Origin of the sequence: Fervidicola ferrireducens (assembly GCF_001562425.1) — a bacterium.
GTDB classification, from domain to species: Bacteria; Bacillota; Thermosediminibacteria; order Thermosediminibacterales; family Thermosediminibacteraceae; genus Fervidicola; species Fervidicola ferrireducens.
On sequence record NZ_LOED01000012.1, the window covers coordinates 1 to 57,671 of the forward strand.

General features: G+C 46.4%; 50 protein-coding genes, 1 tRNA gene, 2 pseudogenes and 1 riboswitch (1 of these 54 running past the window's edge). Of the genes and pseudogenes, 50 read left to right on the plus strand and 3 right to left on the minus strand.

What is annotated here, in order from left to right; genetic code table 11:
• The 3 genes and pseudogenes from AN618_RS05840 to AN618_RS05850 form a co-directional block, all read left to right on the plus strand.
• Positions 1-244: pseudogene (locus AN618_RS05840) on the plus strand (zinc ribbon domain-containing protein); the annotation flags it as partial.
• A gap of 77 nt (positions 245-321) precedes the next feature.
• A complete protein-coding gene (locus AN618_RS05845) occupies positions 322-1,347 on the plus strand; it encodes a hypothetical protein (RefSeq protein ID WP_066353115.1) in 1,026 nt (341 codons plus the stop codon).
• An 11-nt stretch (positions 1,348-1,358) separates the two neighbouring features.
• Entirely contained in the window at positions 1,359-4,910 is a 3,552-nt protein-coding gene (locus AN618_RS05850; RefSeq protein ID WP_066353117.1) for a glycoside hydrolase family 130 protein, read from the plus strand.
• A gap of 63 nt (positions 4,911-4,973) precedes the next feature.
• Here the strand turns inward: AN618_RS05850 and AN618_RS05855 are convergent, their stop codons facing one another.
• Positions 4,974-5,864 (minus strand): radical SAM protein, encoded by an 891-nt coding sequence (locus AN618_RS05855; protein WP_066353118.1) that lies wholly within the window; start codon positions 5,862-5,864, stop codon positions 4,974-4,976.
• A gap of 153 nt (positions 5,865-6,017) precedes the next feature.
• A riboswitch (FMN riboswitch) is annotated at positions 6,018-6,164 on the plus strand.
• A gap of 63 nt (positions 6,165-6,227) precedes the next feature.
• Here AN618_RS05855 and ribD point away from each other — a divergent pair.
• The 39 genes and pseudogenes from ribD to AN618_RS06055 all read left to right on the plus strand — a co-directional run bounded on the left by ribD (position 6,228) and on the right by AN618_RS06055 (position 50,409).
• A complete protein-coding gene (gene ribD, locus AN618_RS05860; protein WP_066353119.1) occupies positions 6,228-7,349 on the plus strand; it encodes a bifunctional diaminohydroxyphosphoribosylaminopyrimidine deaminase/5-amino-6-(5-phosphoribosylamino)uracil reductase RibD in 1,122 nt (373 codons plus the stop codon).
• A complete protein-coding gene (locus tag AN618_RS05865) occupies positions 7,334-7,981 on the plus strand; it encodes a riboflavin synthase (protein WP_066353120.1) in 648 nt (215 codons plus the stop codon). The genes ribD and AN618_RS05865 overlap by 16 nt, the downstream gene beginning before the upstream one ends.
• A gap of 54 nt (positions 7,982-8,035) precedes the next feature.
• Positions 8,036-9,238, plus strand: coding sequence for a bifunctional 3,4-dihydroxy-2-butanone-4-phosphate synthase/GTP cyclohydrolase II (locus tag AN618_RS05870; RefSeq protein WP_066353121.1), 1,203 nt, complete (start codon positions 8,036-8,038; stop codon positions 9,236-9,238).
• 21 nt (positions 9,239-9,259) lie between these two features.
• Positions 9,260-9,742 (plus strand): 6,7-dimethyl-8-ribityllumazine synthase, encoded by a 483-nt coding sequence (ribH, locus tag AN618_RS05875; RefSeq protein ID WP_066353125.1) that lies wholly within the window; start codon positions 9,260-9,262, stop codon positions 9,740-9,742.
• 124 nt (positions 9,743-9,866) lie between these two features.
• Entirely contained in the window at positions 9,867-10,553 is a 687-nt protein-coding gene (gene ftsE, locus AN618_RS05880) for a cell division ATP-binding protein FtsE (protein ID WP_066353217.1), read from the plus strand.
• A complete protein-coding gene (gene ftsX / locus AN618_RS05885; protein WP_066353128.1) occupies positions 10,543-11,415 on the plus strand; it encodes a permease-like cell division protein FtsX in 873 nt (290 codons plus the stop codon). The genes ftsE and ftsX overlap by 11 nt, the downstream gene beginning before the upstream one ends.
• A gap of 22 nt (positions 11,416-11,437) precedes the next feature.
• A complete protein-coding gene (locus tag AN618_RS05890; protein ID WP_066353129.1) occupies positions 11,438-12,583 on the plus strand; it encodes a murein hydrolase activator EnvC family protein in 1,146 nt (381 codons plus the stop codon).
• Positions 12,584-12,642: 59 nt separating this feature from the next.
• The gene (locus AN618_RS05895; RefSeq protein ID WP_066353132.1) at positions 12,643-13,866 is read left to right on the plus strand and encodes a S41 family peptidase; all 1,224 of its coding nucleotides are present in this window, start codon (positions 12,643-12,645) and stop codon (positions 13,864-13,866) included.
• Positions 13,867-13,878: 12 nt separating this feature from the next.
• On the plus strand, positions 13,879-15,117 hold the full coding sequence (locus tag AN618_RS05900) for a PDZ domain-containing protein (protein ID WP_066353133.1): 1,239 nt from the start codon (positions 13,879-13,881) through the stop codon (positions 15,115-15,117).
• A 267-nt stretch (positions 15,118-15,384) separates the two neighbouring features.
• Positions 15,385-15,582: a hypothetical protein gene (locus AN618_RS05905; protein WP_066353135.1), complete on the plus strand. Its 198-nt coding sequence runs from the start codon at positions 15,385-15,387 to the stop codon at positions 15,580-15,582.
• Between the two features lie 110 nt (positions 15,583-15,692).
• The gene (locus tag AN618_RS05910) at positions 15,693-17,093 is read left to right on the plus strand and encodes a sigma-54 interaction domain-containing protein (protein ID WP_066353137.1); all 1,401 of its coding nucleotides are present in this window, start codon (positions 15,693-15,695) and stop codon (positions 17,091-17,093) included.
• 260 nt (positions 17,094-17,353) lie between these two features.
• Entirely contained in the window at positions 17,354-18,643 is a 1,290-nt protein-coding gene (prdC, locus tag AN618_RS05915) for a proline reductase-associated electron transfer protein PrdC (RefSeq protein ID WP_066353138.1), read from the plus strand.
• 19 nt (positions 18,644-18,662) lie between these two features.
• Complete coding sequence (gene prdA / locus AN618_RS05920) at positions 18,663-20,417, plus strand: D-proline reductase (dithiol) proprotein PrdA (protein WP_066353139.1); 1,755 nt, start codon at positions 18,663-18,665, stop codon at positions 20,415-20,417.
• A 15-nt stretch (positions 20,418-20,432) separates the two neighbouring features.
• The gene (locus AN618_RS05925) at positions 20,433-20,633 is read left to right on the plus strand and encodes a CBO2463/CBO2479 domain-containing protein (protein WP_066353141.1); all 201 of its coding nucleotides are present in this window, start codon (positions 20,433-20,435) and stop codon (positions 20,631-20,633) included.
• A gap of 4 nt (positions 20,634-20,637) precedes the next feature.
• Positions 20,638-21,363 (plus strand): D-proline reductase (dithiol) protein PrdB, encoded by a 726-nt coding sequence (prdB, locus tag AN618_RS13865; protein WP_083515081.1) that lies wholly within the window; start codon positions 20,638-20,640, stop codon positions 21,361-21,363.
• 204 nt (positions 21,364-21,567) lie between these two features.
• A pseudogene (locus tag AN618_RS14235) lies at positions 21,568-22,788 on the plus strand (glycine/sarcosine/betaine reductase component B subunit).
• 4 nt (positions 22,789-22,792) lie between these two features.
• A complete protein-coding gene (locus tag AN618_RS05950; protein ID WP_066353156.1) occupies positions 22,793-23,833 on the plus strand; it encodes a proline racemase in 1,041 nt (346 codons plus the stop codon).
• Positions 23,834-23,862: 29 nt separating this feature from the next.
• Entirely contained in the window at positions 23,863-24,729 is an 867-nt protein-coding gene (locus AN618_RS05955) for a sulfite exporter TauE/SafE family protein (protein WP_083515083.1), read from the plus strand.
• An 80-nt stretch (positions 24,730-24,809) separates the two neighbouring features.
• A complete protein-coding gene (locus AN618_RS05960; RefSeq protein WP_066353158.1) occupies positions 24,810-26,264 on the plus strand; it encodes a sodium-dependent transporter in 1,455 nt (484 codons plus the stop codon).
• A 3-nt stretch (positions 26,265-26,267) separates the two neighbouring features.
• Positions 26,268-26,369: a MetS family NSS transporter small subunit gene (locus tag AN618_RS13970; protein WP_157081642.1), complete on the plus strand. Its 102-nt coding sequence runs from the start codon at positions 26,268-26,270 to the stop codon at positions 26,367-26,369.
• A gap of 103 nt (positions 26,370-26,472) precedes the next feature.
• Positions 26,473-28,197, plus strand: coding sequence for an ABC transporter ATP-binding protein (locus AN618_RS05965; RefSeq protein WP_066353159.1), 1,725 nt, complete (start codon positions 26,473-26,475; stop codon positions 28,195-28,197).
• Entirely contained in the window at positions 28,194-30,059 is a 1,866-nt protein-coding gene (locus AN618_RS05970) for an ABC transporter ATP-binding protein (protein ID WP_157081643.1), read from the plus strand. Before AN618_RS05965 ends, AN618_RS05970 begins: the two co-directional genes overlap by 4 nt.
• An 89-nt stretch (positions 30,060-30,148) precedes the next feature.
• Positions 30,149-32,167, plus strand: a complete 2,019-nt coding sequence (gene uvrB / locus AN618_RS05975; protein WP_066353160.1) for an excinuclease ABC subunit UvrB — start codon at positions 30,149-30,151, stop codon at positions 32,165-32,167.
• On the plus strand, positions 32,154-34,970 hold the full coding sequence (gene uvrA / locus AN618_RS05980; protein WP_066353162.1) for an excinuclease ABC subunit UvrA: 2,817 nt from the start codon (positions 32,154-32,156) through the stop codon (positions 34,968-34,970). The genes uvrB and uvrA overlap by 14 nt, the downstream gene beginning before the upstream one ends.
• 175 nt (positions 34,971-35,145) lie before the next feature.
• Positions 35,146-35,880: an STAS domain-containing protein gene (locus AN618_RS05985; RefSeq protein WP_066353163.1), complete on the plus strand. Its 735-nt coding sequence runs from the start codon at positions 35,146-35,148 to the stop codon at positions 35,878-35,880.
• The gene (locus tag AN618_RS05990) at positions 35,870-36,229 is read left to right on the plus strand and encodes an STAS domain-containing protein (RefSeq protein WP_066353164.1); all 360 of its coding nucleotides are present in this window, start codon (positions 35,870-35,872) and stop codon (positions 36,227-36,229) included. Before AN618_RS05985 ends, AN618_RS05990 begins: the two co-directional genes overlap by 11 nt.
• Before the next feature lie 43 nt (positions 36,230-36,272).
• On the plus strand, positions 36,273-36,707 hold the full coding sequence (locus AN618_RS05995; RefSeq protein WP_066353166.1) for an anti-sigma regulatory factor: 435 nt from the start codon (positions 36,273-36,275) through the stop codon (positions 36,705-36,707).
• Positions 36,704-37,666 carry an ATP-binding protein gene (locus AN618_RS06000; RefSeq protein WP_066353167.1) on the plus strand — a complete coding sequence of 321 codons (963 nt, stop codon included), beginning with the start codon at positions 36,704-36,706 and terminating at the stop codon, positions 37,664-37,666. The genes AN618_RS05995 and AN618_RS06000 overlap by 4 nt, the downstream gene beginning before the upstream one ends.
• A gap of 5 nt (positions 37,667-37,671) precedes the next feature.
• Positions 37,672-38,475 (plus strand): GGDEF domain-containing protein, encoded by an 804-nt coding sequence (locus tag AN618_RS06005; RefSeq protein ID WP_066353168.1) that lies wholly within the window; start codon positions 37,672-37,674, stop codon positions 38,473-38,475.
• Positions 38,476-38,488: 13 nt separating this feature from the next.
• Entirely contained in the window at positions 38,489-39,835 is a 1,347-nt protein-coding gene (locus tag AN618_RS06010; RefSeq protein ID WP_066353170.1) for a CBS domain-containing protein, read from the plus strand.
• A gap of 262 nt (positions 39,836-40,097) precedes the next feature.
• A complete protein-coding gene (locus AN618_RS06015; RefSeq protein ID WP_066353171.1) occupies positions 40,098-40,664 on the plus strand; it encodes an HD-GYP domain-containing protein in 567 nt (188 codons plus the stop codon).
• A gap of 57 nt (positions 40,665-40,721) precedes the next feature.
• Positions 40,722-42,680 carry a methyl-accepting chemotaxis protein gene (locus AN618_RS06020; RefSeq protein WP_066353172.1) on the plus strand — a complete coding sequence of 653 codons (1,959 nt, stop codon included), beginning with the start codon at positions 40,722-40,724 and terminating at the stop codon, positions 42,678-42,680.
• A gap of 18 nt (positions 42,681-42,698) precedes the next feature.
• Positions 42,699-44,234 (plus strand): chemotaxis protein CheW, encoded by a 1,536-nt coding sequence (locus tag AN618_RS06025; protein WP_066353173.1) that lies wholly within the window; start codon positions 42,699-42,701, stop codon positions 44,232-44,234.
• Between the two features lie 9 nt (positions 44,235-44,243).
• Positions 44,244-45,350, plus strand: coding sequence for a protein-glutamate methylesterase/protein-glutamine glutaminase (locus tag AN618_RS06030; RefSeq protein ID WP_066353220.1), 1,107 nt, complete (start codon positions 44,244-44,246; stop codon positions 45,348-45,350).
• Positions 45,328-45,909, plus strand: a complete 582-nt coding sequence (locus tag AN618_RS06035) for a HEAT repeat domain-containing protein (protein ID WP_066353175.1) — start codon at positions 45,328-45,330, stop codon at positions 45,907-45,909. Before AN618_RS06030 ends, AN618_RS06035 begins: the two co-directional genes overlap by 23 nt.
• Positions 45,910-45,929: 20 nt before the next feature.
• Positions 45,930-46,733 carry a CheR family methyltransferase gene (locus tag AN618_RS06040; protein ID WP_066353177.1) on the plus strand — a complete coding sequence of 268 codons (804 nt, stop codon included), beginning with the start codon at positions 45,930-45,932 and terminating at the stop codon, positions 46,731-46,733.
• 16 nt (positions 46,734-46,749) lie between these two features.
• A complete protein-coding gene (locus AN618_RS06045) occupies positions 46,750-47,121 on the plus strand; it encodes a response regulator (protein WP_066353179.1) in 372 nt (123 codons plus the stop codon).
• Between the two features lie 12 nt (positions 47,122-47,133).
• Positions 47,134-49,494 carry a chemotaxis protein CheA gene (locus AN618_RS06050; RefSeq protein WP_066353181.1) on the plus strand — a complete coding sequence of 787 codons (2,361 nt, stop codon included), beginning with the start codon at positions 47,134-47,136 and terminating at the stop codon, positions 49,492-49,494.
• Complete coding sequence (locus AN618_RS06055; RefSeq protein ID WP_066353184.1) at positions 49,495-50,409, plus strand: Hpt domain-containing protein; 915 nt, start codon at positions 49,495-49,497, stop codon at positions 50,407-50,409.
• 34 nt (positions 50,410-50,443) lie between these two features.
• Here the strand turns inward: AN618_RS06055 and AN618_RS06060 are convergent, their stop codons facing one another.
• The gene (locus tag AN618_RS06060) at positions 50,444-51,334 is read right to left on the minus strand and encodes a selenium metabolism-associated LysR family transcriptional regulator (protein WP_066353186.1); all 891 of its coding nucleotides are present in this window, start codon (positions 51,332-51,334) and stop codon (positions 50,444-50,446) included.
• Positions 51,335-51,435: 101 nt separating this feature from the next.
• Here AN618_RS06060 and AN618_RS06065 point away from each other — a divergent pair, with 101 nt between their 5' ends.
• The 7 genes from AN618_RS06065 to AN618_RS06095 all read left to right on the plus strand — a co-directional run bounded on the left by AN618_RS06065 (position 51,436) and on the right by AN618_RS06095 (position 56,467).
• A complete protein-coding gene (locus AN618_RS06065; protein ID WP_066353188.1) occupies positions 51,436-53,256 on the plus strand; it encodes an FAD-dependent oxidoreductase in 1,821 nt (606 codons plus the stop codon).
• Between the two features lie 18 nt (positions 53,257-53,274).
• A complete protein-coding gene (locus tag AN618_RS06070) occupies positions 53,275-53,865 on the plus strand; it encodes an alpha/beta fold hydrolase (protein ID WP_066353190.1) in 591 nt (196 codons plus the stop codon).
• 238 nt (positions 53,866-54,103) lie between these two features.
• Positions 54,104-54,412, plus strand: a complete 309-nt coding sequence (locus tag AN618_RS06075; protein ID WP_066353191.1) for a PadR family transcriptional regulator — start codon at positions 54,104-54,106, stop codon at positions 54,410-54,412.
• Positions 54,413-54,442: 30 nt separating this feature from the next.
• On the plus strand, positions 54,443-55,069 hold the full coding sequence (locus AN618_RS06080; protein ID WP_066353192.1) for an ABC transporter ATP-binding protein: 627 nt from the start codon (positions 54,443-54,445) through the stop codon (positions 55,067-55,069).
• A 14-nt stretch (positions 55,070-55,083) separates the two neighbouring features.
• Positions 55,084-55,863, plus strand: coding sequence for an ABC transporter permease (locus AN618_RS06085; RefSeq protein WP_066353193.1), 780 nt, complete (start codon positions 55,084-55,086; stop codon positions 55,861-55,863).
• A gap of 122 nt (positions 55,864-55,985) precedes the next feature.
• Positions 55,986-56,073 (plus strand) — tRNA-Leu (locus AN618_RS06090).
• A 169-nt stretch (positions 56,074-56,242) separates the two neighbouring features.
• On the plus strand, positions 56,243-56,467 hold the full coding sequence (locus AN618_RS06095) for a hypothetical protein (protein ID WP_066353194.1): 225 nt from the start codon (positions 56,243-56,245) through the stop codon (positions 56,465-56,467).
• A 23-nt stretch (positions 56,468-56,490) separates the two neighbouring features.
• On the opposite strand, the gene AN618_RS06100 is transcribed toward AN618_RS06095, so the two are convergent.
• Positions 56,491-57,171: a L,D-transpeptidase family protein gene (locus AN618_RS06100; protein WP_066353195.1), complete on the minus strand. Its 681-nt coding sequence runs from the start codon at positions 57,169-57,171 to the stop codon at positions 56,491-56,493.
• 68 nt (positions 57,172-57,239) lie between these two features.
• Between AN618_RS06100 and AN618_RS06105 the strand changes: the two genes are divergently transcribed.
• Positions 57,240-57,671: the 5' portion of a glycosyltransferase family 2 protein gene (locus AN618_RS06105; RefSeq protein WP_066353196.1), read on the plus strand. It continues 237 nt past the right edge of the window; only the first 432 of its 669 coding nucleotides appear in the window; it begins with the start codon at positions 57,240-57,242; the stop codon falls past the right edge of the window.

The window sequence follows — 57,671 nt, forward strand, 5'->3', positions numbered from 1 at the left end:
TGGCTCTCCCATCAGGCGTTTGGTCCGGCACAAGGCGGTGTGCGAAAGATGCGGCTGCGTCTGGCACGCCGACGCCAACGCGGCCTTAAACATACTGTTTTTGGGCTCCTCGAAGGGGCACGGGGCGGAGGCCACGCCCCTGAAGCCGCTTGCCCTCCGGTGGAACTACCACCGGTGGGTAAGCCGCTTCGAATCTACCGCCGGTACGCTGCATGCGGCGAGCGGTAGTCGGATGGCGACTTAAGTCGCCTGAAGGAATCCCGCCTCCTTTAGGGGGCGGGAGGAAGTCAAAGCCCAACTTCACTAGGAGGGCGGTGAAAGATGTATAAGCACCTCGTGAGGATGACCGACTCCACGGGAATAATCCAGTTTGCCGAAAAATCTACACCGCAGAAATCCAGCGGTTATACGGTGGACGACAACGCCAGAGCTTTACTTGTGACTTTGGATATGAAAGATGATGATCGAGATAAACTCGCCCAGATATATATAAGCTTTCTGGAACAAGCACAGGAAGAAAACGGCTTGTGGAACAACCTGAAATTGGAAGATCGGTTTGTGCCTGTGCTTAATTCGGAAGACTGCATCGGCCGTGCATTTATGGCCGTAAGCTTTTCTGCATCGAGCGATATGAGCCACGTAAAACAGGCAAGCTTGAAAATGGTGAAAAAAAGTTTGGAAAAAGCTTTGAGTCTTGAGGCTCCCAGGGCCGTAGCATACGTGCTCCTGGGCATAGTCAACCTCATAGACAATTTTGATGCATATAAAGATCTATATCCTGCTGCAAAAAAGATGGCCTACAAGCTTGTAAAATTATATGAAGAAAATGCGGCTGGAAAATGGTGCTGGTTCGAAGATAAACTGACGTATTGTAACGCCCTGCTGCCGCATTCATTATTTTCTTACTATACCATGAGTGGCGATAGGAAGGTATTGGAAGTGGCCAAGAATACCCTTGGATTTTTAACTGATGCCCTTTTTAAAAAAGGCTATCTGAATATAGTGGGCAATAGAGGATGGTGGGAAAAGGAAAACACAATGCCGCTTTATGACCAGCAGCCGGTAGATGCTGCTTCCGTAATATTGGCGTGCCTCCAGGCATTCATTGCAACGGGAGAAAGGGAATATTTTTTGAAGGCCAAGACGGCTTATAACTGGTACTGGGGGAAAAATATTAATGAAATTCCCCTCATAAACAAAGAGACCGAGGGCTGCCATGATGGTCTGACGCCCGATGGAGTCAATCAAAATCAGGGAGCAGAAGCGATAGTTACCTTCCTCTTGGCTCATCAAATCCTTGAACAAATTGAGATGAACAGGAAAAGGTCCCTTGTGCCGGCGGCATAGGAGGTAAAGATGTGGAATTAAAAATTCTGAACGATACTGTAAAAAGCGTAAAACAATTGGTCGAAAACATTAAAAATGAAGGAATTGATGTGGTAATTGGTATACCCTTTATCAACGAGAAAGAAACATTGGAGAAGCTGTTAGAAACGGCAAAAAATAGCCTGGTTTCCGAAGGATATAAAAAGCTTATCGTTTGTGCGGGAGACCCTGCTGGAAGGGAAATCGCCGAAAATCTTAAAGCGTGTGAAAAAGAAGGAATTCTTTGTTTTTCGATGTATGGTGGAGCAAAAGGCAAGGGTTTTAGTACCAGGGCCATATTTGAGGTGGCCCGCTTGCTGGAAGCGGACGCCGTGCTCCTTGAAGCCGATTTGGAAAGCGGCCAGGACAAGGGGATTACCCCCCGGTGTATTGAGAGATTGTATAAACCAATAGCGATGGGGTATGACATGTCCATTGCAAGCTTTCGGAGAAGCCCTTTTGAAGAAACCACCGGCAAACTTTTGGTTTCTCCCTTTCTCACAGCCTTTTACGGGGTGAGCATTTCGGACCCTTTGAGCGGAGTGTACGCCTTGTCCCATGACTTGGTAGAGGACCTTTGCAAAGAATTCGACCAGTGTTCGGAGCACGTAGGAGGCTACGGAATAACTCCATGGCTTATTATGACAGCCATCAGGTGGAGAAAAAAGATATGCGAAGTAAAATTAGGCCCCAAGATATCTTCGCCGTCGCTTTACCAAAAGCGAAATATAGTTTTTAAAGCGGTATCCAGGACCGTCTTTGAATGTATATTGCGCGACGAAGAACTCTGGCAGGATGAGTTTGTGGTAAAAAAGCCGGATGTCTTTGAGGCGGATTATGGAGTAAAACAACAGGGACCTTATGAGGAATTAAACCCCGAAACTTACCTTGAATCTTTTAAGAAAAACTTTAAGCGCAACGAAAGCCTATTTGAAGTTCTGCTGGAGAAGGACACAAGTGAAGCGTTAAAGGAAATCTCATCTTCGAGAAAGAACGATTTTAGGTTTCCGGCTGAAATTTGGGCGAAAGTCGCCTTCGAACTGCTGATTGCTTTTTCAACGAAAGGGGAAGTGCTAAAAGAGGACATCATAGATGCACTTGCCGGCGTTTACGACGGCAGGGTCGCGGGGTATGCGAAAGAAATTCTCGAACTGGATTCGGTTTTGAAAAAAATAGGGGTTGATGAAAGGGAAATAATTAATTCAAAAGTAAATAGCCTTGTAGAAGCCCAGGAAAAAGCTTTTTTAAATGAAAAAAGGAACTTTAAGGTCCTCTTTGAAAAAAGACGCGTCGGGGCAAAGCCCCTGATTACACCTCTTGACTATCTGGAATTCGTGCCCGGAGTCCCCATTGTACTTCCCAAGAAATTGAAAGGTTATCAGGGCAGAGAAATTTATCCCAACGAGATATTCAAAAAGCTGCAGCGAAAATACGGCAGAGCTTTTGAAGACTACATAAGAAATACGCTTGAAATAAACGAGGAAAACTCTAAACTAATAGTCGAACGTGTTGAGAATTTCATAGGGGAACTGGAAAGGGTAGTTGACCGAATTTTTCCAGGGGACCTTTCTACTGAAGAAGGTATCTCTGAAGTATGTCAAAAAATTTTCGAGGTTTTCCCTCATGGGAAGGTACTCGGCGTAAAGTGGGAAGTGCTACGAAAACTGCTTTATGAGTTTCCGCCGCGAAATTTGCTGGTTAGGCTTAATTTCCGCAACATGCGCGAGCTGATGGACAACTTGGACGTGAGGGATATCTTGACTTTAGCTCAGTTTACCGAGAGCCCCGAATATTTTACGCACATTTATGAATGGCTGCAGGATAATCTAAGACCCGACAGCTTCGAAGAAGTAGAATTACTCCCGCTGGTGCTCAGGAGGGAAAAGATTCCGGTTTTGAACGATTGGGCAGATATATCGCGCTACAGCAGGTTGACGGCAAGGATAGCTGTCGTCGCTCTTGGCAAGGGGATGGGGGGCAAATACCCGAAACTCCGGTATTTTACGAGAATAGCCAAAAGCATAATCGAAGCCGAACATTATTCCAAGATATGGGAAATTTACGCCAAAGAGCGTCGGGAAGTGGGGCAAAAATTCGTAAATTCTATAACAAAACATTATGGCAGGGAAATTTTTTCAGCCCACCGCGTCTTTGAAAACTGGCACCAACGGGAATTTGTGGCGAGGCTCAAGGAATTTGCAAGAAACCTTGAAGGAGAAGGAAGGAAAAGGGAAGCTGAGTACCTTTTTAAGATGGCCGAAGGTTATGGGTTGGGGCTCACCCTTGAAGACGGGACTTTCCTGCCGTGTTCGGCATGGACGTGGGCTAGCTTCAGCTTCAAAGGCGGAGAAGGGGTTCCGACGCCGCTTTCACTGCACGTCGAAAGAGATTGGTTCAACCATGACCTGTTGGAAGAAATATATAAAGAGTTAGGCTATGACCCCGAAGAGATAATGAATCAGGTTTTCCAGCTGATAAGTCTGGGAAGGGAATACCAGGATCTCTTAGATATACTTTTAGGGATTAAGCCACCTAAAGAAGAGGTGGTAGTGCAGGAACTGGAAGAGTGGCCGCCGGCTGGGAAGCTTGAGCGGTATGAAAAAAATCCGATTTTAAGTCCTATAAAAGAGCACTGGTGGGAAAGCAAGTACGTGCTAAATGCCGCAGCCCTCAGAATAAAGGATAAAGTTTATCTTCTTTACAGAGCTTTTGGTCAGGACGAAGTGTCGAGGATAGGCCTCGCTATAACCGACGGGTATAACGTCCTGGAAAGGTTAAAGCACCCGATTTTCGTTCCGGAAACTAAAGAGGAAGTAAAAGGTTGCGAAGACCCTCGGGTGGTTGTGATAGACGACGAGATAATAATGCTTTACACGGCTTACGACGGGGTTGTAGCGCAAATAGCCGCCGCGTCGATTTCGGTGGAGGATTTCCTGAACCGCAATTTCGACCGGTGGAAGCGAAAAGGATTGGCATTCCCGGGTGTGTGGGATAAAGATGCCATACTGTTCCCCGAAAAGATAAAAGGAAATTACGTTATATACCACAGAATAGAACCTAGCATCTGGGTCGCCTATTCCGAAAAATTGACGTTTCCCTGGCCCCACGAAGGCCATAAGATAATAATGGGGCCGCGCTCCGGTATGATGTGGGATTCCCTAAAAATAGGAGCGGGGGCGCAGCCTTTGAAAACGGAGTTCGGATGGCTTTTAATATACCACGGCGTCGACCAAGAAATGGTCTACAGGCTCGGGGTAATGCTGACGGACCTGGATGATCCGGGACGGGTGCTGTATCGTTCGCCCAACCCGATTCTGTCGCCGGAAAGCGAATACGAAGTCGGGAAAAAAGGCGAATCCTGGGTGCCCAATGTGGTGTTCACGTGCGGGGCGGTGCCTGCCGAAGATAAGGAAGTCTTAAGCGAAGACGACGAAATCCTCGTATACTACGGGGCTGCTGATACCAGCATTTGCTTGGCAAAGGGTAAAGTAGGCGACCTCATACCGGAAAAAGTAAGACAGCGCCTGAAAAGGAAAGCCGTATGAGAACAAAAGCAAAAAAGCCGCGAGTACCGCCTGAAAATATTCTCGGCGATACTCGCGGCTTTTTTAGTATATGCGCTTTAATCCTGCGGCCCTGGCGATTTTCAACGCCTGACTGTACTCTCGAGAAGTTATGCGTCTTGAAAGAACGGGGTCATTATGAGCCTTATGGGCGGGGCAATACTGGTCCATGATATTGACAAAAGTATTGGGAGAAATTTCTTCAGCGAGAAATTTCATAACTTCTTCTGTCCGGGCAAGGTCTTCGGGTAGCACGAGGTGCCTTACTATCAAACCTCTAACGGCCAGCCCACTTTCATCGACTACGAGGTCCCCTACCTGCCTGTGCATTTCCTTTACCGCCAGCTTTGCTACGGTAAAATAACCCGGAGCGGAAGCATAAATCCTTCCCGTTTCGTCGTCACCGAATTTTATGTCAGGCATGTATATGTCTATGATGCCGTCAAGGAGCCTTAATGTTTGAACAGAATCATACCCTCCTGTGTTGTAGACGAGGGGAATTTTAAGGCCTTTTTGCACCGCAATTTCTAAAGCCTCTAGAATCTGCGGCACTAAGTGGCTCGGGGATACCAAATTTATATTATGACATCCAATCTGTTGTAGCTCCATCATTATATCAGCAAGCTCATGGGGTGTGTATTCTTTCCCTTCTCCGTAATAACTGATTTCGCAGTTTTGGCAGAAACGGCAGGCCATGTTGCAGTAGGCGAAAAAAATGGTGCCGGAGCCGTTGGTGCCGACTAGCACTTCCTCTTCGCCAAAATGAGGTCCCCAGCTGCTCACTACCGCATAGCGGCCGGTGCGGCAAAATCCCCTCTCGCCTTTCAGGCGGTTCACGTGGCATTCTTGGGCGCAGACCGCGCAATCGGATAAAAGTTCAACGGCTTTTTTAACCCGGCGGGATAATTCTTCAAAAGAAAGGTCGCGATAGCCCATGCCAAAACACCTGCCTGCTTTGAAAACCTTCTTTAAATAATATTCTACCTTATCCGCCTATGGAATATTAAGTCCTCTCAAAGCAATGTGAAAGGCAGTATTGTAATCCCGTGCTTTGTATGGTATTATTAAATAAACTGAATCAAATTTTAAGAAAGTCTTCGGGGCAAGGTGAGAAGGCATTTTGCCTTCAATTCCTGACCGGCGGTGATAGGCGAAAAGCCTTAAGCCCGCGAGCCGAAAGGCTGATCCGGTGAGATTCCGGAGCCGACAGTAAAGTCTGGATGGGAGAAGACTTGTTTAATTATTTTATCCGAGAATACCCTGAAGACAGCAGGGTATTTTTTTATGCGGAGGTATTTTATGGAAAGAGACATTTTCTTCATGAAACGAGCGCTGGACCTGGCAAAGAAGGGGAGAGGCACCACCAGTCCAAATCCTATGGTGGGGGCGGTAATAGTAAAGGACGGCGAGATAGTTGGCGAAGGCTACCACAGGAAAGCTGGAGAGCCACATGCCGAGGTGATGGCCTTGGCCCAGGCGGGCGAAAGGGCCAGGGGGGCGGAGCTATTCGTAAACCTTGAACCCTGCTGCCACTTCGGTAGAACACCCCCTTGTGCCGATGCGATAATAAGGGCCGGGGTAAAAAGGGTTGTAGTGGCTATGACCGACCCGAATCCCCTGGTAGCCGGTAAGGGCATAAAGCGCTTGAGAGAAGCTGGTGTGGAGGTAGAAGTCGGACTACTGGAAGAAGAAGCGAGAAAATTGAACGAGGTGTTTATAAAGTATATCACCACTGGCAGGCCCTTCATAGTCGCAAAAATAGCCCAGTCCCTTGATGGCAAGATTGCTATGGCCTCGGGCGAATCTAGGTGGATTACCGGAGAACCTGCCAGGATAAAAGCCCACGAGTTTAGGAGCTGGTACGATGCGGTAATGGTAGGTATAGGCACGGTACTGGCTGATGACCCGCTTCTCACCTGTCGGTTGCCGGGAGAAAGAAAAAGCCCACTCAGGATAGTGGTGGATTCGTGGGCCAGAATACCCCTTGACGCGCGGATGCTGGAATGCAAAGACGGGCGGGTGATACTTGCCACCACGGAAAGGGCCGATGGCGAAAAGGTCAATGCTCTGAAGGGAAAGGGCGTTGAAGTGATAAAAGTTCCCGCTGTCGATGGCAGGGTAGACCTTAAGCGGCTGATGGAAATCCTGGGCAGTATGGAGATAACTAGCGTGTTGGTCGAAGGAGGGGCCACCCTTATAGCTTCTTTCATAAAAGAGAATCTGGTGGATAAACTGCTGGTGTTCCAGGCTCCTTTGATAATAGGCGGCGATGGAATTGATTCTATTGGAATTCTTCCCATCGACCAGCTGAAGCAAGCTCCACGGTTCAAATTTCATTCAGCCGAGGCGATAGGCGGGGATCTACTCCTGGAAGTCTATCCTGACCCTGGAAAAGGAGGATCCTCATGTTTACCGGGATAATCGAAGAGGTAGGAATTGTTACTAAATTGGTCGGGTCTTCTTCGGGAGCCCTGATTACCATTTCATGTAAAAAAATACTGGAAGACCTTGAGATAGGAGATAGTGTTGCGGTCAATGGAGTATGCCTGACAGCAAGAGAGGTCAAAAGCGATTCCTTCGTGGCCGACATTATGCCGGAAACTTTAAGGAGCACAACCTTGAGCGAGCTTTCGGCGGGAAAGCGAGTAAATCTTGAAAGAGCTCTAAAAGCGGAAGGTAGGTTTGGCGGGCACATGGTCTTGGGCCATGTGGACGGGGTTGGTAGAATACTTAGAACTTATCCCGAAGGAAACGCGGTGGTGTTTGAGATAGGCGTGCCGCCGGAGCTAATGAAATATATTGTACCCAAAGGTTCCATAGCCGTAGACGGCATCAGCCTGACCGTCCAGGCGGTGAATATCCATGGATTTTCAGTTTCTATAATACCCCACACCCTCAATACTACGGTCCTCCAGTACAAAAACCAGGGAGACACGGTAAACATCGAAACTGATATTATAGGAAAGTACGTGAGAGAGTATCTGTTAAACCTCCAGGAGAACACTTCAGGTAAAGGCCTGACTGCTGAAATGCTAAAGATTTACGGCTTTTAGCCGGTTCAGGGCTGCTTTTTCAACCTTAGAGTCTAAAAAGGAAGGAGAAAGTCGATGTCGGGGGAATTTAAATTCAATACCATTGAAGAAGCCATAGAGGACATTAAGCAGGGAAAAATGATAATCGTTGTCGACGACGAGGACAGGGAAAACGAGGGAGACCTTGTCATGGCTGCGGAGAAGGTAACGCCGGAAGCCATAAGTTTTATGGCAATTCACGGCCGCGGCCTAATATGCGTCCCCATTACGAAAAAAAGGGCTGAAGAGCTTGACCTGCCCTTGATGGTTGGCAATAACACTGACAATATGGGTACCGCATTTACGGTATCGGTGGATTACGTCGGAAATTCCACTGGCATATCAGCTTATGACAGGGCCGATACAGTAAAGGCGTTGATCGATCCGGCCACAAAACCACAGGACCTGCGCCGCCCAGGCCACATCTTTCCCCTGATAGCCAGGGACGGTGGAGTGCTGCGGAGGGCCGGGCACACCGAAGCGGCCGTAGATCTTGCGCGATTGGCCGGGCTTTATCCGGCCGGCGTTATCTGTGAAATAATGAAGGACGACGGCACCATGGCAAGGCTCCCAGACCTTATGAGTTTTGCCAAAGAATGGGGATTAAAAATAATTACAATAGAAGACCTCATAAGGTACCGCAAAGCCAGAGAAAAGCTGGTGAGGCGGGTGGCAGAAACGCTCTTGCCCACCGACTACGGCGAATTCAAACTGATATGCTATGAAGATGTCATTACTTCCGAGACCCATCTGGTGCTCATGAAGGGGGAAATAAAGAAGGGAGATGTACCTCTTGTGCGCGTGCACTCGGAATGCCTTACCGGAGATGTTTTCTCTTCACAGCGCTGCGACTGCGGTCCTCAATTGAGAGCGGCCATGAAGTTAATTCAGGAGGAAGGAAAAGGTCTGATTCTGTATATGCGCCAGGAGGGCAGAGGTATCGGGCTTGCTAACAAAATAAGGGCGTACGCTTTGCAAGATGCAGGATTCGATACTGTGGAAGCCAATCTGAAGTTAGGGTTTCCTCCCGACCTTCGGGATTACGGCATAGGTGCGCAGATACTCAAGGACCTGGGGGTTGAGAAGATGCGCCTTCTTACCAACAATCCTAGGAAAGTAGTGGGCCTTGCAGGTTACGGCCTTGAGATAGTGGAGCGTATACCGCTCAAAATCCCGCCTACTAAAAACAACGCAAGGTACCTGGAGACCAAAAAAGAAAAGCTGGGTCACTGGCTATAAAAAAAGGAGGAGGATGGTAAAATGCCCAAAATTATCCAGGCCAAACTGACAGCAGAAAACCTGAGATTCGGCATTGTTGTCAGCCGTTTCAATGAATTCATCACCAAAAAACTTCTTGAAGGTGCGCTCGACTGCCTGGTTCGCCACGGTGCCCAAGACGAGGCTATCGAGGTTTACTGGGTGCCGGGAAGTTTCGAGATCCCTCTTACGGCGAAAATAATGGCAGAGAGCGGGCGTTTCGATGCAGTAATCTGCCTAGGTGCCGTCATAAGGGGTGCGACGCCTCATTTCGATTACGTTGCGGCCGAAGTTTCTAAAGGGATTGCTTTAGTATCTCTCGAAACAAAGGTGCCCACCATCTTCGGCGTCCTGACCACCGACACCATAGAACAGGCAGTGGAGAGAGCGGGCACCAAGGCGGGAAATAAGGGATGGGATGCGGCGCTGACAGCTATAGAGATGGCCAACCTTAAGAAATTACTACCTACTAAAAGCGGCGAATAGCCGCTTTTTAAATTTTTCGCGGGAACATATTACCATAAAATATGAGTCCCGAGAGGGAAGGAATTTTGGGATTTGTGTCGAACTAAAAAAATAGTTGATGAGGAGTGGATTGAAAGTGCAACACATTATAGAAATGGTTGGAGTATCCAAAATTTACCCGGGCGGGTGTGTAGCGCTCAGGGACATAAACGTAAAGATAGAAAAGGGCGAGTTTGTCTTTCTTGTAGGACCGACTGGGGCAGGAAAATCTACATTTCTCAAGCTCCTTTTTCGCGAGGAATTACCCACACGAGGCCAGATTTTTATAAACGGAAAAAACATTACCCGTTTGAAGCCGAAGGAAGTGCCTTATCTGAGGAGAAGGTTGGGAGTTGTTTTTCAGGACTTCAGGCTGCTTCCCCAAAAGACCGTTTATGAAAACGTGGCCTTCGCCATGGAAGTTATAGAGGCGTCTCCAAGGGAAATCAGGAGAAGGGTACCCAAGGTTATAGAAATGGTAGGGCTTTCTCATAAAATGAACTCAAGGCCCCACGAGCTTTCGGGAGGGGAACAGCAGAGAGCGGCACTGGCGAGAGCTCTTGTCAACAATCCGGACGTAATCATTGCCGATGAACCTACGGGCAACCTGGACCCGGATACTTCCTGGGAGATAATGAAATTGCTGGATGAAATAAATAAAAAAGGCACGACGTTAATTGTTGCCACCCATGCCAAAGAACTCGTAGATGCCATGAAAAAAAGGGTTCTGCAATTAGAAGATGGACGACTGGTCAGAGACGAAGAGAGAGGGGTTTACCGCTGTGAAACTTAGAACCATCCGTTACTTTTTCAAAGAAGCTTTTGTAAACCTTTTTCGAAACGGGTGGATGAGTTTAGCTTCCATAGGAGCCGTGGCTTCGGCTTTGATAATATTCGGCTCTTTTTTGATGATCTCGATAAACTTTGATTACATAGCAAAAAATGTGGAATCTCAGGTGGAGATTACCGCGTACGTCGAGGATTCGGTAGACAAGCTTAAGATAAACCAGATAGAATTGGGCATAAAAAGTATTGATGGTGTCAAAGAGGTTGTATTTGTATCGAAAGAACAGGCTTTAGAGGAATTCAAAAAACAGGTAGGCGAGGAACTGCTGGAGGGCATAGAAAATCCGCTGCCCAACTCCTTTCGCGTTAAGGTTGAAACTCCGCAGGAAGTAGCGGGAGTGGCGGAAAGGATACAGAAAATAGATGGTATAGAAGAGGTAAAATACGGTAAGGGCGTGGTAGAAAAGCTGTTTAAAATTACTTACTGGATGAGGCTGGTGGGCCTGGCCGTAATGGCGATTTTCGCTGCAATATCGGTTTTCATCATATCGAACACCATAAGGATTACGGTTTTTTCCCGGCGCCGGGAGATAAGTATAATGAAGTACATCGGTGCTACCGACTGGTTTGTGAGATGGCCTTTCCTGATTGAAGGCATGATGCTCGGGTTTACCGGTTCGCTGATCGCGATTGCGTTGCTGGCGGCTGGTTACAGCTATTTGTATGACATGGTGAAATTGAATGTTCCGATGATTCCTCTTCTGCATCTAGAAGAATTTTACGATTACAGTCTGGGGCTGCTTCTCATGGGGACCTTTTTAGGAGCCTTTGGCAGCGGCTTTTCGATGAGAAGATTTTTGAGGGTCTAGTCGCCGAAAGGAGGTTTGAGGTTTGGGAAAACAGAGAGCTAGTAACATTGTCGGTTTAATTTTGACCCTCTTTTTTCTCATAACGTCGGTGGCACCGGCCGGTGCGAGCGACCTTGAAAATTTAAAAAACCAGCAAAGCAAGATATCCAAAAAAATACAGGAGATAAGGAATTCATTGATAAAAGTCAACGCTCAAAAAAATAACGTTGTAGAGGAGCTCGAAGCGATAGAAAAGGACCTTCAAGAGACGCAAAGAGAGCTTGCAGCTACCGAGACCCAGTTAAAACTCACCCAGCAAAAACTGGCTGTTACCCAGCAGGAGCTAAAAAAAGCCGAAGAAGAAGTGAAAAAGCAGGAAGATGACCTGAAGACGAGGCTTCGGGCGATGTACAAAGCAGGGCCTGTGGATTATCTCGAAGTAATGCTCGAGGCCACAAGTTTTTCGGACTTTCTGACCCGAATAGATATGGTAAAGCGCCTTTTGGACTATGACAAAGGACTTCTCATGGACTATCAAGCGAAAAAAGAATTGGTGGAAAAGAAAAAAGCTGAGCTGGAAGCCCAGCGCCAGGCCATAGCCCGGCAATATCAAATTATAAACACTCACAGGGCGAAACTGGCTTCCCGCCAGCAGGACCGCCAGAGGCTTTTGGCCGTTCTGGAAGAGCAAAGAAGGGAATACGAGCGCCAGCAGGACCAGCTAGAAGAGGAATCCAGGAAAATAGCGGAGATGATACGACAAATTCAGGCGAGAAGCTCGAAGGGCTACGTCGGAACCGGAATATTTCAATGGCCTGTCCCAAGTTCCAGGAATATTACATCTGACTATGGCTGGCGCGTTCACCCGGTATACAAATCAAGGCGTTTCCATACGGGGATAGACATAGGTGCTCCCATGGGGGCCAATGTGGTGGCTGCAGACGATGGCGAAGTGATATATGCCGGCTACTACGGCGGATACGGCAATACCATAATCGTTGACCACGGCGGAGGTATTTCAACGCTTTATGCTCACCTTTCCAAAATATTGGTGGGCGAAGGGCAGAGCGTAAAAAGAGGAGAGAGAATAGGCCTTGTTGGCAGCACCGGTATCTCTACGGGGCCTCACCTTCACTTTGAAGTGCGCAAGGACGGTCAGCATGTAAGCCCATGGAATTGGGTAAAATAATGTGGTATAATAGATAAAACAAAACAAAAGATTTTTGAATGAATTAAGGGGTAGGATGGATGCTGACCGAAAAACGAAAGATTATAAGGGCGTCAATTACATATCTTATCGTGTTCGCCGTTGCGTTCTTTCTAGGGGCTGCAATCGGGGTAAAGCCCCTTTCTGCTTTAAAAGAAAAACCCGTTCCAGAAGAACTTCCGGCAAAATCAGGGGAAACTTCCGAGCTCAAACCCGCTTTAGAGGTGCTAAATTACATACGCGAAAGGTACGTAAAGGATGTTCCAACGGAAGTTCTCATCCGCGGAGCGATAAATGGGATGGTTCAGGCTCTGGAGGACCCCTATTCGGTATTCATGGAACCTGAAGAATTTGAGGATTTTATGATTTCGGTGAATGGTAGTTTCGAAGGGGTCGGACTTTCCCTGGACGTGGACGAGGAGACAGGTTCGGTTATAGTGGTGGCTCCTATAGAAGGCACGCCGGCGCATAAAGCCGGTATTCGCCCGCGGGACCGGATAGTTAAGGTTGACGGTGTGGAGCTAAAAGGGAAGAGCCTTGACGAAGCCGTAAGGCTACTGCGGGGTAAAAAAGGTACGAAGGTCACCATTTATATAGAAAGGCCCGGGGTGAAAGAACTTCTAAAATACGAGCTGGTGAGGGACGATATAAGGCTAAAAACGGTAAAATGGGATGTAATTGAAGATGGCATCGGCTATGTGAGGATATCTTCCTTTGACTCTTATACCCCTGAGGAATTCGGAAATGCCATCACGGCTTTGCAGCAAAAGGGGGTAAAAGCGCTGGTGCTGGACCTCAGGGACAATCCAGGGGGAGCTCTCGACGCGGCTGTGCGAGTGGCGGATATGCTCATGGGAAAAGGGCTGGTGGTCTTCACCAGGGACAGATACGGACATAAGTTGGAGGAATATTATTCGGACGATGCAAGTCTTGAGCTTCCTCTGGCCGTGCTTATAAACGAAAACAGTGCCAGCGCTGCGGAAATCGTTTCTGGAGCACTGCAGGACAGTGGAAGGGCGGTGCTGGTGGGGAAAAAGACCTTCGGAAAAGGCACCGTGCAGGAACTCGTGCCTTTGAGCGACGGGTCCGGCCTGAAAATGACCATTGCGAAGTACTATCTGCCCAGCGGCAGGTCTATTGACGGGAAGGGAGTGGAACCCGACGTAGAGGTGTCTTTGGGAAAAACGGAAAGCTCATTCGAGATTCCCAGAAGTAAGGATGGGCAGCTTAAAAAAGCTGTAGAAGTACTGAAAACAAAACTTTGAGGAGAAGGGTGCATGTTTCCACTGTTTCGAATAATCCGCTTCATTTTAGAAGGTTTGCCGCTTTCGATGGCTAACCCTTTCTTTTGGACGGTAATATTAATAATTTGGCTGCAGTACAAAAAGACCGCCGACCTGGAAGAAAGGATGTTTGGGTTCGTTAGAGAAAGTCCGGGAAGGAAAGTTCTTTATTCCATTTTGGCCGGTTTGCTGGGGGGTATAATCGGGAGCCTTATAATAGTTTTTTTGGGTATTAGCATAACCGAAGCCGGCCTGACTTACGTCTGGCCTTTGGCGATCATTCTGATGCTCATACATCCGCGCTTTATGTGTTTTTCCTATGCGGGCGGCATAATTTCCCTTTTTTCTCTCATTTTTGGCTTTCCAAAAGTTGATGTGGCGGGTCTCATGGCTCTGGTTGGCGTTCTTCACATGGTGGAAAGCCTGCTGATTTACACTACGGGTGATTTGAACAGCGCACCTGTTTTTGTCCAGGACGATAAATACGGGATAATAGGAGGTTTTTCCCTTCAAGAATTTTGGCCTGTGCCGATAATGATGCTGGCGGTTACTGCAGGGCAGCTACCCGTTCAGGATATCGTCAACATGCCCGAATGGTGGCCGATAGTCAAACCCCCCGCCGAATTTCTTGAAAGAGGGGATATAGTATACCTTATGATGCCGGTGGTAGCTGCCTTGGGGTACGGAGACATAGCACTATCCAGGACGCCCAGGACAAGGAGCCGGTCATCGGCAATAAATCTCATGTTTTTCAGCACCGTACTGCTTTTGCTTTCAGTAATAGCATCGAGAATACCGGCCTTTAAGTATCTGGCTGCCCTTTTTGCACCTGTCGCCCACGAGGCCTTGATAATTTACGGAAAGAAAAAGGAAAGGCAAAGTCCACCTCTTTTTGCACCGCCCGAAAGAGGAGTTAGGGTTCTGGACCTGGTGAAAGGTTCGCCGGCAGAAAAAATGGGGATAGAGCCTGGCGATGTGCTGCTTGCCATAAATGGACAGCAGATTGATGGTGAAGATGACATAAGGATGATAAAAGAAACTAGGCCTACTTACGTATGGTTGGATGTAATAAAGCCTGACGGGGAATTCAAAACGGTGGAGATGACCGCTTACCCGGAAGGTATAGGAATGTTAGGGGTGCTCGTTGTTCCAAAAGACCAGGATGCCCCTTTTGTAGTTGTGGAGGAAAAAGGCTTGCTTGAACGGCTGAAAAAACTTGTAAAGAGGAAATGATGAATAATGAAATTTGTATTCGAAGCTGCTTTGCAGCTTTTTTTATTTATTGAATAATGAATAAAAGTAAAAGGGGCGGGGGATACTATGTATGGAAAGGAGGGATGGGTTAAGGAACTTTTTAAAATTCAGGTTAAAATTAAGAAAATTTGTGGTTATTTATAACTTACATACTTGATAAATTTTTTACGATATGATATAATGATTGTGAAAGAAATAACAGTCCTAAGCTAGATTAAAAAATACAATATACAGGGAGGGGTTGCAGTGACGCGGCAGCAGTACTTAGAGCGGGAAAGAGATATGCTCCTCAGAGCATATATGACCGCTTCTGAAGAAGAGAAAAAGCAAATCATGCTGAAGATTATGAACATAGATTCCATGCAGGAAGGCAAGGATACCTACGGACAAAGGTCAGCAGGCTTCTTCACCCGTCGGCGGAATAAAATAATCTACGTGAATTAAAATTAGCGGAGAGGAAAGCCCTCTCCATAATTTATTTTTAGGGAGCTGGTGGATCTGGCACAGATATTGCATTTTCCGACACAATAAACGAGCGATGGAGGTCGTATAATATGGCGGCAACGAATTTCGAAGGTTTTACCATTCCCTTGGAGAGCATTTTGGAACATATAAACGAGGGTATATGCGTTATCGACAGCGAAAGGCGCGTAGTGTACTGGAATAGTCAGGCTGAAAAGCTTTACGGAATAAAAAGGGATAGAATTTTGGGGAGGGACATCGCTCAATTTTTCCCGAACGCTCTGGCTTTGGAAGTTTTGAAAACGGGGAAAGCGGTGGAATACGTGGAACACAGGCCGAGAGAAGGCAATGTAGTGGTAATCAGCTCCATTCCCATCAAAAAAGGAGATACGATTTTAGGCGTCGTATCGATTGATCAGGACATTACGGAAATAAAAAAGCTGAGTCAAGAGCTGGAAAAGGCGAGGGACAGGATTAAATACCTCGAGTACATTGAAGAAGAGATGAAAAGGGGCCAACAAAATTGCAGTTTTGAAAATATCGTATACAAAAGCAAGAAGATGTACGACCTCATATTTCTTGCGCGAAAAGTAGCCGAAAGCGATGCGTCCGTGTTGATACAAGGTGAAAGCGGTACAGGAAAAGACCTTTTTGCAAGGGCCATTCACCAGGAAAGTCCCCGAAGGGATAAACCCTTCGTTGTGGTAGACTGCAGCTCTATACCAGAGAGCCTGCTGGAAAGCGAGCTTTTCGGATACGACCCCGGAGCTTTCACCGGAGCCCAGAAAAAGGGGAAACCGGGAAAGTTCGAACTTGCTGAAGGCGGCACCCTCTTTCTCGACGAAATAGGTGAGATGCCGCTGGAGATGCAGGCAAAACTCCTCAGGGCCCTGGAAAACAGGGAATTTTACAGGGTCGGTGGAGTAAAACCCGTAAAAGTAAATATAAGAGTAATAGCTGCCACCAACAGGGATTTGCACGAAATGGTGAAACAGGGTCGCTTCAGGGAAGACCTCTTTTACAGGCTCGACGTGGTATCGCTGAAGATACCTCCATTAAGAGAGCGGCCCGAGGATATTCCTGTATTAATCGATCATTATTTAAAAGAGTACTCGGTTAAAAATAAAAAAGTGATAGATTTTATTGAACCGGCTGCGGTGGAGATGATGTTAAATTATCCGTGGCCTGGAAACGTGAGGGAACTCAAAAACGTCGTTGAACGGTTGGTAATTCTGGCAGAAGAGGGGATGATTCTAGCTGAACATCTGCCCCAATCGATAAGAAGATATTTTGAAGAAAAGGGCGTGGAACAAAATAAGGTCAGCCTCAAAAAGCTGGATGAGGTTGTGGCCGAAGCTGAAAAGCAGGCCATCACTAATGCCTTGAAGATGACAGGCAACAACAAGGCAAAAGCTGCCGAGCTTCTGGGAATACCGCGGAGCACCCTTTATTACAAAATGCAGTCGCTCAAAATCGGATGTCCAACTAGCTGACAGGCGTCAGATAGTTGGACATTTTTTTAACAAGCTTCATTTTAAGTGATTATTATGGTTTTCACAAATACCTTGTCGAATAATGTCGGTACACTGACGGTTCGAGTTTTATTTTTTGCCAACGGCTAAAACGAGAATAAAAGCAAACATGACGGCTGATATTAACTAGTGAGGCTTTAAAAAATTTTGTCTAACGGAGGCGAACGTTGGCACGCAAGTTGCTTAGATATTGTTCCGAAAGTCACAAAGGAGGTGAAAACTTGGACTACAGCTTGAGGATACCGCTCCGGCAGCACGTCGGTTCCCCCTGTAAACCCGTCGTAAACGAAGGCGATACGGTAAAAAAAGGTCAGCTCATAGCGACGCCGGAAAAATTGGGAGCCAACATTCACTCGAGCGTAAGCGGCAGGGTTAAAGCTATAACCGAAGAGTATATCGAAATAGAGCCTGACAAAGAACAGCCGGAAGGCTTCGTCCCTATTAAAGAAACGGACAGCATAATAGAGGCAATAAAAGAAGCTGGAATAGTGGGAATGGGCGGGGCTGGATTTCCCACCCATATTAAAATGGACGTGGATTTACAGGGCGGCGTTGTCATAGCCAATGGGGTGGAATGCGAACCGCTTCTTGAGCACAACGTCAGGCAAATGGAAAAAGAGCCCGAAAAAGTATATAGGGGAATTAAATATGCCATGGAGGCTACCAATGCTTCCAGGGCTTATATAGCCATAAAGGCTAAAAACAAAAAGGCTATCGAAGCAATGAAGTCGGTAATAGACGATCCCAGGATCGAAGTTAAAGAGATGCCTGACATCTATCCGATGGGCGAAGAAAGGGCCTTAATCAGGGACATATTGGGGCAACTTTTAAAACCCGACCAGCTCCCCAAAGAGGCGAGGGCCGTCGTATCGAACGTAGAAACCCTTTCCAGAATATGCGAGGCGGTAGAGGAGAGAAAGCCGGTAATATCAAAAAACGTAACGGTGGTGGGTCGCTTAAAAAGCGGAAGGAAGGCTCACGTATTTTTCGACGTCCCAATTGGAACTCCAGTGTCAGAACTCATAAGAATGGCGGGCGGTATCGAAGGAGAATACGGAGAAATTATAATGGGAGGTCCGTTTACAGGAAGGGCCGTGGATCTGGATTGCGTCGTAACCAAGACTACGGGAGGCGTAATAGTTACCGACCCGTTGCCGAGGGAGAAAAGGAAGGCGGGACTGCTAGTTTGCGGCTGCGGTGCAAATGAAGCGAGACTGCGAGAGATAGCGGAAAAGATGGGGGCCTGTGTGGCCGGAGTCGAGCGCTGCAAGCAGGTTGTGGACGCAAGGGGCACGATAAAGTGCGAAAATCCTGGAAACTGCCCAGGCCAGGCCGAAAAGATACTGAAGCTAAAGAAAAGTGGAGCTGAAGTGCTCATAGTGGGGACGTGCAGCGACTGTACAAATACAGTAATGGGTGTAGCACCAAAGCTGAAAATGCCCGTATATCATCACACCGACCATGCCTTGCGCACCGTGGGTCACCTCCTCGTGCGGAGGCTAAAGAAATAAGAAAAGGAGGTAGAGTCCTATGTCTATAACGCCGGAAACCGCCAATCAGCATAAAAACGACCCGGCGGTGGTCTGCTGCCTTACCCAGGAGGGAACTATAATAAGCCCCGCTGACCTGGAAGACCCTGCCATATTTCCGGACCTGGAGGAATCAGGACTCCTTACCATACCGGAGAACGTTTTGACAATAGGTCAGGTCCTGGGGAAAAAATTAGTAAAAACCGTAGACGCCTTGACGCCCATTACCCCCGATATGATAGAAGGGGGAATGGAAGAGGAAACGAAACCTGAGGTAATAAAGGGGAACGGTGTAGCTGAGGAGGAAGCGGTTTCGAACGCAATTGGCAAAGGGAACGTCATAAGAATTCACATCGAAGAGGGTAAGGGTATAAACCTGGAAATTCCCGCTATAGTCACGACCGCGACCGCAGTAGAACCGGCGGCAAGGCCGGAAGAAGAATTCCGCAAAGAAGAAAAAATAGAAGACCGCGTGAAAAGGACGCTTTTAATGCGCGAATTCGATGTTAAGGAAGTTAGACTGGGAGATGAAACTTCTTTTGAAAACGGCATTCTCACCATCAGGAAAACATTAGCGGAAGATGCCTTAAAAGCCGATCCGCTGGCGAAGAAAATGGAAATAGACATAATAACTCCCGACAATAAAAACGTCTTCACCAACACCATTATGGATGTAATCCCTATAGCCACGAAAGTGGAAGGTGCCATCGGAGAAGGTATAACCCACGTTCTCTCCGGGGCGGTCGTCATCCTCACAGGTGTTGATGAAAGCGGGATTCAGGTGCATGAATTCGGCTCATGCGAAGGAATTATCGGGGAAAAAGTGCGGTTCGGCAGACCCGGCTGTCCCGATGAAAACGACATCATGATAAGGATACACGTCACGATTCAGGCCGGGACCGGAATGGAAAGAAGAGGGCCCTATGCAGCTCATAAGGTCTGCGATGCAGTGATACAAGAAATCAGAGAAGTGCTGAAGAAGAAGGACCCATCCGAGGCCGCCAGGGTAATCGAATACAAAGATGTGGAAAGAGTAGGAAGGCCGAGGGTGGTAATAGTAAAGGAAATCATGGGTCAGGGTGCCATGCACGACAACGTGATACTGCCGAAGGAGCCCGCCGGAGTGTTGGGAGGCAGGCCAAATGTGGATTTGGGGAACATCCCGGTGGTGCTATCGCCCAACGAAGTAAGGGATGGAGGAATTCACGCCCTCACCTGTATCGGTCCGGCATCGAAAGAAAATACGCGGCACTATTTCAGAGAACCGCTCGTAAACCTCGTGGCGGAAGATGAAGAGGTGAACCTGGTGGGTGTGGTATTTGTTGGAAGCCCGCAGGTCAATGAAGAAAAGTTTTACGTGTCGGAACGTCTCGGCGCCCTGATTGAGGCTATGGGAGTGGACGGTGCTATTGTGACCACTGAAGGGTTCGGCAACAACCACATCGACTTTGCTTCCCACATAGAACAGATCGGCAAGCGGGGAATTCCGGTGGTCGGCGTGACCTATGCGGCGTATCAGGGGCAGCTGATAGTGGGCAATAAGTACATGGATGCGATGGTCGAGCTCAACAAGGACCCAAACGGCATGGAATCCGAAATCCTGGGCGACAACACCCTCACCAGAGAGGATGCAGAAAGGGCACTTGCCATGCTGAAGGCAAAGATGGCCGGAGTAGAGATTAAACCGGCGCCAAAGAAATGGGATCAGTCGGTGATTGAAAAGAACCAGGAGCTCATAAGGAATGCGAAAAAGTAGCAAAGGAGAAGCATTATGGAAATAAATGCCGATGTCCGGCCGATCAAAGGTAAAATAATTGAACTAACCGAGAGAGATGTAAAAATCGAATTTTACGGCCGGATGGGTATGTTGAGGGTTCCCCTCCGGATGCTTATTTGCGGTAAGCATCCGGAGGTTGGAGACGAGGTCGAATTAAAAATGAGTTATGTTATATTAAAAAGCAATGGGAGGTAAACAAATGAAGCTTACAGTGGTGGAAGGGCTCCAATCGGAGATTTACGTTCCTATTACTCCGCCGCCGGTATTTACGCCTTTTACAAAAGAACTCAAAGATTGTACCGTAGCTCTGGTGTCTGCGGCGGGGATTCACATGAAATCCCAAAAACCGTTCAACCTGGCCGGGGACTTCACCTTCAGGGAAATACCCGGCGATACTCCATCCTCGGAGCTGATGGTAACTCACGGAGGCTACGACAACACCGACGTAAACAGGGACATAAACTGCATGTTCCCCATCGACAGGCTCAGGGAACTGGCAAAAGAAGGCTTTATAAAAGCAGCGGCTCCCGTGCATATAGGATTCATGGGTGGGGGCGGAAATGTAAAGAAGTTCCAGGAAGAAACGGGTCCCCAGATTGCGGAAGTGCTGAAAAGGGAAGGAGTTGACGTGGCCGTCCTGACCGCCGGCTGAGGGACCTGCCACCGCTCTGCCGTGATTGTGCAGAGAGCAATAGAAAGTGTCGGAATCCCGACTGTGCTTATCGCTGCTTTGCCGCCGGTAGCGAAGCAGCAGGGTTCACCCAGGATTGTGGCGCCTATGGTGCCTATGGGGGCGAACGTAGGCGAACCCAACAACAAGGTTATGCAGACTGCGATTTTAAAAGATGCCTTAAAAGCTCTGGAGACTATAGATACCTATGGAAAGGTAATTCCACTTCCTTACGAATACAAAGCCAAGATATAAAAGTATTTTTGAGCCGGCAGGCCTTTTGCCTGCCGGCGGCAAATGCCATGTAAAGGGGGTGAAATAAAAATGGTCAGGTTGTCCATTGCCAGGGCGAAGAGTGTGACGATGGAAATGCCGGAAAAGTATGCAGAGCTCGCTTTAAAAAATAAATCGGAGAAGAAGTCGAAAAATGAGGTGACACCTTTTCTGAAAGAAAAAATAATGAGAACACTGACGTGGCGGGAATATTCCGTAAATGATGTAAAAATTTCGAAATATACTAAGATAGAAAACAATATCCTGTACATCGATGAAGAGCTGGCCGGTCGTGCTGTTAATATTAACCCGATTGTGAAAAAAGTAACTTTAAGGGTTATTAAGCCCGGTGAAAGGAACGTCTTTGTGAATTCCATCATGGACATTATTCCAGTAGCGGCTAAGGTGGAGGGCAAAATCGGAGAAGGTGTCACCCATTTTCTCAGGGGAATGGTGGTCTTTCTGACCGGAACCGATGAAGAAGGCAGGCAAATATCCGAATTCGGTTCGTCCCATGGAATTTTAAGTGAAAAGGTGGCCTTTGGAATGCCGGGCACGCCTGGAAATAGGGAAATTATACTGAATATCGATGTGGTGATAGAAAAAGGCACCGGCATGGAAAGGCGAGGTCCCTTGGCAGCCCATCAGGTATGCGACTGGATTCTTGACCATATAAGACAGGAACTTAAAAAATTACCTCCTCAGGAAGCAATATATGTCCAGGAGTATAAAGATGTAAGGCGTGAGGGCAGGCCAAAGGTGCTCATCGTAAAGGAACTGGGCGGCCAGGGTGCAATGCACGAGAAGATTATAATGCCATCAGAACCCGGTGGGGTGCGGGGAGGTAAGTCCATCATAGACCTGGGCAACGTGCCTGTAATCCTTTCGCCCAACGAAGTAAGGGACGGCGGCATTCATTCCGTCACCTAAGGAGGTATAAGTATGGGAATAGGACCTTCCACTAAGGAGACCACCTTGCACCACATGAACGACCCGATGGTGGAAATCGTCAGAAACGACAAAAGTTTGGACCTGGTTGGCATTGCCGTGGTAGGAAGCCCTCAGGACAACCTGGAAAAGTTTTACGTGGCCAAAAGGCTGGGCATACTGGCAGAGGCGCTGGGCGTCGACGGAGTCTTAATATATGCCGAGGGTTTCGGAAACCAGCATATAGACTTTGCCGCACACATCGAAGAGCTGGGCAAAAGGGGGATTCCGGCGGTGGGCCTTACCTTTGCCGGCAACGGGCTGGTAGTCGAAAACGAATACATGGAAGACATCATAGATCTGGATAAAGCGGGCGAAGGTATGGAGACGGAGATTGTCGGACAAAATTGCGTTACGAAAAAAGACGTGATAAAATCAATTAAAATTTTAAAGAAAAAAATGAAGCAAAAAGGGAGATGAAAATATGAGATTCGGCAGGCTCATAATCGCGGTGGATTCCCACACCATGGGTGAACCGACCCGGGTGGTGGTGGGAGGAATTCCGCACATACCGGGGAAGACCATGGCCGAGAAAAAAGAATATCTCGAGAAAAACATGGACCACATAAGAACGGCATTGATGCACGAGCCGAGGGGCCACAGAGACATGTTCGGTTCTATAATTACGGCACCTGTAAATCAGGAAGCGGATTTTGGCATAATTTTCATGGACGGCGGCGGATACCTCAACATGTGCGGCCACGGGTCTATAGGCGCAGTTACGGTTGCGATTGAAACAGGCATGGTAAAGGCCGTAACTCCGGTAACCCACGTCAAATTGGACACACCTGCTGGACTTGTAGAGGCAAGGGCAGAGGTGGAGGATAACGTTGTAAAGTCGGTAACTGTCAGGAATGTACCGGCCTTCCTTTACGAAGCGGATGTGAAGATAGACGTGCCAGAGCTTGGGCAAATTACCGCTGATATTGCGTTTGGCGGAAGCTTTTTTGCTATAGTAGATGCAAAACAGCTCGGTATAAAAATTGAGCCTTCCAATGTGGATGACTTGATAAAAGCCGGAATGGCCATAAAGAGGGCGGCTAATGAGCAAATTAAAGTTCAGCATCCCGAAAAGGAACACATAAAAACCATAGACCTTGTGGAGATTTACGATGAGACGGAAAACCCGAAGGCGCACCTTAAAAATGTGGTAATTTTCGGCGATGGTCAGGCAGACCGGTCTCCCTGCGGTACAGGCACCTGTGCCAAAATGGCTACTCTTTATGCCAAAGGCAAACTTGCCCTGGGGCAGGACTTCCTGTACGAGAGCATAATAGGTACCGTATTTAAAGGGAGGTTAATCGGAGCCACCAAGGTCGGACCTTTCGATGCCGTAATTCCGGAGATAACCGGAAACGCTTATATAACGGGATTTAACCAGTTCGTAATCGACCCGGATGACCCGGTAAAATATGGATTTTTACTGGGAAGCAAGGGTTCAGGTGAATGCTGCAAGTCGGAATAGCCGTTTAAAAATTTACAAGGAGGGGAATTATGACACAGGCCGTACTGTCGGTTTTGGGACTTTTAACCCTTGGGTTTTCTTACGTGTTCGTAAAAGACACCATAAAGAACAAGCACACTTTTTCCGATGCGAGTTGGGCAAAGCTTTCGCTCGTAGGTTTCATAGTGAACTTTTTTGACACTTTGGGAATAGGGAGTTTTGCACCCACAACGGCCTTTTTTAAGCTGATGAAGCTTGTTCCGGATAGATTGATACCAGGAACACTGAACGTGAGCATGACGATACCGGTAGTTTTGGAGGCGCTGATTTTCATAACGGTAATTAAAGTCGAACCGATAACCCTCATCTCCATGCTGGCTTCGGCTACATTAGGTGCTGTGATGGGCGCAGGAATAGTATCCAAACTTCCTGAAAAGAAAATACAGATGGGAATGGGCATCGCGCTCCTGGTAGTGGCCTTGATTTTCCTCGCCGGAATATTCAACCTGATGCCGGTAGGCGGCGAGGCGATAGGACTTACCGGAACGAAGCTGGTTATAGGCGTTTTGGGTAACTTTATATTGGGTGCATTGATGACAATCGGCATCGGGCTTTACGCACCATGCATGGCTTTGGTTTATGCTCTAGGCATGAGCCCCAGGGTGGCCTTTCCAATCATGATGGGTTCGTGCGCATTTTTAATGCCGGCGGCCTCGATAAAATTCGTGCAGGAGGGTGCTTACGACAGGAAAGCGTCAGTGGCGATTACCATCGCCGGTTCTTTGGGAGTGTTTGTGGCAGCGTATCTCGTGAAGTCAATGCCGCTTACATTATTGAAATGGCTGGTGGTATTCGTAATAATATACACGGCAATTACGATGTTAAGGTCGGCCATGAGAGGTTCGGAAGAAAAATAAATAAAATATCTCTATATCTCTAGTTGTTTGCGGGGCCCTGCATAAGGGCCCCAGGAAATTTTCAAAATGGAGGTTAGCCGATGGCAAAAAGGGAATCCTTTGCAACTCGGTTCGGTTTTATAGCTGCTGCGATGGGACAAGCCGTGGGAACGGGAAATGTGTGGCGCTTTCCAAGGGTAGCGACGGCGAACGGTGGGGGACCTTTTTTGGTGGCGTATCTTGTAGCACTTTTAGTTTGGTGCATTCCCCTTCTGATGGCGGAGGTCGCCATAGGACGAAGGACTAGGAAGGGCACGATAGGCGCTTTTAGGGACTTTATAGGCGAGCGCTATACCTGGATGGGCGCGTGGATAGCTTTTGTTTGCTTTGCGCTTGGTGCTTATTATTCGGTAACTATGGGTTGGACGTTGCGGTATTTCGTTTTCAGCCTGGAAGGGGTTTTAAGACCGGGTGCTGATACTAAAGCCATCTGGGAAGGCTTTATAAATAATCCGGGGCAGGGAGTCTTATTTCACTTCATTTCGGTAGCTTTGGGCACTTACGTGGTATTTAAAGGAGTTGAAGGCGGAATCGAGAAGGTTTCGAAAATATTGATTCCCTCCCTTTTTGCCCTGTTGGTTATAGGAATGGTGAGGGCTCTTACGCTTCCGGGTGCTGCAAAAGGGCTTGACTACCTTTTCAATCCGGATTTTGGCAAATTAACGAGCGCTAAAGTGTGGCTTGAGGCTTTCACGCAGGCGGCCTGGTCCACTGGTGCTGGTTGGGGATTTATGATAACGTATGCGGTCTACACCAGCGAAAAGGAAGATGTGACAGTAAACAGCTTTATAACGGGTCTTGCCGATACTTCTGCAGCTTTTATAGCAGCCATGACCATTATCCCGACAATCTTTGCGCTCGTTCCTGCAAACGTGGAAGAGATACTTTCTTCGGGCAATACAGGGCTTACGTTTATATGGCTTGCAAGGCTTTTCCCGGAGCTACCGGGTGGCAGGTGGATTGCATCGGCGTTTTTCCTGGCTATGGCTTTTGCAGCCTTGACATCCCTTTATGCCATGTACGAAGTAGTAATAAGAAACCTGATCGATGCCGGATGGGAGAGAAAAAAGGCGGCTTTCACCGTTGCCTTATTTAGCTTTCTCGGCGGGCTTCCTTCGGCAGTGGACATCGATTTTCTAAACAACCAGGACCAGGTGTGGGGTGTAGCCCTATTGATAAGTGGCCTTTTTGTTGCCTTTGCCCTTATTAAATATGGGCTTGAGAGGGCAAGGAAGAAGGATATTAATCCATTTTCCGATATAAAAATCGGCCTCTGGTGGGACTTTTGCATAAGAATATTCCCCATTCTTTTTGCGATAATTTTCGGCTGGTGGATATACCAGCAATTCACATGGTATCCGGAAACCTGGTGGAATCCCTTTGAAGTTTACAGCCCCGCTACCATGTTTGTGCAATGGGGCATAGTCATTGCGGTGATATTGATGCTTAACGAAAAAATTGCAAAGGCCGTTTCTAAAAAGAGGGGTGAAAGCTAAAAAATGAGACCCGGAAGTATAATTACTATGATAGTGATGCTGACTATCGTATGGGGAGGACTATTTTACTTTTTAAATATGGCGTTAAAGTCCGAAAAAAAATAAAAAAGGTGCACCGCCAAAAGGCGGTGCACCTTTTTTATTTACGCCGCTTTTTAATAGTATTATAATTTTATTGTCGCAAATTCGAAAGGTAAGGGATGGAGTCATGCAAAAGCTTTTAAAGTGGCTCAAACCTTATAAAAATTACGTTATTGCATCGCTTTTTTTGATATTTTTACAGGCGGTGTCCGAACTTTACCTTCCCAATCTTATGGCAGACATCGTAGATACGGGAATCCTAAATAAAGATGTCGGATACATATTGAGAAAGGGAATTATGATGCTGCTGGTGGCTTTAGGGGGAACTATTGCGGCCATCCTGGCAAGCTATCTTTCTTCGAAGGCCGCCGTGGGATTCGGCAGGGATTTGCGGGAAGACATCTTCAAACATGTGGGAAGTTTTTCACTTGCGGAATTCGATAAATTCGGCACCGCATCGCTCATAACCCGGACGGTGAATGACGTAAACCAGATTCAAATGATGACGGTGATGGGGCTCAGGATGGTGGCAAGGGCGCCTTTGATGGGGATAGGCAGCATGATAATGGCAGTGTACAAGGATGCAAAGCTTTCGCTGGTTTTGCTGGTTACAGTGCCGTTCCTCATTGGAATAGTCTATTTCCTGTATAGAAGGTCGGTGCCGCTTTTCGAAGCCATCCAGAAAAAAATAGACAGGTTGAATCTCATACTCAGAGAAAACCTCATAGGGATAAGGGTGATTCGCGCCTTCAACCGGTCGGAATACGAAAAGCAGAGGTTTGAAAAGGCCAATCTGGACCTGACCGAAACTTCCATTAAGGTGAACAGGTTGATGTCGTGGTTCATGCCGGCCACCTCACTTGTCGTAAACTTTACGATCATCGCCATTTTATGGTTCGGGGGGATAAGGATTGAGCGAGGAACCCTTCAGGTTGGGGACCTGATGGCCTTCATCCAATACGTAATGCACTTGATGTTCTCCCTGATGATGATGTCCATGGCGTTTGTAATGTTTCCGCGCGCGTACGCTTCCGCGTCGAGGGTAATTGAGGTCCTCGAGACGGTGCCGGAGATAAAGGAACCGGAAAACCCCCTTGAACCGGAAGAAATAAAAGGGACTATAGAGTTTAAGGATGTTACCTTTAAATATCCCGGTTCGGCAGAGCCTGTTTTAAAAGAAATATCTTTTAGAGCCGAACCGGGCAGCGTCACCGCCATAATAGGAGGCACCGGAGCCGGCAAGACGACGATTTTAAATCTCATAATGAGGTTTTACGATGTAACATCGGGCAGTATTTTAATCGACGGAATTGATATAAGGCTTTTGCCCCTGGGGAAATTAAGGGATGCAATAGGATATGTGCCACAAAGGGTGGTGCTCTTTTCGGGCACCGTTGAGGAGAACATAAGGTTCGGGAAAGATTTGCGCCGCGAAGAAGTAGAAAGAGCGGCTTTGATAGCTCAGGCTTCCGAGTTTATTTCAAATATGGAGGGCGGATATAATTCTGTAATTTCCCAGGGAGGGAAAAACCTTTCCGGCGGTCAAAAACAGCGCCTTTCAATCGCACGGGCCGTGGCGAAAAAGTCACGGATTTACCTTTTCGACGACTGTTTTTCCGCCCTTGATTTTAAAACCGACGCAAAAGTGCGGGCTGCTATAAAGGAGGAGACGAAAGACAGCACCGTTTTGGTGGTTGCCCAACGGGTGGCCACGGTCATGGACGCCGACCAAATCATCGTCCTGAAAGACGGCAGGATAGCCGGAATAGGAAAACACGAGGAACTTTTTAAGACTTGCCGGGAATACCGCGAGATAGTGTTATCTCAACTTTCCGAGGAGGAATTCACATGAGCATAGGACCGCGAGGGCCCATGTTCCACGGGAGGCGGCCCGGTCCAAGGGGCTTTGTCGGTGGACCGCCCATGGTGAGGCCCGCGGAAAAGCCAAAAGACCTGAAGGGTACTTTGAAAAGACTCCTGAAATATCTAAGGCCTTATTTTTTCCAAATTGCGATTGTGTTCGTACTAGTTGTGCTGGCCAATGTGTTCAACGTATTCGGACCCAGAATAATGGGAGATATAACAACAGAACTCTTCAAAGGTGTTGTTGCTAAAAGGACGGGCTTAGGTTCAAAAATAGATTTCGGATATATATTGCAAAAACTTACACTTTTGGCTGCACTTTACATATCGGCTGCTTTTTTCACATACATCCAGCATTACTTGATGGCTGTAGTATCCCAGCGCATGGTTTTTTCGCTCAGGAACGAGGTTATGGGAAAACTTACCAAACTGCCTCTAAAATTTTTCGATTCCCGCACCTACGGCGATGTTTTGAGCAGGATTACAAACGACATAGACAATATAAGTACTACGCTGCAGCAAAGTATCCTCCAGCTTTTATCCGCTGTTGTTACTCTTTTGGGCATCGTGGCGATGATGCTGGCGATAAGCCCGGTTTTGACCTTTATCACATTATTGACGCTGCCGCTGAGCATTGCGGCGACGATGTCCATAGCGTCCCGCTCGCAGAGGCTTTTTTCAAAGCAGCAGGCTGTTTTGGGCAATTTGACCGGTCACGTGGAGGAAACCTACGGCGGATTTAACGTGATTAAAGCCTTCAACCGCGAAGGGGATTTCGTAAGAGCTTTTGTGGAAATGAATGAAAAACTCTACGACGCGTCGTGGAGAGCCCAGTTCCTCTCGGGAATCATAATGCCATTGATGAACTTTATCAGCAACATAGGATACGTGATAGTCTGCGCTGCTGGAGGAATTTTTGTAATTAGAAGGGTTCTCGAAATAGGAGATGTTCAGGCCTTCATCCAGTATTCCAGGCAGTTCAATCACCCCATAACCCAGACAGCGAACATTACGAACATCATCCAGTCCACCATCGCTTCCGCCGAGCGCGTCTTTGAGATATTGGATGAGGAGGAAGAAACCCCCGATAATCCTAAATTGGTACTGAAAGATGTAAAAGGATGCGTGAAATTCGAAAACGTGAGCTTCAGTTACAGGGAAGATGTGCCCCTGATAGAAGACCTGAACGTGGAGGTAAAACCCGGCCAGAAGGTGGCCATCGTGGGTCCGACGGGAGCCGGAAAAACCACCATAGTAAACCTTCTGATGCGGTTTTATGAAATTAAAAAGGGAAGGATAACCGTGGACGGCGTGGACATAAGGGATATTTCCAGGGAGAATTTGAGAAAAATATTCGGGATGGTCCTGCAGGACACCTGGCTTTTCAGCGGGACCATACGGGAAAACATCGCGTACGGCAAAGAAGGGGCCACCGAGGAGGAAATTATAAACGCGGCAAAAGCAGCCCACGCCCACCATTTCATAAAGACCCTGCCGGGAGGTTACGATGCAGTTTTAAACGAAGAGGCATCAAACATTTCCCAGGGACAAAAGCAGCTTATAACCATTGCCCGGGCTTTTTTAGCCAATCCGGAAATACTGATCCTTGATGAGGCAACGAGCAATGTGGATACGGTAACGGAAATATACATCCAAAAGGCTTTGAAAAACCTAATGAAAGGCAGGACGAGCTTCGTCATAGCCCACCGCCTTTCCACCGTAAAGGACGCCGACATGATTTTGGTGATAAACAACGGAAGGATAATCGAAAAAGGCACGCACGAAGAGCTGGTAAAAAAAGGTGGATTTTATGCAGAGCTATATAAAAGCCAGTTTGCCGTCACATCTTAAGCCCAAACAAAAATTCGGGGCTTTCTTTTTTTATAAGTCCATGTATGGTATAATTTTAGGGTGAAACAGGTAAAGAAGGTGGTATTGCCATGGGGGAGTTTCGGGTAGTTTCAAGCTTTACTCCGAAAGGCGACCAGCCCAAAGCAATCGCACAGTTGTCCGAAGGTATAAAAAAGGGATATAAATTCCAAACGCTTCTCGGGGCTACTGGCACCGGCAAAACTTTTACCATCGCTCACATAATAGAAAAGGTCCAAAAGCCGACTCTGGTCATAGCTCACAATAAGACCTTGGCGGGTCAACTTTGCAGCGAGCTCAAGGAGTTTTTTCCCAATAACGCTGTGGAATATTTTGTCAGCTACTATGACTATTACCAGCCCGAGGCGTACATCCCCCAGACCGACACCTACATCGAAAAGGACGCATCCATAAACGACGAGATTGATAAGCTCCGCCACTCGGCCACGGCGGCATTGTTCGAACGGCGGGACGTTATCATAGTCGCTAGCGTTTCCTGCATATACAGCCTGGGTTCTCCGGTGGATTACGAAAACCAGGTTATATCTTTAAGGCCCGGAATGGTAAAGGAAAGGGACGAAGTCATCCGCAGGCTGGTAGAAATTCAGTACACGAGAAACGATTACGATTTTACCCGCAACACTTTCCGTGTGCGCGGCGACATCCTTGAAATATATCCCGCTTCTTTCACCGAAAGGGCCATAAGGGTGGAGTTTTTCGGCGACGAAATCGAGAGGATAACCGAGTTTGACACCCTCACCGGCGAAGTTATCGGGGAAAGAAACCACGTTTCGATTTTCCCTGCGTCCCACTACGTAACTCCGAAAGACAAGCTGGAAGCTGCCATAAAGTCCATACAGCAGGAGCTTGAAGAGCGGGTGGCGGAACTGAAGGCTAAAGGGAAGCTCCTTGAAGCGGCAAGGCTCGAGCAGCGCACGAACTACGATATTGAAATGCTTCGTGAGACCGGATACTGCAAGGGGATTGAAAATTACTCCAGACACCTTACGGGGAGAAAACCGGGAGAGCCGCCCTTTACTCTCCTTGATTATTTCCCGGAAGATTACCTGATAATTATAGATGAATCCCACGTTACGATTCCCCAGCTAAGGGCCATGTACGCGGGGGACCGCTCCCGCAAGGAAGCCTTGGTGGAACACGGCTTCAGGCTTCCTTCGGCCTTCGACAACCGGCCTCTGACCTTTGAGGAATTCGAGGAAAGGATAAACCAGGTCATATTTCTTTCAGCCACGCCGGGCCCCTACGAGCTTGAAAAGAGCTCTCAGGTGGTCGAACAAATCATAAGGCCTACCGGGCTTTTGGACCCTGAAGTGGAGGTGAGGCCCACAAAGGGGCAGATAGACGACCTCATCGGCGAGATAAGAAAGAGGGCTGAAAAGGACCAGAGAGTCCTGGTTACCACCCTGACGAAAAAGATGGCCGAGGACCTTTGCGACTATTTGAGAGAATCCGGAATCAAGGTAAAATACCTGCATTCTGAGATTAATACCTTGGAGAGGCTTGAGATATTGCGGGACCTCAGGCTCGGAAAATTCGACTGCCTTGTTGGAGTCAATCTCTTGAGGGAGGGCCTGGACCTTCCTGAGGTCTCTCTGGTGGCAATTTTAGATGCCGACAAGGAAGGATTTTTGCGTTCGGAAACCTCGCTGATTCAGACTATCGGGCGCGCGGCTCGCAACGCCGAAGGACGCGTAATAATGTACGCCGATACCATAACCGAGTCAATGGCAAAAGCGATAAGCGAAACCAACCGCCGCCGAAAGATACAGATGGAGTACAACAAAAAGCACGGCATAGTGCCCACCACGGTCAAAAAGGGCATAAGGGAGCTCATCGAGGCCACTAAGGAAGTGGACAAAAAAGAAGACTTCCTGCCTGATAAGGACCTTGCCAAGATGACCAAAAAGGAACTGAAAGCCTACGTTGAAAAGCTGGAAAAAGAGATGAGAGAGGCGGCGCGGAATCTGGAATTCGAAAAGGCGGCCCAGCTTCGCGATATCATACTGGAAATCAAAGCCCAGGCTTTCAGCGTCGTGAGAGAGGGTAGTGATATTCATGTCAAAGGATAAAATAATAGTTAAAGGAGCAAGGGAGCACAACTTAAAGAACATCGATGTGGAGATACCCAGGGACAAGCTGGTTGTGATAACGGGTATTTCCGGGTCAGGCAAATCCACTCTGGCCTTTGATACAATTTACGCCGAAGGGCAAAGGCGCTACGTAGAGTCGCTGTCGGCCTACGCCCGCCAGTTTCTGGGCCAGATGGACAAACCAGACGTGGACTATATAGAAGGTCTATCCCCGGCTATTTCAATTGACCAGAAGACCACCAGCAAAAACCCCCGTTCCACCGTGGGGACGGTTACCGAAATCTACGACTACTTGAGATTGCTTTATGCAAGGATAGGCCGGCCCCACTGCCCGCGCTGCGGCAGGGAGATATCCCAGCAGACCGTCGACCAGATAGTGGACGCGGTGATGGAACTGCCTGAAGGCACTAAGATACAGGTGCTTTCACCGGTGGTGCGGGGCAGGAAGGGCGAACACCAGAAGCTTCTGGAAAATATAAAAAAGGACGGCTTCATGCGGGTTCGGATAGACGGTGAAATCGTGGAAGTTGGAGAAGAAATAAAACTCGATAAAAATAAAAAGCACAATATCGAAATCATAGTGGACAGGATTATTGTGCGGCCCGGCGTGGAATCAAGACTTGCGGATTCAATAGAAACGGCCCTTGCAAGGTCGGGGGGGCTTGTGATAATAGATGTCATCGGGGAAAGAGAATTACTTTTCTCGCAGAATTTTGCCTGCCCGGACTGCGGCATCAGCTTAGAGGAACTGTCGCCTAGGATGTTTTCATTTAACAGCCCCTACGGTGCCTGCCCGGCCTGCAGCGGACTCGGGGTGAACATGGAAATCGATCCGGACCTTGTAATACCTGATAGGTCAAAGTCTGTGGCCGAAGGTGCTATAGTGCCTTGGAGCAGCAGCGCCGACGGGTATTATTTCCAGATGCTACAGGCGGTGCTGGAGCACTATGGCTACGATGTGGAAACTCCTCTCGAGAAGATGGACGAGCGCATGATAGACATTTTGCTATATGGTTCCGACGAGATAATAGACTTTTACTACGAAAGCCGTTACGGCAGCACAAGGCACTACCGGGGATATTTCGAAGGCGTTATCAATAATTTAAAGCGGCGATACGAGGAAACCGATTCCGAATGGTCTCGGGAAGAAATCGAACAGTTTATGAGCACAAGGCCTTGCCCCGCCTGCAAGGGGGCAAGGCTAAAGCCTGAAAGCCTTGCGGTAAAGGTGGGAGGCCTTTCCATAGCCGAGGTGACGGCACTTTCCATAAGGGATGCCATGAAGTTTTTCAGCGAACTTGAGCTTACCGAGAAGGAAAGAATTATAGCCCAGCAAGTATTAAAGGAAATAAAAAACAGACTTCAATTTTTAATAGACGTGGGCCTCGATTACTTGACGTTGGACAGACCTGCCGGGACGCTTTCCGGCGGCGAATCACAAAGAATAAGGCTTGCCACCCAAATAGGCTCGAGATTAGTAGGAGTTTTATATATACTCGACGAGCCCAGCATAGGGTTGCACCAAAGGGACAACGAGCGCCTTATAAGAACCTTAAAGGAACTTAGGGACCTGGGAAATACGGTGCTGGTGGTGGAGCACGACGAGGATACCATGAGGGCCGCCGATTATATCATAGATATCGGCCCCGGTGCGGGAGAGCACGGCGGTAGGGTTGTTGCGGCAGGACCAGTGGAAGTTATAGAAAAATGCGAGGAGTCCCTGACCGGAAAGTTCCTAAGCGGAAAACTTAAAATACCTGTGCCACCGGAAAGGAGAAAGCCCGACGGCCGGTGGATAGTGCTCAGGGGCTGCCGAGAGCACAACCTTAAAGATATAGACGTGAAATTTCCGGTGGGGCTTTTTACCTGCGTGACGGGGGTTTCGGGTTCCGGAAAGAGCACCCTTGTGAACGAGATCCTGTACAAAGCTTTGAAGGAAAAGCTATCAGGCGTAAAGACAAGGCCCGGCGACTTCGATGGCATAGAAGGCGTAGAATACGTGGAAAAGGTAATAAACATAGATCAGTCGCCAATAGGCAGGACGCCGAGGTCCAATCCTGCCACATACACCGGAGTTTTTAACGATATCCGGGAGGTCTTTTCGCTAACCCCAGAGGCCAGGATGAGGGGATACAAACCGGGCAGGTTTAGCTTTAACGTAAAAGGCGGTCGGTGCGAAGCATGTAAGGGAGATGGAATAATAAAGATAGAAATGCATTTTCTGGCAGATGTTTACGTCCCATGCGAGGTATGCAAGGGCAAGCGCTATAACCGGGAAACCTTAGAAGTAAAGTACAAGGGAAAGAGTATCGCCGATGTGCTCGATATGACGGTGGACGAAGCACTGGAATTTTTCCAAAACATTCCCAAAATAAGGCGTAAGCTGGAGACATTACGGGATGTGGGGCTGGGGTACATCAAGTTAGGACAGTCTTCCACTACGCTGTCGGGAGGCGAAGCCCAGAGAGTAAAGCTTGCTGCCGAGCTTTCGAGGAAGAACAACGGTGGCACGGTGTATATACTGGACGAGCCCACCACGGGACTACATCCGGCGGATATAAAAAAGCTTTTGGATGTACTTCACCGGTTGGTGGATGGGGGAAGCACGGTAATAGTTATCGAGCACAACCTTGATGTGATAAAAACCGCCGATTATGTAATAGACCTCGGTCCGGAAGGAGGAGATGCGGGAGGCGAGATCGTTGCCCAGGGGACTCCGGAAGATGTGGCCGCCAACGAGAAGTCTTACACGGGGCATTTTCTAAAGAAAGTTTTGGGATGATAGAAGTAAAAGTAGCCGGGCTTATCGGTCCGGGTATTTTTTTGTCCTATTTTCTCGAGCTAACGGATAAAGAGAACTTAAAAGCACTTTATTGCTCTCGCATATTTATGTATTATAATAGTTTGTGGGATTAACATGACTTTTCTAGTTTATATTTGGAAGGGGTGGTATTATCGTGAAAGAGGCCATAATTTATAATTTGGAAGGGCTTTTAGAAGGACTGGCAGGAGAGGATGGGATAAAAAAAGAATGGGAGGATTTTTTGGTTAATCTTGCGGATGCTTCCGAAAACGCGGACATGAAGGAAAAAATTAAAGAACCGCTAAAAAGTCTCATGAATGTCGTTAATTCAAGTGCTTTGTTGAAAGGATTTGAGTTTTTGAACGAAAAAATAGAAGGATTTCCTCTTGCGGAAATTTTAAAAGTCGTAGTTGAAGTATTGGATGAGTCGAAAAAAGAAAAAGAGACACGCATCAGAGAACTGGGGGACATACTCGCCGAACTTGCGACTCCCATAATAAGGATCTGGCAGGATATACTTCTCGTGCCTCTTATTGGTACCCTTGACAGCCACAGAGCCCAGAACATGGCCGAAAAACTTCTTGAAAAAACAGCAAGCACCAGGGCAAAGATGGTGATCGTGGATGTGACGGGTGTGCCGATGATCGATACCATTGTCGGAGGATTTTTAATAGAAATGTTTAACGCGATAAAGCTGCTCGGCAGCGATGTGATTCTGACGGGAATAAAGCCGGAGATAGCCCATACCCTTGTAAAACTGGGCGTCGATTTCAACATGGTAATTATAAAGAGGGACTTGGAAAGCGCCCTCAAGTATGCGATTGGTATAGCGCCTGACAAAAGCGACAGAAAACATAGCCGAAAAAGAGGGGACGGCGATGAAGAGTAAGGTAGTGCCGACTATAAAGCTTTATGATTACTTGCTTGTCCCAATACAGATCGAACTTGATGATAATACGGTTGAGAGGCTGCAGATGCAGATACTCCACGAGATACACGAGAATGACGTCCGGGGTATAATAATCGATGTCAGCATGGTAGATGTAATCGACAGCTACATATCTTTTGTCCTTTCGGAGACGGCCGGTATGGCTAAAGCTATGGGATGCCATACTGTTTTATGCGGGATTCAGCCGCAGGTAGCGCTTACGCTAGCCCAGATGGGCATCAGGTTGAAAGACATAATCACTGCCCGGAGCCTTGAGGATGCTATAGATATTCTGGATGAGCTGGAGTAAGCGGCGCTTTTTCAATGCTTTTGCGTTGGGGGAGTGATACCGGGTGATAGAAGTAAATCCCCAGGACTACGACATAGTGCTGAAGATAAAAGATGAAAGCGATATAGCGGTGTCCAGGCAGATGGCAAAAAATTTTGCACAGAAAATGAATTTTTCTCTGGCGGATGTCACTAAAATAGCCACGGCCGTCTCGGAGCTGGCAAGAAATATTTACAGGTATGCAAAGGAAGGGTACATTTACATTAGAAAGAAAGAAGCAGGTCCAGAGAAGGCGACAACCATAGAGATTTTAGCGTGCGACAAGGGACCTGGGATAGAAAATGTGGAACTTGCGGTAAGCGGAGGATATACGACTTCAGAAAGAAGCCTGGGGCTGGGCCTTGCAGGGATCAGAAGGCTGATGGACAGTTTTCATATCGAGTCTGAAGTTGGGAAGGGAACGGCTGTTATCGTGGAAAAAAGGAGGCGCGCGTTTTGACAGAGAGGCTGAAGGTTGATATTGCTGTTGAAGCCGATCTTTTTATTCTCGAATACCGCCTGAAGAAATTTTTGAAAAAAATTAACCTGGACATACCCTCAACCTTGCTCGTGGCCAAAGAATTGGCCACTAATATTTTGAAATACGGCAAAAAGGGCTTCATAGAGGTAGAACTTACTGAGGATGGTCTTCGCATCGTGGCCGAAGATATAGGAAAGATTGTGGGGGATAGCAGCGAAGATAAGCTATCCGGTGGACTTGGTATAGGCCTTGAAGTGGTGAAAAAAAGCAGCAATGAACTTGAAATCGAGCGAAAACCCGGCGGAGGTACAAGAGTAAAGGCTACCTTCAAGCCTTCAAAGCAAAAGGGGAAGAATTTTATTTTGCAAGTCGGAACGGCATCAAAGCCGCATTATCTGGAGGAAGAGAGCGGAGATGTGTGCTTATGGAAGAAGATGGGCGAGAAATATATGTTATTTGTCGCGGATGTCTTGGGCCACGGCAGAAGGGCGCACGAAGTTGCGAAACTTATAGAGTTTTACGTTAAGAATTCAGCGGAGGAGAAAATAGAGAAGATATATGCGGATCTTCAGGGGCTTTTACGAGATACCCGCGGCTGTGCCGCTTTTGTTGCTCTGGTTTCTGAATCTATGATAGAATACATAAACGTGGGCAATATAAAGGCCTGGCTTGTCGATGCTTGGTCTGCTAGGAGAATAATGGGAGTAGGCGGTGTCGTCGGGAGGATGCAGGCCAGCCCGAAAATATTTAGAGAACCTGTGTCGCTGATTTATTCCACATTGGTAGTGTGCACGGATGGAATAAAGAATCAGTTTATTCCGACGCCAGACATAGTATGGATCAGAACGCTAAGTGCCAGAGACGCCGCTTTAAAGATAGTGACGGAGTTCAGTATAAAAGAAGATGATGCTACCGCACTGGTGGCAAAGGGGGAATAGGGCAAGTGAAAAATCTTAAGAGCTTTGTGATGGAGTACAAGAATTACCTTTCAGAATACCTTCTAAAAGGTGGGCAAGATGAGGTACTGTTTGAGGCATACCAGCGCCTTATAAAATTGCTGGACGAGTCTTCAGCCCAGGCCGCAAATATTCTGGACATTCATAATCAAGTTCTAAAAGAAGTTCTTAATATAAAGCAGGATAACGATGTGGTCCAGTGGATCTACATTGAGAGAGCTACAGAATTTTTGGCCCAGATACTCATAGCAACGGATGCCTTGCTCCTCACTCTTAAGGAGAGTGTCGAAAGAGATCCTCTGACAGGTCTTTACAATAGGCTAGCAATTGATAGAATTCTCTCGAAACTTTGGTCGAATGCAAGTATGACAAAAACACCTCTTACAGTGGCCATGCTTGATATAGACAATTTCAAAGATATCAATGATAGATACGGCCATGTGATCGGAGACGAACTGTTGAAGGAAGTAAGTACTGTTATAAAAGCTTGCCTCAGGGACAAGGACGTGGTTATGAGGTATGGGGGCGAAGAATTCCTCATATTGCTGCCGGAAACGGAAAGTAGCGGTGCTAAAAAGCCCCTGGAAAGGGTAAGAAAACGAATAGAGGAGGGGGTTTTTACAGAAGCCAGGATTAAAATTACCGCTAGCATTGGTGCAGCGGTGTATCCGGATGACCGCCCGTTAAGTATGGAGGAGATCATAGAATTTGCAGATGCGGCCATGTACGCGGCTAAAGCAAAAGGTAAAAACAGGCTCGTTTTCTACAGCCACCTGAACGGCAAAAATTAGGGAGGGGGCTTAAATGGAAGATATACTAATGGACCGATGCGATTTGCCTGTAGTTCCACCAGATGCCAGTTTAAAAGAAGTTGCGAAAGCACTGCTTGAAAGTGAAGGAGCCCTGGTAATTGTAGAGAAGGAAGAAGGTGTTTATGGATACATTGATGGCAAAACGATAATAAAATGGCTTCTCATGGGAGATGAAGGTGCAAAATTTAAAGCAAAGGACATTGCCGTTCTGATAAAAGATGAGGATAAACTGGAATCGTCCATGGACATAGAAGCCATTGTTGAGAGGATAAATAAATGCGGAAGATTGCCATTATTTACGGGTAAAGAAGGAAAAATAGCAGGAAGGCTTTCACCGGATAAGCTAATAGGCGAACTTGCAAGGTCGCACGGTGAGGAAAGAAAAAAAAGAGTAGATACAGAGCACTTGATAGAGGCAGTGATAAACCTCCTTCCCTTTGGGATTGCGTTGGTATCGGAGGGCGGCGAGGTTGTACAGGCTAATAGACTCGCGATGGAAATAATATCAGAAAACTCAATAGGTACTGAAGAAATGAAGGCGATAGTTAAGAATAATCAAAGAAAGATATTCACAACAAAAACAGGAACCTACTACAGGATGTGTACGGATATTTTACGGGAAACAAATTATTTTCTGGTTACTTTTGCCGATATAACAGCGGAGTACACCATGATGGAAAAATTGAGAAGTAGTCAAAGTGAAGTGGAAACGGCATTTTCGATAATGCTTCCGGACCAGCGCATAGAGGCACGGTTAAAATCCATAGTGGAGTATATGGATGAGTACGACGAAAGTACAGGCATGATAAAAATAACCGGCGTGATCAAAAACGGCTGTTTCAGGCATGTCATAAACATGCTAAAGCTAATTGCAGACGCTTTTAGGCAAGGGCTGATGGAACTGCCAGGGATGGATAAGAATGCACTTGTGCAGGCCACCGTTCTGCATGATATCGGAAAGGTGCAGCCGGATTTAAAAATAGGGGATATAGTAAATCCGAAGGAAGTATTTGAAAAGGGTCACCATCATGCATTTCGGGGAGCTGATTTGAGCAGGGCGTTATATAACATAGACGATAAAGTGTATTATTTGATAAAGTATCACCATCATGTGGAGAACGAGCTGCCGTCCGACTTTCCGCAGTATCTTTTGCCAATGTACAGGTTTTTCAGATTGATCGATGGCCTTTCAGCTGGAATTACTCGCAGGGGCTCCAAAGTTGCGATGAAGGTGAAGGGGACAAGAATTCACGTGAAAGAAGAAAGTAGTTTTCCCACTTACAATCAGGAAATTGAGATGGATATTTACACAGGATTTTTTGCTAGCAGGAAGCTGTGAGGTGCTGAGGGATTTTGATGATGAGGGGAATACACCCTCTATTTTTTTGCTTTATTAAAAAATATATTTTTGAAAAATAAAAAATAATTTAAAAAAAATAAAAAAAAAAAAAAAAAAAAAAAAAAATGAAGGATTCTGACAATTTATGTCGAAATATCAAAACATAAAAGAAGAGATCAGTTAGGAGAGGTGATGTTAAGTAAGTGACACGTACAATTTACAAAAATCAAAGAAAACGAACATCACAGGGGAAAGATGAAGTGTGCTATGGAATCTCACTCTTGCTTTGTTTTACGTGTTATTAGCAAGGGATCGGGTAACGGCAATTCATTGCAAAAATGTGGCAAAATACGCAGCAGCGATAGGTAATGTGTTGGGCTTAAGTCCTGAAGAAATTAAGGAAGTTTATATAGCATCCTTACTTCATGACGTCGGCAAAATTGGACTTCCGGATAGACTTTTAAAAACGACGAGAAAATACACCCGCTGGGAAAAGCAGATGGTGCAGCAGCACGTAGTTATAGGCAGGAATTTGCTGGCAAGCCTCGGCTTTTCAAAGGCCATAGTTGATGGAGTCTACTATCATCATGAAAGATACGATGGTATGGGTTACATAAAAGGATTAATAGGTGATCAGATACCGCTCTTCGGGAGGATCATAGCTATAGCTGATACGTTTGATGCGCTTACAAGCAAAAGGCCTTACCGCGACCCGCTGCCGGTACACCAGGCCATCGGTATATTAAAAGATTCTAATGGCCAATTTGATCCGGAGTTACTGAAATGCTTCTTACAGAGTGTCGAACTACTGCGTATCGACGTTAGATGATTTTACAAACGAAATACAATTCTAAATAAACAATAATAACCGGAGGTAGATGGAAATATGCCAGAGAAAAATTTTAAAACACTTGCCCCGTTAGGTGGAGAGCCTGCAGATACAGCAAAGAGCGATAAACCCGGTTCAAACCAAATGGAATCAGGCGGGTACAACGTAGATAAAAAACAGCTTGAAATGCAAAGAAAAAAGGCGCGCACCTTTGCAAAGAGGCAGCAGGCAGCGGAAAGGATTGCAGCTGCTACCGAAGAGCTGTCATCAGGAGTAGAGGAGGCTACAGGAGCAATCGAAGAGCTGAGGGCCTCCATGGAACAGATTGCCAGCGGAGCGGAAGAAGCGAGCAAAGCGACCCAGGAGTCACTGGCGGCAATTGAGCAGATAACAAAAGGAGCAGAGAAGGCTGCGGAAAATGCCCGGCTGGCGCTGGAACGGGGGAAGGCCATTCAGGCGCTTGTTGAAAAAACGGCTGAAGACATAGAAAAGCTTGTAGAAGGTGTTAACAAGGCATCCTCTAAAAATGAGGAATCAGCAAGGCTTGTAGCCCAGTTAGAAAAGCAGGCAGAAAGCATAGGCAATATCATTAAAACGGTTGTCAGGATAGCCGATCAGACTAATTTGCTGGCTTTAAATGCGGCAATCGAAGCAGCGCGGGCTGGAGAGCACGGCAAGGGATTCGCTGTGGTGGCCGATGAAGTACGGGTACTGGCAGAAACTTCTGAAAAGGCAGCTAATGACATAAGAGAGGTCGTAAATAACATTCAGCAAGAAGTAAAGGTTGTTGTAGATGCCATTAATGATTCAGCAGCCAAAGCGCGCTCTCAGGTGGAAAGAGGGAAATTGATAAGTGAAGATCTGATTTCTGTTATCAGGGCAATGGAAGAAGTCGTAAAAGCTGCAGCCAAAATAAATGATCTAAGCCGCGAGTCTTTGCAGGCTGTGCAGGAATTCCAAAAGGGAGCTGAAATAGTCGCAAGCGGAGCTGAGGAGCAGGCCAAAGCAACGCAGGAAGCCCTTCAGGCGATAGACCAGCAAACAAAAGCCCTTTCTGACATAAGCCAGGCTGCTGCAGAACTTGCTGAAATGGCAGAGGAGTTGAGATCTTCTACCGATACTCAAAAATCAGCCGAGAGCCTTGCAGCTGCGGCAGAAGAACTTTCTGCTGCTATTGAAGAAGCAAGCAAATCGGCGGACCAGATCATGGTGGCGCTTTCTCAGATAGCCAGGGGTAGTGAACAGCAGGCAGCGGCGGCCGAAGAATCTTCCGGAGCTGCGGCACAGATAGAGAAAGGGATGAAGACGATCAGCGAAGAGGCGCAGTCTTCGTTAAACAAGGTTAAAGAACTTGCTGAATTATTGGAGCGCAACAAAGCGAATGTAGACCAATTGATTTCCGGAGTTTTAGAAGCCATGAATACAAACAGACAAAATATTGAAAAAATAAAGACATTAGAATCCAGGGCCAGGGAAATCGATAAGATTGTGGACACTATCGTTACGGTTGGTATTCAGACAAATATGCTTGCTGTAAGTGGAGCTATAGAGGCAGCAAGAGCAGGGGAATATGGTAAAGGTTTTGCGGTTGTCGCATCGGACATCAGGAATTTGGCCCAGGACAGTGCAAGCAATGCGGAGCAGATAAAAGAGCTTGTAAGGTCTATACAGGAACAGATAAAGATTGTGCTCATGGACGCTGAAGCAATAGGCGAGTCCACAATTCAAGAAGTAGAAAAAGCAAAAAAGACTTCAAAGGATCTAGAACAGATAGATAAAGACATGAAGACCATAGTAAAAGGGACGGAAGAAATTGCTGAAGAAGCCAGGCAAAGTGTGCACGCTATTGAGGAGGCAAGAAAAGGTGTTGATCAGATCGCATCTGCTGCGGAGGAGGCGTCCAGAGCCGCCCAGGAAGCGGCTACAGCAGGCAAGCAGCAGGCAGAAGGTGTGAGAGAACTTTCAAGAGCCATTGAAGAGATTGCAGCGCTGGCCGATGAACTGCAGCAGTTTTAAGGACAGGGTGATGGTTTCATGGAGCCGGTAACCACAATCGAAAGGTCGATTGAAAACAGCAATCAGTACATTACCTTCTATCTGGGCGATGAAATGTACGGAGTGGCAATAAAGTATTTGCAGGAGATAATAAGGGTCCCGGAGGTTGTGAAGGTCCCGCGTGTCCCTCAATATATTCGGGGCCTTGCCAACCTGCGGGGAACCATCCTGACAATTGTAGATTGCAGGCTGCGCCTGGGGCTTGCGAAAGCGGAAGATACAGAGGCAAGCCGGGTGATTGTGCTGACAGCAGATGATAAAAGACTCGGGTACGTGGTAGACCGGGTTGCTGGGGTAATATCTATTCGAAGGGATGAGGTAGAAGAAATATCTGGGGAAGAAACTGCTGTGGACTTTTTGGAAGGTGTGGCGAGAATCGAAGATGGCGAGAAATTGGTTATGCTGTTGGATGCTAGGCGGCTCATTAAATCATGGGATGGAGAAGCCAGCCAAAAGCTGGTAAATACAATTAATCATACCAGAATTAACGAAGATAATAAGAAAAGTATGGATACAACCAGTGAAGAACAGTTGCAGCTCATCAGCTTCAAGATAGGCAACGAGGAATATGGAATAGAGGTGGCGAATGTCCAGGAGATAGTCCGTGTCTCCGAAGAAATCAACGAAGTTCCCAATACACCCCCTTACATTCTTGGAATTATTTCACTACGCAATAGGATATTGCCTATCGTAAGCATGAGGCGGTTATTCCACATGGAGGAATGCGCTTTTGACGAGAGGTCAAGGATAATAGTAACTCATGTAAAAGAAGAAGACTGCTCTTATACAGTAGGATTTAGAGTCGATGTGGTTTCAGAAGTGCTGCGTATTGCCAGAACCTCGATTGACCCTGTACCACCGCTTTTAAAAGGAAAAGGTATTGAGGAGATAAGCGGAATATGCAAGCTTGATGGCGGCAGGCGCCTGGTTTATGTGCTTGACCCCAAAAAGATGTTTTCCCACGGGTTAAAAGAAAGCGCTGATATATTACGGTCTCGCGGGGATAATGGTGAAATGGAAGTTATTGATGAAAAGGATGAAGAGGAACAAATTGTGAGTTTCGTCGTGGATGGCATGGAGTGCGCATTCTCGATAGAAGATGTGAGGGAAATAATAAGGCTAACGGATATACTAGCTGTTCCAAAGGCTCCTGATTTTGTAGAGGGCGTCATAAATTTGCGTGGTATAATTGTGCCCGTAATTGATCTTAGGAAAAAGTTCGGATTAAAGAAAGTAGAGCGGGATGAGCATAACAGAATAGTGATCGTCGAAATTTCCGGAAGGCGCACCGGCCTCATTGTGGATTCTGTTAAAGAAGTTCTAAAGGTAAAGCGATCCAAGATAGAAAGCACGCCTGAAATTCTGGTTGAAGAGATCGAACAGAGGTTCATCAGGGGAATAGCAAAATTTGATGGAGCAAACAGAATGATTATTCTGCTTTCTGCGGAGGAGGTCCTGTCGGGGAAGGAAAAGAAAGAGCTCATGGAAATTGACAAAATAGAACAAGGGGAATGATTGAGAACCATGCGTGAAAAGATTCGCGTGCTTGTGGCGGATGATTCCGCCTTCATGCGCAGGTGCCTCTGTGACATACTTGAAAGCGATGGCGATATAGAAGTAATCGATACAGCTAGGGATGGTCAAGAAGCTGTTGAAAAGGTCCTGAAGCATCGACCTGATGTCGTAACTTTGGACATCAATATGCCCCGTATGGATGGGCTCACCGCATTGCAGTATATCATGGCCCTTTCTCCTTGCCCTGTTATAATCATCTCTTCTCTCACTACCGAGGGGGCCATGACTACATTCGAAGCTTTGGAATTGGGTGCCTTCGACTTCGTCGCGAAGCCGGGAGGGACGGTTTCCCTTGGCATAAAAGAAATAGGAAGGGAAATCGTGGAAAAGGTAAAAGCTGCCTTTTTGTCAGCTAGAAAGCCAAAAAGCGGGAGGTTGTTGAGAGAAAAAACCTTAGAGAGTAGAAAGAGCGGGCCATCGGGGAGGGGAAAAGACATATCAGCGCCGAAAAATGTGGGAGAAATAATTGTAGTAATTGGGGTTTCCACCGGTGGCCCCAAAACGTTGATGGAAATTCTGCCGCGACTGCCCGATGGGTTTCCAGCTGTCGTCTTGGTAGTGCAGCACATGCCACCGGGCTTTACCGAATCTTTTGCCAAGCGACTTGATCAATGCTGCAGTTTGCCCGTGCGGGAGGCGGTGGATGGCGCAAAATTAGAACGCGGGACGATTACGGTGGCTAAGGGTGGTTGGCACCTGCTGGTAAAAAGGGATAAAAGTTCAGGCTTAATGGCGAGCCTTTCACAGGAGCCTGAAGATGCCCTTTACAAGCCTTCGGTAAACGTCACCATGAGGTCCGTAATCGAGAGCGTTGAGGGCAAAAATATAATAGGTGTGCTTCTCACGGGCATGGGGGACGATGGAGCGGATATGATGGTGGAGATAAAAAGAAGAGGGGGATTTACGATCGCAGAATCGGAAGAGACCTCGGTGGTCTTCGGCATGCCGAAGGCGGCAATAGAGCGAAAGGGAGCGGATATTGTAGCTCCATCTTACAAAATTGCCGACATTATTATAAAAAGGGTGAACGAATGTGTTAGAGGTCAAGATAAGTGAATTGGCGGAACAGATGAAAAGTGGAAAAAGCAAAAATGAACGCATACAGGCGGCGCTTGACCTTGGGAGTATCAAGGCGAAAGAAGCCGTGGATGTCCTGGTAGAGCAGCTTTTAGTGGAAGAAGATGAAGTTGTGCGGGAAGCGATAGTCACGTCGCTTATAAAGATAGGGGATGAATATGTGGCAAATCGTGCTGCAGGGCTTCTAGAAAGCGAAGATGCTTACGTTAGAAATGCGGGAGTAGAAATACTCTCGATAATAGGCGAACCTGCCATCGAAATACTGCAAAAGATGATAAACCATCCCGACAGGGATGTGAGGATTCTGGCAGTAAATGCGCTAGGGGAAAGCCATATAAGAGAAACAATTAGGTATTTGCGCCGCGTGATAATGGAAGATGATGACGAAAATGTGGTGGCATCGGCGATAGAATACCTGAGTGAGTTGGGGTTTGAAAAGGAAGATAAAGAAGTTGTAATGAAGGCTGCAAAAAGATTTTCAAGTCCCTTTTTCCAATATACAGTAAAATCCGCAATTGAAAAAATGGCGGATTTATAAGGTTGAAATGAGGTGCAAAAGTGACGGCGGAGGAATTCATAAAACTGAGGGACTTTATATACAGGAAGACCGGGATTTATTTTGAAGAGCGAAAAAAATATTATGTTGAAAGCAGAGTGGAAGATCGAATTAAGGCTACGGGGCACGATAACTTTAGGAGCTATTTCACATGGCTGAGGTTTGACGTTACGGGTAAGGAGCTTCAGGAGCTCATAAACGCCCTTACGGTCAACGAAACGTATTTTTTTCGAGAATACTATCAGCTGAAGTGCTTCGCCGAAGAAATACTGCCCGAAATCGTGGAGAAGAAATCCAGCATCAGGGTGTGGTCTGCAGGGTGCTCCACCGGAGAGGAACCGTATACACTGGCGATAATAATGGAGGAGATGTTGGAAGGTATAAGTGGAGTTACGTGGGAAGTCCACGCCACTGACATAAATACGGAAGTTATAGAAAAGGCAGAAGTAGGCTTGTATTCTCAGCGGTCCGTCCGGCTTGTACCCGAGGAATATAAAATGCGCTATTTCGTGGCGAAAGGCGAGTTTTACGAAATCGTGCCGGAGGTCAAGAAAAAAGTTAAGTTTTACCAGCTAAATTTGATGGATGCCACCGCTATGAGAAAAATGAGCGGTTTTGATGTGATTTTTTGCAGGAATGTGTTGATCTACTTCGACGATGCTTCCAGGAGACAGGTCGCCCTTTACTTTTACGAAGCTCTGACAGAGGGCGGTTATATATTTTTGGGCCATTCGGAGTCGATGAGCCGTATAACTCCTATTTTTAAACTGCGTCGGTTTAAGAATGCATTTGTATACCAGAAATGAGGTGATAAAAAGAATTATGAAACCCCGGGTATTAATTGTGGATGATTCTGCCGCGGTCCGAGGCTTTCATGGCTCGATACTCCGGAATGCGGGGTTTGAGGTAGAAGAAGCCGCTAACGGTTATGAGGCACTGGAAAAATATTTTAAAAACAGATTTGACCTTCTGCTAGTTGACGTGAATATGCCCAAAATGCACGGATACGAGCTTATAAGGCAGATAAGACAGCAGCATCTTTCCGACTTTGTTCCTGTGATCGTCATATCCACCGAGTCGGGAGAAAATGACTATTTGGAAGCCTTCCGAGCTGGAGCCAATCTTTATTTAGAAAAGCCTGTTGATCCGATTTATCTACAGCTTTCCGCGAAGATGCTGACAGGTATTAGGTAGGGATGGGAAAAAATGATTAGTGGAGAAAAAAGCTTTGTAAAAGCTGCAAAAGAACTTCTTGGCAACATAGGCTTTTTGGTGCTTGCCCTGGAAAATGCGGATGAAAAAGATAAGGCAGCAGAGCAAATTTTAGGCAGATTGGATAATCTGTTAGAATTATGCAGGTCATATGATTTGGAAGAAATAGGTTCTGTGGTCGAAGGTTTAATAAAATTGACAAAAGAAGTGGCTTTGCGGGAAAAGACCATTGATGCTGACCTTAGCGATTTTATGCTGGACGCCTTTGAGAGGCTAATGAGTTTAGTAGAAAGTGCGGAAAAAGAAGGACTTGAGACTTTAAAGAAACCAGGGCTAAAAGAAATTGAAGATAAAGTATACGACTTTTTGAATAAGATGGATAAGTTGCTTTATATGCCTGTAATTCATACAGACGATATGCTGCACACGATTTCGGCAGAGAGGAAAAAATTTTTGAGGGAATTGCTGCATAAAGGCGGTGACGTATACGAGGTATCGCTGCAAACAGCTGGTCCCGGTGCAATGGAGATTGACGTAATTGATATTTTCTGCAAGCTGAGGGAAATAGGGGAAGTTGCCCATATTGCTGCTGACCCGCGGACATTGCCTTCACTTCAAGATTTTGATCCTTCTAATCCCTTTATATCGCTGAATTTTATTGTCGTTACCGACAAAAGCGCCCAGGAAATAGAAGAAGCGATTTGGGAAACAGCAGGATCGGAAAGTAATATCAGGGTGCTGGTATCCCCAGTATTTCCGGATGCGGTTATGGAGCTTTTAGAATCAGAAAATGGTCCTGCGTCTATTTCTGCCGGAGGAGATAAAGTAAACGAAGTGCTCGATTTAATCATTTTCCAGCAAGAAATGTTCTACCAAACCGCCGAAACGCCAGAAGAACGGCGCGCAAGGGGAGATATGGTTATAAATGTGCTGCAGAAGGTTGCAGAATACATGGGGTGGATTGCAAAAGGAGAAAGCTTAATCGAGGCGCTTAAGGCAAATAGCACGATATGGCCCGAGAGGTTTTCAATGCTCATTGGCCGGATAATTGAAGGTGAGGAGAAACCATTTAAAAAGGAGCAGGTTAATTTCACCAAACCGCCGGTTATAGAAAAGAAGGGAGAAAAGATTTCTGCGAAAACCAGAGATGGTGAAAATAACAGTTCGGAAGGCGAAATTACAAAGACATTAAAGGTAGAGCAGGCCAAAGTGGACGAACTTATGAATCTCGTCGGAGAACTGATCGTGGTGAACAATGGTCTCTCTTATATGATAAGAAAAGTTGAAATGAAATACGGTTTATCGGAAATAACAAGAGAGTTGAAAGAACGCCAGGTTTTGCTGAATAGAATAGGAAAGGATTTACAGGATTTAGTTATGAGCTTGCGGCTTCTTCCTGTGCGGTATATCTTCGACCGTTTCCCGCGAATGGTTCGCGAAATCAGCAGAAAGTTGAATAAAAAGGTGCGCCTTGTCACCGAAGGTGAAGAGACACAAATAGATAAAAATATCGTAACGGCTCTTTACGATCCGATGCTGCACATTATAAGAAATGCGATCGACCATGGCATTGAAGAGCCCAAAGAGAGGCTAAAAGCCGGCAAGCCCGAAGAAGGCACGCTGATTCTCAGAGCTCAGCGAATAGGAGATAAGGTCGTGGTTGAAGTCAAAGATGACGGGCGCGGTATCGACCCAGATGTTATACGGGCTAAAGCGGTTGAAAAAGGGTTTATATCTGCTGAAGAAGCAGCCGGGATGAAAGATGATGAAGCCTTAGAACTTTTGTTCATACCAGGTTTCAGCACTTCAGAAGGTGTAACCGAACTGTCCGGCAGAGGGGTGGGAATGGACGTAATCCGTGATACAGTTAGAAAACTGGGTGGCAATGTGCGCGTGGTTAGCAGGGTAGGAATAGGAACTTCTGTATTTATGGAACTGCCTGTGACGATGGTGACATCGAAGGTATTGCTCGTTACCGTGCAGGGCCAGCGTTACGCTTTGCCACTCGAGAGTGTGCGCGAGATGGTGAAAATCAAAGCACTTGATGTAAGAAGGATGAAGGGGAGAGAAGTAGTTGTCCTCAGGCAGGAGGTAATGCCGCTTTTAAGACTGCGGGAGTTTATGGGACTTCAAAGTGATAAAGATAAAGGGTATGAGAATGAAGAGTATCCGCTGGTTGTGCTAAATAGCGGCATGGCGGTTGTGGTGGATGAATTTATTGGTGAGCAGGAAATTATAATAAGGCCGCTAGCTGAAGAGCTTTCTTCTGCCACGTGTTTTTTAGGTGCAGCCATACTGGGAGATGGAAATATTGTCCTTGTCCTGAATCCTGAAGAACTGGCGGGAGGAGTTTAAATGGAATGGAATTACCTTGATGCATATATCGAAGAGACGGGGGAGCAACTTTCTAGATTGGAACAACTTCTTCTGGAATTGGAAGAAAAACCTGAACAATCGGATGTTCTCAATGAGATTTTCAGGATTATGCACACATTAAAAGGCTCGTCGGCTACTATGGGTTTCAGTGAAGTTGCAGATTTCAGCCATAATTTAGAGAGCCTTTTTGATAAGCTTCGAAAAGGTGAACTTGGTGTTAATGATGAACTGATAGATTTCTTCTTTGAATGCCTTGACGCTCTTAGAAAAATGATCACTGCAGCGATTAAAGGGGAAGTTTATGATGGCAATGCAGCCAAACTGGTAGATATTATAAACAACTTAATACATACAGGCTCAAGCGGAGAAAATATCAAATGGCAGGTATTGGTGAGGATAAACAGTGACTGTATGATGAAAACTGCTCGCGCCCTGGTAATAGTAAAGTATCTCGAGGAAATGGGGAACATATTGAGCATTGATCCTCCCCTTGACGTTTTAATAAGAGAAAAACTCGAATGTGAAGAGATATCAGCGGTAGTTGAAATTCAAAGGGACATTGAAGATGTCGTTTTGGGACTGAAAAATATACCGGATGTTGAAAATGTGGAAATAAGACCGGTTTGTCGAAATGAGGCTGATGTGAAAGATGTGAAAGATGTAAAAGATGTAAAAATAAATTTGAGCATGCAGTATAAATTAGAAGACCTCAAACGCCTAAAAGAAGCGTTGATGCGTGCTGATGTAGTAAAGCTCGAATTTGGCGAAAAGTCCAATATGAGTCTTGCGCTGCTGCAGCTTATACTTGCTGCACGCAGAGAAAACAAAGTGATTCGCTGCGAAAAAGGCGGAGGTCCTGTTGCCAAAATGTTGAAGTTGATGGGTGTATTTTAATCAGTTTGCGGCTGCGAGTTATGCCTCGCGTCCGCTACTTTATATTGCTGCTAAAGTTATAAAGGTGTCTTATAAATTCTTCGAACAGATTCGATTTAAACTTGTCTTTATGATAAATGATGCTAAACTTCCTTTCAAACCTTATATTTCCAATGTCAACTTTCACGAGCCTGCCGCCTCTTATCTCCTTTTCCACAGCCAGCCTGGATATGACCGAAACGCCTATATTGGCTTCGACGGCCTTTTTTATGGCCTCCGTATTGGTAAGAACGTATTTTATTCTGTACCTCACATTATTTCTCGCCATGGTCTCCTCAAAGACTTCCCTCGTCCCGCTTCCCTTTTCTCGCATGATTATATCCTCATTTTCAATCTCTGCGGGGCTGATGCTTTTTTTCTCCGCCCACCTGTGGTTTTTTGAGCATACAAGATATAGCTCATCATCTATATAAGGTATTACAACAATCTCCCTTGAGTGGACCGGCCCTTCGACAATGCCAAGGTCTATAGAATTGTCAGATATCAGCTTTTCTATCCCTGCGGTATTGTCAATCGTAAAGTAGACGTCGACACTGAACCTTTTCCTGAACTCGCCGATTATCTCCGGGAGCAGGTAAATTCCCACCGTTGTACTGGCTCCTACCCTCAGCCTTCCCATCCTCATGTTCCTCACATCATCAAGAGTACTCTCTGCCTCCTTGACAAGATTGAGTATCCGCCTTCCGTAACTATACAGGATTTCTCCCGGATACGTGAGGGTAAGCTTCCTACCTATCCTGTCAAAGAGTCTGACCTGGAGTTCTCCCTCCATCTGCGATATGGTCTGGCTGACGGCGGGCTGGGACATATAGAGCTTTTTTGCGGCAGCAGACATGCTCTTTAACTCGCAAACGGTCACGAAGATCTCTATATCCCTAAGGGTCATAACGGTCACCTCATATAACCGTAAAGTTATCAGTTTCATAATATCATATTATTTTACTAATAATAAAGTAAGATGTAGAATTTATCTTGGAGGTGATATAAATGCTCTTCACTGAAGGCAGTATCGGCAATATGGTGTTGAAAAACCGCATTGTTATGCTGCCTACCGTAACCAATCTGGCTTCAGGCGGTTGTGTAAGCGACAGTGAACTCGGTTATTACCGGAGAAGGTCCGCCGATGCCGCACTTGTAATAGTAGAGGCAAGTTATGTAAACGAATTCGGCAAGTTCTTTAAAAATCAGCTCGGCATAGAAAACGATGACAGGATAAAGGGGCTTTCCAAATTGGCCGGGGTCATACACGATAACGGCGCCAGGGCAGGTATACAGATTGCACTGCACAATCCCAGATACAGGCCATCTGACTTTACGCATGAGGAAATAAAAGGCTTCGTTAAAGATTTTGCTAAAGCTGCTGCTAGGGCAAAAAAGGCAGGATTCGACCTGGTCGAACTTCATTTTGCCCACGGCTGGCTGGTAAGTCAGTTTTTGTCTGCAAACCTAAATGCGCGGCAGGATGAATACGGCGGGAGTTTGAAGGGAAGGGCAAGATTTGCGCTGGAAATTTTAAAAGAAGTGAAAGAGCAGGTGCCGGATATTGTCGTTACGTGCAGGATAAACGCTGACGATTTTACTCCCGGAGGCCTTGACATTAGTGAAAGCATAGAAGTAGCAAAAATGCTGGAAGAAAGTGGAGCCGACGCCCTCAGCATCTCTGGCGGCATAGGTGCTAATGCCGAATACCACATAGCACCCATGTCCCTTGAAGATAGGCCACTCATTTCACTTACAAGGCGGATAAAGGAAAACGTCAAAATCCCAGTTATTGCTGCAAACAAGCTGGGTAGAGCAAAAGATTGGGAAGATATTCTCACAAGCGGTGCGGCCGACTTCATCGGCATAGCCAGGGGGCTTATAGCAGATCCGGACTGCATAGGTAAGCTGAAAGACGGCCGGGAAGATGAGGTAAAATACTGCGTCCACTGCAACCAGGCCTGTATCGCGTATATATTGAATGGATCTTCTGTATCGTGCCTGATGAACCCGGAAGTGGGAAGGGAAGAGGATTTCAGGGTAAAAGCCGAAAGGCCCCTTAAAATTGCCGTGATAGGCGGAGGCCCAGCCGGAATGGCTGCCGCATCTTACCTTGCCAGAAAAGGCCACCGGGTTGACCTTTATGAAAAGGAAACAAAGCTGGGCGGGCAGTTGAATGTAGCGAAACTCCCCCCGTACAAGCAGGAAATCGGGCGGGTGGTGGAGTACCTGGAAAAGGATCTTTTAAAATACGGCGTAAACATCTTTCTCGGGAAAACAGTTACGGTCGACGAAATCGAAGCGAGCGATTACGACAGGATTGTAATAGCTACCGGATCAAAGCCGGCAAATCTCAAGATCACCACGGACAAAACGCCCTTTTTGGCCGTCGATGTACTTGCGGGCAACATCCCGCCTGGTAAAAGGGTTGCTGTAATAGGCGGAGGACTTACTGGCCTTGAAACCGCTGAATATCTGGCAGAGAAAGGAAAAGAAGTGACAGTTCTAGAAGCACAGGGCGATGTATTATCGAATCTTTTCCCGATGCTGAAAAGACTCATCCTTGAGAGGCTCAAAAAGCATGGCGTGGAAATAAGGACGAATACTTCTGTTAAAAAGTTGGAAGGCGGAAAAATCATCTGCGATTCGACCGAAGGTGAAATCAGCATTGAAGTGGACGACATGGTGGTGGCCATCGGAAATGCGCCCGATGACACTTTCAGCAGGCTTCGGGGGGATGAACGGTACTTCTTCATAGGTGACTGTAAAGGTGTAGCAACTGCGGTAGAGGCGATAAGAGACGGTGCCGAACTTGCATTAAAAATTTAGAAAGAAGCGGTGAGGAAAATGGATATTAAGGAAGAATATAAAACCATTCGGGGAGCAAGGATTCATTATCTAACGGGCGGTGACGCTAAAAGTCGTGATAAGGTGATACTCCTTCACGGGAAGCGATATACCTCTCAAGACTGGAGACAAGTCGGGATTATGGAAAAGCTTTCCATGAAAGGATTCCATGTAATAGCCCTCGATCTTCCGGGATACGGAAAATCGGACCCCCTGGAAGGGGAAATGGAAGACTTTCTGCTGGAGTTTTCTGACGAATTAAAAATTGAAGAGTTTCACCTGGTCGGTCCGTCCTTCAGCGGTGAGATTGCTTTAAAGTTCGCCCTGAAGTACGGCCACAGGCTGAAATCGCTGATCCTTGTAGGCAGCATAAACGTGGAAAGATATGCGAACAGGTTGAAAGATATAAATGTGAGGACCTTAATCATATGGGGGGAAAAAGACGACATCGCCCCCTATGAATTCGCCCGGCTTCTCAAAAACAACATACGGGGAAGCATACTTTATACTTTTCATGAACTTGGGCATGCCTGTTACCTGGAATGCCCCGAGCGATTTGTCGATATCCTGACCGAATTTTTATCCGGCTGAAAATTTAAAATCCCAAATTTCATTTAGTGAACTAGTGCATGTTTGTAAGTTCGCAGCCATATAGGCCGGCGAGAGCATCTCTTGCCGCCGATTTTTTTTGCTTTCCTGCCAAGCATGTCAGCTCATCTCTTCGACGGATTTAAATCATGCCCTATCGGATGACCTTGCAATGTGTTGAACTAAATGTTATTATAATATCGTAGAACGATATCGATAATAGATATTGAGGTGAATGAAAATGAAGGACAGAATCTTACGGAAATTTTTTCTCGGCTTTATTCAAGTCCACATACTACATCACGCCAAAAAGGAACCTTTCTTCGGTTCGTGGATGATAGAAGAACTCAAAAGGCACGGGTATTCCGTAAGTGCAGGAACACTCTACCCTATACTCCACAATATGGAATCCTGTGGTTTATTGAAGAAGGAAGATAGAATTGTCGAAGGAAAGGTAAGGAAATATTACTCCATCACTGAGAAGGGAGACGAGATTTTGAATGAAGTCAGAAAAAAAGCTTACGAGCTTTTCAATGAAATAAAAGACTGACATTCAAGTTTCATGGAGGAAGGATGTAACATGTTTCGTCTGCAGGAAGTTAAATACAAAGATATACTTTACATTAAAAATCTATTTATCCCAAAAGGCAAAATAACCGCGATAGTAGGAGAAAGCGGAAGCGGGAAAACCACGCTGTTGAGGTTATTAAACAAACTCATAAGTCCCACATGCGGGAAAATATTTTATAACGGAAAGCCGTTAGACGAGATAAATTCCATTGAATTAAGAAGAAGTGTGGTCATGCTACCCCAGACTCCTCCAATTTTTGCCGGCACCGTCAGGGATAACCTGCTTATAGGCTTGAAGTTTTCAGAAAAACCAATTGTTGGAGATAATAAACTGCTGGAAACTTTGAATATGGTGCATCTAAACAAACCCCTTACAGAAGATGCGGAAAAATTATCGGGTGGAGAAAAGCAGCGATTGGCTCTTGGAAGAATCATATTAATGGACCCCGAAGTTTTTCTGCTGGACGAACCTTCATCCGCTCTGGATGAAGATACAGAAAAAGCGGTTATGGAAAATTTGGTTCGGTATACAAAGGCAAAGGATAAGACACTTATTATGGTTACTCATTCCACGAAAGTTTCAGAGGTTTTTTCCGACATTATAATTGAAATAAAAAAAGGAACGGTTGCAGGCTAAGGAGGGGAGTGAAAATGAAAGACGTGATCGAGCTTCAAATTTGGCAAATTGCTGCAGCTTACATTTTCGTCGTCATTTTGCTGGCAATTGTTCGAATAAAAGGTATTCCAAGAGAAAAAGAAATAATAATTTCTACCGTGCGAATGACATTGCAGTTAATTTTAACAGGTTACGTCCTTGTTTATATCTTCGACAACAGCCATCCTCTATACACAATAATCATTACCGGCATTATGGAAGTATTTGCAATTAACAATATTTGCAAGCGGACAAAAACGAAACTTGCACCAAAAGTAAAAAGAATTATTGCCTTTTCGATGATATGCGGTACGCTATCCAGTCTTATGTACTTCATACTCGTTGTGGTTAATCTGTCACCATGGTATGAACCGAGATACTTTATCCCAATTGCTGGAATGATTATTGGCAACTCGATGACGGGAATCTCGCTCGGCGTAACAAAGCTTGTTGATGGTATGACCGCCCAGAAAAATCTGATAGAATCAGCATTGATGCTCGGTGCAACTCCCAAAATGGCAGCAAAACAGGTTGTCGACAGTGCATTTGATTCTGCAATTCTCCCAACAATCAATTCTATGGTGGGAATGGGCATAGTGTTTTTACCGGGAATGATGACAGGTCAAATTCTCTCGGGCACTTCCCCTGTTACCGCTATAGAATACCAAATAGCGATCATGCTCGGAATACTTGGAAGCGTAACACTGACGGTTATTTTATTTTTACACTTAGGGTATAAAGCTTTTTTTAACAAAGAGCACCAGCTGGAAATATAGTGCCAACACCTTCTACTGGTATCAATATCTTTATAAAAATGCGTCAAGCATCAATGAAAATGTCAGGTAAAAAGCTCTTGAATTATAATAAAGAGTGTGGTAATATAATAATTGCAATTTGTGCCGAAGTGGTGGAATTGGCAGACGCGCTACATTCAGGGTGTAGTGGGCGAAAGGCCCGTGTGGGTTCGAATCCCACCTTCGGCACCAGAAAAAAGGCGGTTTCCAGAGAGCTCCGGAAACCGTTTATTTTTTTATAAATATGAACTTCTAACAAACATCAAACAGGGAATACTAACAATTAATCAGAGATTCAAAGTAATTAAAGAATATTCTCTCCAGAACTAGCTCATAATTAATAAAAAAAGGAGAATTAGAAATGACACCTTCCATACAGAATATCGAAGATGTAGAAAGGGCAATAAGCGTTATAAAGTCTTCCATAATGAAAAGGGGAGCGTTGCCGGAAAATCTGGTTGAATCAATAACTGCTGAACTTACAGTATCGAAACCTGAAATAGCATCATGTTTCCTGGATAAGCTTTTCCAAGAGTGTCCTGGAGCGGCAAAATATTTTGCAAAACATCTCAAAGACAAATTTTAAAGCGGCTAAAAAAGCCGCTTTTATTATTCGAACCTGAAGATTCCGAGGGCCCTATAAGTGGCCTCGTCAACTATGCCGGTAGCCTTAAGGCCGCTTTCCTTTTGAAAGGCCTTTACGGCTTCCCGTGTTCCGGAACCATAGATTCCGTCAAAGTTGCCGTTGTAAAATCCGTGATTGAAAAGCCTTTTTTGCACCTCCACCACATCCGAGCCCCTGCTGCCCTGGACCAGCGTCCTGAAGCCGAAGGTGAAAGGCCCGTCCACGCCTCCCACTATATAAACCTTTGTGCCCACCTTTACCCAGCTGTAAACCTCTTCCACGTGCCTGTTGTGCATCCTGATGCACCCGTGGGAAGCGAAACCGCCGATGGAATAGGGCTTGTTTGTGCCGTGGATGCCGTAAATTCCCCAGGGAACGCTGAGCCTCATCCACCGGCTGCCGAATCCCTCGCCCCATTTTGATTTTTCTGTAATCCTGAAAAGACCTATGGGAGTAGGGGTTTCGAATGTACCCACCGCTACCGGAAAGGTCTTAAAGGGCTTTCCGTCATCCAAGACTACAAGCTTCCTTTCAAGGGTATATATTACCAAAGAAACTTCGCCTTTTGGTTTTTGGCCGGAAGTATCCTGGAAGGCCTGTGAAGGTGAATAAAAAGCCACTAAAAATATAAATATAAAAGCGGTGACTCTAAGTAATTTTTTCAAAATTTCACCTCCCAGCGCTCACGGTTATATTTTGTCCTTTAAAAACGAATTGCATACGAGGGGATAAGATGCTTGTAAGCGTTGTAATTCCAGCTTTTAACGAAGAAAAAAATGTGAAATTCGTCATAAGGGAAGCAAAAAAAATTGAAAATTTAAAGGAGATAATAGTGGTGGACGATGGTTCAACGGACCGTACCGCGGAAAAAGCAGCCACCGCAGGAGCAACGGTAATAAGGCATGAAAAAAACAGGGGAAAAGGGGCTGCTCTGATGACGGGCTGTTTTGCCGCAAAAGGAGAAATAATCGTTTTTCTCGATGCGGACCTTTGTTTTAAGGCCGATGACCTGGAAAAGCTTTTGGAACCGATAAAAAAAGGAAGAGCCGATATGACCGTGGCTAAATTCCCCAAAGCCAGGAAAAAAGGCGGATTCGGGCTAGTGAAAAGTCTTTCGCGGTGGGGAGTTTATCTCATGACAGGGCAAAAATTTAATGCAGCACTA

What these genes read in the sequence shown, in the direction of transcription:
- AN618_RS06050 (WP_066353181.1), top strand. Translation starts at nt 47,134, where the DNA reads ATGATTAGTGGAGAAAAAAGCTTTGTAAAAGCTGCAAAAGAACTTCTT.
- AN618_RS05895 (WP_066353132.1), top strand. Translation starts at nt 12,643, where the DNA reads ATGCTGACCGAAAAACGAAAGATTATAAGGGCGTCAATTACATATCTT.
- AN618_RS06020 (WP_066353172.1), top strand. Translation starts at nt 40,722, where the DNA reads ATGCCAGAGAAAAATTTTAAAACACTTGCCCCGTTAGGTGGAGAGCCT.
- AN618_RS06055 (WP_066353184.1), top strand. Translation starts at nt 49,495, where the DNA reads ATGGAATGGAATTACCTTGATGCATATATCGAAGAGACGGGGGAGCAA.
- AN618_RS06070 (WP_066353190.1), top strand. Translation starts at nt 53,275, where the DNA reads ATGGATATTAAGGAAGAATATAAAACCATTCGGGGAGCAAGGATTCAT.
- AN618_RS05925 (WP_066353141.1), top strand. Translation starts at nt 20,433, where the DNA reads ATGGAAATAAATGCCGATGTCCGGCCGATCAAAGGTAAAATAATTGAA.
- AN618_RS06010 (WP_066353170.1), top strand. Translation starts at nt 38,489, where the DNA reads ATGGAAGATATACTAATGGACCGATGCGATTTGCCTGTAGTTCCACCA.
- AN618_RS06045 (WP_066353179.1), top strand. Translation starts at nt 46,750, where the DNA reads ATGAAACCCCGGGTATTAATTGTGGATGATTCTGCCGCGGTCCGAGGC.
- AN618_RS06075 (WP_066353191.1), top strand. Translation starts at nt 54,104, where the DNA reads ATGAAGGACAGAATCTTACGGAAATTTTTTCTCGGCTTTATTCAAGTC.
- AN618_RS06030 (WP_066353220.1), top strand. Translation starts at nt 44,244, where the DNA reads ATGCGTGAAAAGATTCGCGTGCTTGTGGCGGATGATTCCGCCTTCATG.
- AN618_RS06095 (WP_066353194.1), top strand. Translation starts at nt 56,243, where the DNA reads ATGACACCTTCCATACAGAATATCGAAGATGTAGAAAGGGCAATAAGC.
- AN618_RS05865 (WP_066353120.1), top strand. Translation starts at nt 7,334, where the DNA reads ATGTTTACCGGGATAATCGAAGAGGTAGGAATTGTTACTAAATTGGTC.
- uvrA (WP_066353162.1), top strand. Translation starts at nt 32,154, where the DNA reads ATGTCAAAGGATAAAATAATAGTTAAAGGAGCAAGGGAGCACAACTTA.
- ribH (WP_066353125.1), top strand. Translation starts at nt 9,260, where the DNA reads ATGCCCAAAATTATCCAGGCCAAACTGACAGCAGAAAACCTGAGATTC.
- AN618_RS05960 (WP_066353158.1), top strand. Translation starts at nt 24,810, where the DNA reads ATGGCAAAAAGGGAATCCTTTGCAACTCGGTTCGGTTTTATAGCTGCT.
- AN618_RS05910 (WP_066353137.1), top strand. Translation starts at nt 15,693, where the DNA reads ATGGCGGCAACGAATTTCGAAGGTTTTACCATTCCCTTGGAGAGCATT.
- uvrB (WP_066353160.1), top strand. Translation starts at nt 30,149, where the DNA reads ATGGGGGAGTTTCGGGTAGTTTCAAGCTTTACTCCGAAAGGCGACCAG.
- AN618_RS06080 (WP_066353192.1), top strand. Translation starts at nt 54,443, where the DNA reads ATGTTTCGTCTGCAGGAAGTTAAATACAAAGATATACTTTACATTAAA.
- AN618_RS05965 (WP_066353159.1), top strand. Translation starts at nt 26,473, where the DNA reads ATGCAAAAGCTTTTAAAGTGGCTCAAACCTTATAAAAATTACGTTATT.
- AN618_RS05870 (WP_066353121.1), top strand. Translation starts at nt 8,036, where the DNA reads ATGTCGGGGGAATTTAAATTCAATACCATTGAAGAAGCCATAGAGGAC.
- AN618_RS05855 (WP_066353118.1), bottom strand. Translation starts at nt 5,864, where the DNA reads ATGGGCTATCGCGACCTTTCTTTTGAAGAATTATCCCGCCGGGTTAAA.
- AN618_RS05900 (WP_066353133.1), top strand. Translation starts at nt 13,879, where the DNA reads ATGTTTCCACTGTTTCGAATAATCCGCTTCATTTTAGAAGGTTTGCCG.
- AN618_RS13970 (WP_157081642.1), top strand. Translation starts at nt 26,268, where the DNA reads ATGAGACCCGGAAGTATAATTACTATGATAGTGATGCTGACTATCGTA.
- AN618_RS06025 (WP_066353173.1), top strand. Translation starts at nt 42,699, where the DNA reads ATGGAGCCGGTAACCACAATCGAAAGGTCGATTGAAAACAGCAATCAG.
- ribD (WP_066353119.1), top strand. Translation starts at nt 6,228, where the DNA reads ATGGAAAGAGACATTTTCTTCATGAAACGAGCGCTGGACCTGGCAAAG.
- AN618_RS06065 (WP_066353188.1), top strand. Translation starts at nt 51,436, where the DNA reads ATGCTCTTCACTGAAGGCAGTATCGGCAATATGGTGTTGAAAAACCGC.
- AN618_RS05970 (WP_157081643.1), top strand. Translation starts at nt 28,194, where the DNA reads ATGAGCATAGGACCGCGAGGGCCCATGTTCCACGGGAGGCGGCCCGGT.
- prdA (WP_066353139.1), top strand. Translation starts at nt 18,663, where the DNA reads ATGTCTATAACGCCGGAAACCGCCAATCAGCATAAAAACGACCCGGCG.
- AN618_RS06085 (WP_066353193.1), top strand. Translation starts at nt 55,084, where the DNA reads ATGAAAGACGTGATCGAGCTTCAAATTTGGCAAATTGCTGCAGCTTAC.
- AN618_RS05955 (WP_083515083.1), top strand. Translation starts at nt 23,863, where the DNA reads ATGACACAGGCCGTACTGTCGGTTTTGGGACTTTTAACCCTTGGGTTT.
- AN618_RS05990 (WP_066353164.1), top strand. Translation starts at nt 35,870, where the DNA reads ATGAAGAGTAAGGTAGTGCCGACTATAAAGCTTTATGATTACTTGCTT.
- AN618_RS06060 (WP_066353186.1), bottom strand. Translation starts at nt 51,334, where the DNA reads ATGACCCTTAGGGATATAGAGATCTTCGTGACCGTTTGCGAGTTAAAG.
- AN618_RS05845 (WP_066353115.1), top strand. Translation starts at nt 322, where the DNA reads ATGTATAAGCACCTCGTGAGGATGACCGACTCCACGGGAATAATCCAG.
- AN618_RS05950 (WP_066353156.1), top strand. Translation starts at nt 22,793, where the DNA reads ATGAGATTCGGCAGGCTCATAATCGCGGTGGATTCCCACACCATGGGT.